General features: G+C 47.3%; 58 protein-coding genes, 2 tRNA genes and 1 pseudogene (2 of these 61 cut by a window edge). 41 read left to right on the plus strand and 20 right to left on the minus strand.

The features are described from left to right. The 6 genes in view from E4K71_RS10045 to E4K71_RS10070 are tightly spaced (at most 37 nt apart) and all read left to right on the plus strand, a layout consistent with a single transcriptional unit that may run on beyond the window. On the plus strand, positions 1-482 hold the 3' portion of the coding sequence (locus tag E4K71_RS10045) for an ABC transporter permease (RefSeq protein ID WP_135079161.1). Its footprint begins 292 nt before the window's first position; 482 of the gene's 774 nt are visible here — the last part of the coding sequence; its start codon lies off the left edge, out of view; it ends in the stop codon at positions 480-482. Positions 483-487: 5 nt separating this feature from the next. Beyond that, positions 488-1261, plus strand: a complete 774-nt coding sequence (locus E4K71_RS10050) for an ATP-binding cassette domain-containing protein (protein ID WP_135079163.1) — start codon at positions 488-490, stop codon at positions 1259-1261. A 37-nt stretch (positions 1262-1298) separates the two neighbouring features. Further along, positions 1299-2684 carry a DNA repair protein RadA gene (gene radA, locus E4K71_RS10055; protein ID WP_135079165.1) on the plus strand — a complete coding sequence of 462 codons (1386 nt, stop codon included), beginning with the start codon at positions 1299-1301 and terminating at the stop codon, positions 2682-2684. 29 nt (positions 2685-2713) lie between these two features. Beyond that, entirely contained in the window at positions 2714-3391 is a 678-nt protein-coding gene (locus E4K71_RS10060; RefSeq protein ID WP_135079167.1) for a CvpA family protein, read from the plus strand. Between the two features lie 29 nt (positions 3392-3420). Next, entirely contained in the window at positions 3421-4905 is a 1485-nt protein-coding gene (gene purF, locus E4K71_RS10065; protein ID WP_135079169.1) for an amidophosphoribosyltransferase, read from the plus strand. Further along, positions 4905-5618: an SDR family NAD(P)-dependent oxidoreductase gene (locus E4K71_RS10070; RefSeq protein WP_135079171.1), complete on the plus strand. Its 714-nt coding sequence runs from the start codon at positions 4905-4907 to the stop codon at positions 5616-5618. Before purF ends, E4K71_RS10070 begins: the two co-directional genes overlap by 1 nt. 43 nt (positions 5619-5661) lie before the next feature. Here E4K71_RS10070 and E4K71_RS10075 read toward each other — a convergent pair whose 3' ends face one another. Both E4K71_RS10075 and E4K71_RS10080 read right to left on the minus strand, forming a co-directional pair. Further along, complete coding sequence (locus tag E4K71_RS10075) at positions 5662-5931, minus strand: hypothetical protein (protein ID WP_135079173.1); 270 nt, start codon at positions 5929-5931, stop codon at positions 5662-5664. A gap of 169 nt (positions 5932-6100) precedes the next feature. Next, the gene (locus E4K71_RS10080; RefSeq protein ID WP_135079175.1) at positions 6101-6841 is read right to left on the minus strand and encodes a FadR/GntR family transcriptional regulator; all 741 of its coding nucleotides are present in this window, start codon (positions 6839-6841) and stop codon (positions 6101-6103) included. Positions 6842-6968: 127 nt separating this feature from the next. Between E4K71_RS10080 and E4K71_RS10085 the strand changes: the two genes are divergently transcribed. Next, a complete protein-coding gene (locus E4K71_RS10085; protein WP_135079177.1) occupies positions 6969-7781 on the plus strand; it encodes an N-formylglutamate amidohydrolase in 813 nt (270 codons plus the stop codon). 8 nt (positions 7782-7789) lie between these two features. After that, the gene (locus tag E4K71_RS10090; RefSeq protein ID WP_135079179.1) at positions 7790-8926 is read left to right on the plus strand and encodes a carboxylate-amine ligase; all 1137 of its coding nucleotides are present in this window, start codon (positions 7790-7792) and stop codon (positions 8924-8926) included. Between the two features lie 6 nt (positions 8927-8932). Here the strand turns inward: E4K71_RS10090 and E4K71_RS10095 are convergent, their stop codons facing one another. Continuing rightward, entirely contained in the window at positions 8933-10018 is a 1086-nt protein-coding gene (locus E4K71_RS10095) for a response regulator (protein WP_135079181.1), read from the minus strand. A gap of 205 nt (positions 10019-10223) precedes the next feature. Here E4K71_RS10095 and E4K71_RS10100 point away from each other — a divergent pair, with 205 nt between their 5' ends. Next, the gene (locus E4K71_RS10100) at positions 10224-10469 is read left to right on the plus strand and encodes a DUF2312 domain-containing protein (RefSeq protein WP_135079183.1); all 246 of its coding nucleotides are present in this window, start codon (positions 10224-10226) and stop codon (positions 10467-10469) included. A gap of 47 nt (positions 10470-10516) precedes the next feature. On the opposite strand, the gene E4K71_RS10105 is transcribed toward E4K71_RS10100, so the two are convergent. The 3 genes from E4K71_RS10105 to E4K71_RS10115 form a co-directional block, all read right to left on the minus strand. Beyond that, complete coding sequence (locus E4K71_RS10105; RefSeq protein ID WP_135079185.1) at positions 10517-11449, minus strand: hypothetical protein; 933 nt, start codon at positions 11447-11449, stop codon at positions 10517-10519. 139 nt (positions 11450-11588) lie between these two features. Further along, a complete protein-coding gene (gene ykgO, locus E4K71_RS10110; RefSeq protein ID WP_069189558.1) occupies positions 11589-11714 on the minus strand; it encodes a type B 50S ribosomal protein L36 in 126 nt (41 codons plus the stop codon). Positions 11715-11821: 107 nt separating this feature from the next. Then, positions 11822-11898: transfer RNA gene (locus E4K71_RS10115), tRNA-Val, on the minus strand. A gap of 300 nt (positions 11899-12198) precedes the next feature. Here E4K71_RS10115 and E4K71_RS10120 point away from each other — a divergent pair. From E4K71_RS10120 to E4K71_RS10130, 3 genes are all read left to right on the plus strand, one after another. Continuing rightward, positions 12199-13269 carry an efflux RND transporter periplasmic adaptor subunit gene (locus E4K71_RS10120; protein WP_135079187.1) on the plus strand — a complete coding sequence of 357 codons (1071 nt, stop codon included), beginning with the start codon at positions 12199-12201 and terminating at the stop codon, positions 13267-13269. Positions 13270-13286: 17 nt separating this feature from the next. Further along, the gene (locus E4K71_RS10125) at positions 13287-16358 is read left to right on the plus strand and encodes an efflux RND transporter permease subunit (RefSeq protein WP_276321840.1); all 3072 of its coding nucleotides are present in this window, start codon (positions 13287-13289) and stop codon (positions 16356-16358) included. Between the two features lie 141 nt (positions 16359-16499). Further along, the gene (locus E4K71_RS10130; protein WP_135079189.1) at positions 16500-17402 is read left to right on the plus strand and encodes an N-formylglutamate amidohydrolase; all 903 of its coding nucleotides are present in this window, start codon (positions 16500-16502) and stop codon (positions 17400-17402) included. A 170-nt stretch (positions 17403-17572) separates the two neighbouring features. Here E4K71_RS10130 and E4K71_RS10135 read toward each other — a convergent pair whose 3' ends face one another. After that, positions 17573-18835 carry a diguanylate cyclase gene (locus E4K71_RS10135; RefSeq protein ID WP_135079191.1) on the minus strand — a complete coding sequence of 421 codons (1263 nt, stop codon included), beginning with the start codon at positions 18833-18835 and terminating at the stop codon, positions 17573-17575. Between the two features lie 205 nt (positions 18836-19040). Between E4K71_RS10135 and E4K71_RS10140 the strand changes: the two genes are divergently transcribed. The 3 genes from E4K71_RS10140 (at position 19041) to cysQ (ending at position 22168) form a co-directional block, all read left to right on the plus strand. Further along, positions 19041-19808 carry a transporter substrate-binding domain-containing protein gene (locus tag E4K71_RS10140; RefSeq protein ID WP_167730443.1) on the plus strand — a complete coding sequence of 256 codons (768 nt, stop codon included), beginning with the start codon at positions 19041-19043 and terminating at the stop codon, positions 19806-19808. Positions 19809-19914: 106 nt separating this feature from the next. After that, the gene (amrB, locus tag E4K71_RS10145) at positions 19915-21357 is read left to right on the plus strand and encodes an AmmeMemoRadiSam system protein B (RefSeq protein ID WP_135079195.1); all 1443 of its coding nucleotides are present in this window, start codon (positions 19915-19917) and stop codon (positions 21355-21357) included. Between the two features lie 37 nt (positions 21358-21394). Continuing rightward, positions 21395-22168, plus strand: a complete 774-nt coding sequence (cysQ, locus tag E4K71_RS10150; RefSeq protein WP_240796789.1) for a 3'(2'),5'-bisphosphate nucleotidase CysQ — start codon at positions 21395-21397, stop codon at positions 22166-22168. 262 nt (positions 22169-22430) lie between these two features. On the opposite strand, the gene E4K71_RS10155 is transcribed toward cysQ, so the two are convergent. Further along, the gene (locus E4K71_RS10155; RefSeq protein ID WP_135079197.1) at positions 22431-22865 is read right to left on the minus strand and encodes a GNAT family N-acetyltransferase; all 435 of its coding nucleotides are present in this window, start codon (positions 22863-22865) and stop codon (positions 22431-22433) included. Positions 22866-22994: 129 nt separating this feature from the next. Here E4K71_RS10155 and E4K71_RS10160 point away from each other — a divergent pair, with 129 nt between their 5' ends. The 7 genes from E4K71_RS10160 to E4K71_RS10190 all read left to right on the plus strand — a co-directional run bounded on the left by E4K71_RS10160 (position 22995) and on the right by E4K71_RS10190 (position 29973). Further along, positions 22995-23675: an SCP2 sterol-binding domain-containing protein gene (locus tag E4K71_RS10160; protein WP_135079199.1), complete on the plus strand. Its 681-nt coding sequence runs from the start codon at positions 22995-22997 to the stop codon at positions 23673-23675. After that, complete coding sequence (locus E4K71_RS10165) at positions 23672-24664, plus strand: peptidase U32 family protein (protein WP_135079201.1); 993 nt, start codon at positions 23672-23674, stop codon at positions 24662-24664. Before E4K71_RS10160 ends, E4K71_RS10165 begins: the two co-directional genes overlap by 4 nt. Then, positions 24664-25575, plus strand: coding sequence for a U32 family peptidase (locus tag E4K71_RS10170; RefSeq protein ID WP_135079211.1), 912 nt, complete (start codon positions 24664-24666; stop codon positions 25573-25575). The genes E4K71_RS10165 and E4K71_RS10170 overlap by 1 nt, the downstream gene beginning before the upstream one ends. 37 nt (positions 25576-25612) lie before the next feature. Then, positions 25613-26569, plus strand: a complete 957-nt coding sequence (locus tag E4K71_RS10175; RefSeq protein WP_135079213.1) for an L-threonylcarbamoyladenylate synthase — start codon at positions 25613-25615, stop codon at positions 26567-26569. 22 nt (positions 26570-26591) lie between these two features. Continuing rightward, complete coding sequence (gene ggt / locus E4K71_RS10180; RefSeq protein ID WP_135079215.1) at positions 26592-28166, plus strand: gamma-glutamyltransferase; 1575 nt, start codon at positions 26592-26594, stop codon at positions 28164-28166. Beyond that, entirely contained in the window at positions 28163-29023 is an 861-nt protein-coding gene (gene purU / locus E4K71_RS10185) for a formyltetrahydrofolate deformylase (RefSeq protein ID WP_135079217.1), read from the plus strand. Before ggt ends, purU begins: the two co-directional genes overlap by 4 nt. 260 nt (positions 29024-29283) lie before the next feature. Beyond that, on the plus strand, positions 29284-29973 hold the full coding sequence (locus E4K71_RS10190; protein ID WP_135079219.1) for a Crp/Fnr family transcriptional regulator: 690 nt from the start codon (positions 29284-29286) through the stop codon (positions 29971-29973). Between the two features lie 442 nt (positions 29974-30415). Here the strand turns inward: E4K71_RS10190 and E4K71_RS10195 are convergent, their stop codons facing one another. Beyond that, on the minus strand, positions 30416-31276 hold the full coding sequence (locus E4K71_RS10195) for a hypothetical protein (protein ID WP_135079221.1): 861 nt from the start codon (positions 31274-31276) through the stop codon (positions 30416-30418). Beyond that, complete coding sequence (locus E4K71_RS10200) at positions 31273-31971, minus strand: hypothetical protein (RefSeq protein WP_135079223.1); 699 nt, start codon at positions 31969-31971, stop codon at positions 31273-31275. Before E4K71_RS10200 ends, E4K71_RS10195 begins: the two co-directional genes overlap by 4 nt. Before the next feature lie 98 nt (positions 31972-32069). On the opposite strand from E4K71_RS10200, the gene E4K71_RS10205 reads away from it, so the two are divergent. Together E4K71_RS10205 and E4K71_RS10210 are read left to right on the plus strand one after the other, a co-directional pair. Then, entirely contained in the window at positions 32070-32978 is a 909-nt protein-coding gene (locus E4K71_RS10205) for a hypothetical protein (RefSeq protein WP_135079225.1), read from the plus strand. Positions 32979-32985: 7 nt separating this feature from the next. Further along, a complete protein-coding gene (locus E4K71_RS10210; protein WP_135079227.1) occupies positions 32986-33840 on the plus strand; it encodes a hypothetical protein in 855 nt (284 codons plus the stop codon). Here the strand turns inward: E4K71_RS10210 and E4K71_RS10215 are convergent. Next, on the minus strand, positions 33832-34299 hold the full coding sequence (locus E4K71_RS10215) for a site-specific integrase (RefSeq protein ID WP_206201895.1): 468 nt from the start codon (positions 34297-34299) through the stop codon (positions 33832-33834). The genes E4K71_RS10210 and E4K71_RS10215 overlap by 9 nt on opposite strands. A 289-nt stretch (positions 34300-34588) precedes the next feature. Here E4K71_RS10215 and E4K71_RS10220 point away from each other — a divergent pair, with 289 nt between their 5' ends. From E4K71_RS10220 to E4K71_RS10230, 3 genes are all read left to right on the plus strand, one after another. Further along, entirely contained in the window at positions 34589-34954 is a 366-nt protein-coding gene (locus tag E4K71_RS10220; RefSeq protein WP_135079229.1) for a hypothetical protein, read from the plus strand. A 734-nt stretch (positions 34955-35688) separates the two neighbouring features. Beyond that, positions 35689-35979, plus strand: a complete 291-nt coding sequence (locus E4K71_RS10225; RefSeq protein ID WP_135079231.1) for a DUF6626 family protein — start codon at positions 35689-35691, stop codon at positions 35977-35979. A 13-nt stretch (positions 35980-35992) separates the two neighbouring features. After that, positions 35993-36274, plus strand: coding sequence for a hypothetical protein (locus tag E4K71_RS10230; protein ID WP_135079233.1), 282 nt, complete (start codon positions 35993-35995; stop codon positions 36272-36274). A gap of 24 nt (positions 36275-36298) precedes the next feature. Here E4K71_RS10230 and E4K71_RS10235 read toward each other — a convergent pair whose 3' ends face one another. Beyond that, entirely contained in the window at positions 36299-37651 is a 1353-nt protein-coding gene (locus tag E4K71_RS10235; protein ID WP_135079235.1) for a tyrosine-type recombinase/integrase, read from the minus strand. Positions 37652-37999: 348 nt separating this feature from the next. On the opposite strand from E4K71_RS10235, the gene E4K71_RS18245 reads away from it, so the two are divergent. Continuing rightward, positions 38000-38173, plus strand: a complete 174-nt coding sequence (locus E4K71_RS18245) for a hypothetical protein (RefSeq protein ID WP_167730445.1) — start codon at positions 38000-38002, stop codon at positions 38171-38173. 113 nt (positions 38174-38286) lie between these two features. Then, complete coding sequence (locus E4K71_RS10240; RefSeq protein ID WP_135079237.1) at positions 38287-38676, plus strand: helix-turn-helix transcriptional regulator; 390 nt, start codon at positions 38287-38289, stop codon at positions 38674-38676. A gap of 77 nt (positions 38677-38753) precedes the next feature. Here the strand turns inward: E4K71_RS10240 and E4K71_RS10245 are convergent, their stop codons facing one another. Continuing rightward, entirely contained in the window at positions 38754-39308 is a 555-nt protein-coding gene (locus E4K71_RS10245; protein ID WP_135079239.1) for a hypothetical protein, read from the minus strand. Positions 39309-39361: 53 nt separating this feature from the next. Between E4K71_RS10245 and E4K71_RS10250 the strand changes: the two genes are divergently transcribed. Then, complete coding sequence (locus E4K71_RS10250; protein ID WP_135082041.1) at positions 39362-40015, plus strand: IS1595 family transposase; 654 nt, start codon at positions 39362-39364, stop codon at positions 40013-40015. A 7-nt stretch (positions 40016-40022) separates the two neighbouring features. Here the strand turns inward: E4K71_RS10250 and E4K71_RS10255 are convergent, their stop codons facing one another. Beyond that, the gene (locus tag E4K71_RS10255) at positions 40023-40307 is read right to left on the minus strand and encodes a sel1 repeat family protein (protein WP_135079241.1); all 285 of its coding nucleotides are present in this window, start codon (positions 40305-40307) and stop codon (positions 40023-40025) included. A gap of 454 nt (positions 40308-40761) precedes the next feature. Here E4K71_RS10255 and E4K71_RS10260 point away from each other — a divergent pair. After that, a pseudogene (locus tag E4K71_RS10260) lies at positions 40762-41402 on the plus strand (IS1595 family transposase). Between the two features lie 128 nt (positions 41403-41530). After that, complete coding sequence (locus E4K71_RS10265) at positions 41531-42487, plus strand: transglycosylase SLT domain-containing protein (protein ID WP_135079243.1); 957 nt, start codon at positions 41531-41533, stop codon at positions 42485-42487. Here the strand turns inward: E4K71_RS10265 and E4K71_RS10270 are convergent. The 4 genes from E4K71_RS10270 to E4K71_RS10285 are packed head-to-tail and all read right to left on the minus strand — an operon-like array spanning position 42484 to position 45645. Then, a complete protein-coding gene (locus E4K71_RS10270; protein ID WP_135079245.1) occupies positions 42484-43188 on the minus strand; it encodes a hypothetical protein in 705 nt (234 codons plus the stop codon). The two genes, E4K71_RS10265 and E4K71_RS10270, sit on opposite strands and share 4 nt — an antisense overlap. A 12-nt stretch (positions 43189-43200) precedes the next feature. Then, the gene (locus E4K71_RS10275; protein WP_135079247.1) at positions 43201-43704 is read right to left on the minus strand and encodes a YdcF family protein; all 504 of its coding nucleotides are present in this window, start codon (positions 43702-43704) and stop codon (positions 43201-43203) included. Then, positions 43697-44827: a CaiB/BaiF CoA-transferase family protein gene (locus E4K71_RS10280; RefSeq protein ID WP_135079249.1), complete on the minus strand. Its 1131-nt coding sequence runs from the start codon at positions 44825-44827 to the stop codon at positions 43697-43699. Before E4K71_RS10280 ends, E4K71_RS10275 begins: the two co-directional genes overlap by 8 nt. Before the next feature lie 2 nt (positions 44828-44829). Next, complete coding sequence (locus E4K71_RS10285) at positions 44830-45645, minus strand: tetratricopeptide repeat protein (RefSeq protein ID WP_135079251.1); 816 nt, start codon at positions 45643-45645, stop codon at positions 44830-44832. Between the two features lie 136 nt (positions 45646-45781). Here E4K71_RS10285 and E4K71_RS10290 point away from each other — a divergent pair, with 136 nt between their 5' ends. The 6 genes from E4K71_RS10290 (at position 45782) to E4K71_RS10315 (ending at position 51285) form a co-directional block, all read left to right on the plus strand. Further along, on the plus strand, positions 45782-47464 hold the full coding sequence (locus E4K71_RS10290; RefSeq protein ID WP_135079253.1) for a hypothetical protein: 1683 nt from the start codon (positions 45782-45784) through the stop codon (positions 47462-47464). Positions 47465-47533: 69 nt separating this feature from the next. Then, positions 47534-47620 (plus strand) — tRNA-Leu (locus E4K71_RS10295). 206 nt (positions 47621-47826) lie between these two features. Beyond that, entirely contained in the window at positions 47827-48216 is a 390-nt protein-coding gene (locus E4K71_RS10300; protein ID WP_135079255.1) for a response regulator, read from the plus strand. A 20-nt stretch (positions 48217-48236) separates the two neighbouring features. Continuing rightward, positions 48237-48986 carry a transporter substrate-binding domain-containing protein gene (locus tag E4K71_RS10305; RefSeq protein WP_135079257.1) on the plus strand — a complete coding sequence of 250 codons (750 nt, stop codon included), beginning with the start codon at positions 48237-48239 and terminating at the stop codon, positions 48984-48986. Positions 48987-49006: 20 nt separating this feature from the next. Next, a complete protein-coding gene (locus tag E4K71_RS10310; RefSeq protein ID WP_135079259.1) occupies positions 49007-50533 on the plus strand; it encodes a HAMP domain-containing sensor histidine kinase in 1527 nt (508 codons plus the stop codon). Positions 50534-50550: 17 nt separating this feature from the next. Beyond that, positions 50551-51285 carry a transporter substrate-binding domain-containing protein gene (locus E4K71_RS10315; RefSeq protein ID WP_135079260.1) on the plus strand — a complete coding sequence of 245 codons (735 nt, stop codon included), beginning with the start codon at positions 50551-50553 and terminating at the stop codon, positions 51283-51285. 3 nt (positions 51286-51288) lie between these two features. Here E4K71_RS10315 and E4K71_RS10320 read toward each other — a convergent pair whose 3' ends face one another. Beyond that, on the minus strand, positions 51289-52557 hold the full coding sequence (locus tag E4K71_RS10320; RefSeq protein ID WP_167730447.1) for an ATP-binding protein: 1269 nt from the start codon (positions 52555-52557) through the stop codon (positions 51289-51291). 133 nt (positions 52558-52690) lie between these two features. Then, on the minus strand, positions 52691-53410 hold the full coding sequence (locus E4K71_RS10325; RefSeq protein WP_135079264.1) for a hypothetical protein: 720 nt from the start codon (positions 53408-53410) through the stop codon (positions 52691-52693). A gap of 202 nt (positions 53411-53612) precedes the next feature. Between E4K71_RS10325 and fabI the strand changes: the two genes are divergently transcribed. The 3 genes from fabI to E4K71_RS10340 form a co-directional block, all read left to right on the plus strand. Then, the gene (gene fabI / locus E4K71_RS10330) at positions 53613-54383 is read left to right on the plus strand and encodes an enoyl-ACP reductase FabI (RefSeq protein ID WP_135079266.1); all 771 of its coding nucleotides are present in this window, start codon (positions 53613-53615) and stop codon (positions 54381-54383) included. Positions 54384-54494: 111 nt separating this feature from the next. Then, positions 54495-55562: a saccharopine dehydrogenase C-terminal domain-containing protein gene (locus tag E4K71_RS10335; RefSeq protein WP_206201896.1), complete on the plus strand. Its 1068-nt coding sequence runs from the start codon at positions 54495-54497 to the stop codon at positions 55560-55562. After that, positions 55559-56927, plus strand: partial view of an aldehyde dehydrogenase family protein gene (locus E4K71_RS10340; RefSeq protein WP_135079270.1) — the 5' portion only. 134 nt of this gene lie beyond the right edge of the window; the window shows 1369 of its 1503 coding nt (coding positions 1-1369); its start codon is at positions 55559-55561; its stop codon lies off the right edge, out of view. The genes E4K71_RS10335 and E4K71_RS10340 overlap by 4 nt, the downstream gene beginning before the upstream one ends.

Genomic DNA, 56927 nt, shown 5'->3' on the forward strand with positions numbered 1-56927 from the left:
GCCCGGTACTGGCTGGCCTGATGGTAACAGGTCGGATCGGAGCCTCCATGGCCGCAGAACTGGGTACCATGCGCGTCACTGAACAAGTGGATGCCTTAACAACGCTATCGACCAACCCATTTAAATATCTGGTGGTACCCCGCATTATTGCGGGCGTGACCATGTTGCCTTTACTGGTACTGGTCGGTGATATCATCGGCGTTCTGGGCGGCTATCTGGTGGCCGTGTACCAACTGGGTTTCAATGCGTCAAACTATATCCAGAGTACTTGGGAATTCATGGAAAATATGGATGTGATTTCCGGTCTGGTGAAAGCCGCTGTCTTTGGTTTTATCATCACGCTCATGGGCTGTTATCACGGCTATAGCTCCAAAGGCGGCGCACAGGGTGTGGGTAAGGCAACGACTGATGCGGTTGTTTCAGCCTCCATTCTGGTCCTGTGTTTCAACTATCTCCTCACCATGATGTTCTTTGATAAGTAAGTGCCATGACGACAGTTCCAAAAATCCGCTTAAGAAATGTTCATAAAGCCTTTGGTCCCAAAGTGGTACTGGATGGGGTTGACCTTGATGTCATGCCCGGTGAATCCGTTGTCATCATCGGAGGCTCCGGCACCGGGAAATCCGTCACCCTAAAATGTACCCTCGGCCTCATGGAACCTGACAGTGGGGAAATTGAGGTCGATGGCGAAAGCGTGGTGGGCTTAAGTGCGCGTGAACGCGAACGGGTAAACCATAAATTCTCCATGCTGTTTCAAGGGGCTGCCCTGTTTGACTCCCTGCCCGTCTGGGAAAATGTCTCTTTCGGACCGCTGGCTGACAAGACCGTCAATCGCAAACAAGCCAAAGAACTGGCTATTGAAAAGCTTGCCCAAGTCGGCATGCCTGCCGAAGTCGCCGACCTGTTCCCCAGTGAACTGTCCGGTGGCATGCAAAAACGTGTCGGTCTGGCACGCGCCATTGCAGGCGATCCCGAAATCATCTTTTTTGATGAACCCACAACCGGGCTGGACCCCATCATGTCAGATGTGATCAACGATCTGATTGTCAAAGTAACCAAAGAAGTCGGTGCCACGGGCCTGTCCATCACCCATGACATGGCAAGCGCACGCAAAATCGCAGACCGCATCGCCATGCTTTATAAAGGCAAAATCATCTGGCAAGGTCCTGCTGATAGCATTGATGACTGCGATAACGAATATGTCCAACAATTCATCAACGGCCGCGCAGAAGGACCGATTGAAATGGCGGTCAGGAAGTAAGGGAATCCCCGCATATGCGAGGATGACGTGTAGATAAATGCCAAAACCCAAAACCACCTTCGTCTGTCAGTCCTGTGGCGCTTCTTATAACAAGTGGCAGGGCCAGTGTACCGCTTGTAATGAATGGAACACCCTGTCAGAAGAGGCCGCCCCCGAAGCCATCCCGAAAGGCATGGGCACGGCCCGTGGGCGCACGATTGAATTTGTTGCCCTTGAAGGGGAAACAAAAACACCGCCGCGCAAAGTCTCCGGCATTGGGGAATTTGACCGGGTTTGTGGCGGTGGTTTGGTGCCGGGTTCTGTCATTCTGGTTGGCGGCGATCCCGGGATTGGGAAATCCACGATCTTATTGCAGGTCATGGCGACCTTATCGGCCAAATATGACTGTGCTTATATCAGTGGGGAGGAAGCCATTGATCAGGTGCGTCTACGCGCACGTCGTCTGGGCCATGAAAAGGCCAAGGTCAAACTGGCCTCAGCCACCAATGTGCGCAACATCCTGACCACATTGGCCGAAGAAAAACCCGATGTGGTGGTCATCGATTCCATTCAAACCCTTTATATCGACACTATCGACAGTGCACCGGGCACGGTCTCTCAAGTGCGTTCCAGTGCCAATGAACTGATCCGCGACGCCAAGAAACACGGCTATGTGCTGTTTATCGTCGGCCATGTCACCAAGGAAGGGACCATTGCTGGCCCACGTGTGTTGGAACATATGGTTGATACCGTGCTTTATTTTGAAGGTGATCGCGGCCATCAGTTCCGTATCCTGCGTGGGGTGAAAAACCGTTTTGGGGCCACCGACGAAATCGGCGTGTTTGAAATGACCGAAGGCGGCCTGCAAGAAGTGCCCAATCCTTCCGCCCTGTTCCTGTCTGATCGCAAAGGGGATGTGACAGGATCTTGCGTTTTTGCCGGGATTGAAGGCTCCCGCCCCATGTTGGTAGAGGTTCAGGCCCTGCTGTCGCCTTCTGCCCTTGCCACACCACGTCGCGCCGTTGTGGGCTGGGACAGTTCACGCCTTGCCATGATCATGGCTGTGTTTGATACCCGATGTGGGCTGGGCATGGGAGGCCATGATGTGTACCTCAATATTGCAGGTGGGTTGAAGGTTAATGAACCCGCAGCCGATTTATCTGTTGCCGCCGCCCTTGCCTCTAGCTTAAGCGGTGTGGCTGTCCCACAGGAAACCGTGATCTTTGGTGAAATTGGGCTATCAGGTGAAGTGCGTGCCGTTGGTCAAACAGAATCGCGATTAAAAGAGGCTGCGAAACTGGGTTTCACCCGCGCAATTATCCCTGAACGCCAAAAACGAGGCAAAAAAGAAAAAGACAAAGGCTTGAAAGATAGCGGACTTGAAATCTGGGAGATCGGACATGTGCAAGAACTATTGTCTTTCTTCCCAATGAAGGATAAATAAGCAGCAGATAATTTTTAAAGAGCGCCCTCATGGAAAACCTGCCCATCAGCATCACCGATATTGCTGTTTTTGTGATCCTTCTCCTTTCAGGCTTGCTCGCCCTGTCGCGTGGATTTGTACATGAAGTTCTCGCCATTGCCTCTTGGGTCGGTGCAGCCTTTAGTGCCCTTTATGGTTTTCAATATGTGCGCCCTTATGCACGTGATCTCATCGGAACCGAATTTATCGCAGATATCGTGGCTGGGGCCGGGACCTTTGTTGTTGCCCTGATCGTCTTAACCATCATTACCAAAATGGTTGCAGAACAGGTACAAAGCAGTGCCCTAAACCCACTGGACCGTAGCCTTGGTTTTGTATTCGGCCTGTTGCGCGGTGTGATTATTGTTTGCCTGCTTTATACGGCCATTGAATGGATGTTACCGGCTTCCAAGCAACCAAATTGGATGCGTGATGCCAAAACCATGCCCCTGATTGAACAGGGAACGGCTGCTTTAAAAAGCCTGATCCCCAGCGATGCCGCCGAAGAAGTTGAAAAGCAGGCTGATGATGCACGCACAAAAACAAATAATGCCATCGAATTGAAAAAAACTTTCGATAAAATGCTGACCCCGCAAACGAAATCAGATACAACACCGCAACAGGACCCACAAGGATACGGCCAACAGGAACGTAACGCCCTGGACCGCCTGATCCGCAACGCCCAATAGACAGGCTTAGGTAAAGAGTTTTAAGACCCATGACCGAAATTATGCAGATGACCACAAACCCTTTTGATGACGACAAACTTCACGAGGAGTGTGGCGTCTTCGGTATTTATGGACATAAAGAAGCAGCCGCGCACGTGGCCCTTGGCCTGCATGCCTTGCAACATCGTGGACAGGAAGCCTGCGGTATTTTCTCTTACGACGGCACGCAATTTCATTCTCATAAAGGCATGGGTCTGGTTGGGGATAATTTTTCTTCCAATGATGTGATTGATGCGCTCAAAGGTTCTGCGGCTATTGGTCATGTACGCTATGCCACAACAGGTGGCACAGTGCTGCGCAACGTTCAGCCCCTGTTTGCGGAATTTGAATTTGGCGGTCTGGCGATTGCCCATAACGGCAACCTGACCAATACAGCAGCCGTGCGCCGTACACTCGTGCGCCGTGGCTGTATCTTCCAGTCAGACATGGATACGGAAGTCATCGTTCATCTGGTGGCTGTCAGCTTGTATGCCACGGTGGAAGATCGCATCATTGACGCGCTTCGCCAGATTGAAGGGGCTTATTCCCTGGTTGCCATGACCAAAGACAGCATGATCGGTGTGCGCGATCCCAATGGCGTGCGCCCGCTTTGTCTGGGTAAACTGGACGATACTTATATTCTGGCTTCAGAATCCTGTGCCTTTGATATTATCGGTGCGGAATTCGTGCGCGATGTAGAACCGGGTGAAGTCGTGATCATCAACCAAGACGGTGTGCGTTCCATCAAGCCGTTTGGTGAACAAAAAGGTCGCTTCTGCGTCTTTGAATATATTTATTTTGCCCGTCCCGATTCCATCATCGAAAACCGCAGTGTTTATGAGGTGCGCAAAGCCATCGGGGCTGAACTGGCCCGTGAAAGCGGTGTTGATGCCGACATGGTTGTCCCTGTGCCTGATTCCGGTGTGCCCTCCTCTATCGGCTATGCCGCCGAAGCTGGTGTGGCCTTTGAACTAGGTATTATTCGTAACCATTATGTTGGCCGAACCTTCATTGAGCCCACACAGGAAATTCGCCACCTCGGCGTGCGCATGAAACACAATGCCAATATCCCAAGCGTGAAAGGCAAACGCATCGTACTGGTTGATGATTCCATCGTGCGCGGCACAACGTCCAAGAAGATTGTCGATATGATGCGCCAAGCTGGTGCGGCTGAAGTCCATATGCGTATTTCCAGCCCGCCGACCGCATGGCCGTGTTTCTACGGCATTGATACGCCGAAACGTGAAAAGCTGCTGGCTGGTAAACACAGCGTTGAAGAAATGGCTGAGATCATTGGTGCAGACAGCCTTGCCTTTATCTCCATTGACGGTATGTATCGCGCTGTGGGCGAAGCCAAACGTAATAACAATGATCCGCAGTTCTGTGATGCTTGCTTTACAGGCGAATATCCAACCCGCCTGCAAGACAACGAAGATCTGGAAAGCGATGCTGCCCAGCCATCCTTGCCGCTACTTTCAGAACAAGGAAAGAAATAATGGCTAAAGTATTGGAAGGTCGTATTGCCCTGATCACGGGTGCTTCTCGCGGGATTGGCCGCGCCGTTGCCTTGCGTTTTGCCCAAGAAGGTGCCCATGTCATCTTGGTGGCAAAAACCGTCGCTGCTCTTGAAGAAGTGGATGATGAAATTCAGGCTATCGGAGGGCAGGCCACGCTGGTGCCCATGGACCTGCGAGACTTTGATAAAATCGACCAGATGGGTCAAGCCCTTTATGACCGTTTTGGCAAGATCGACATTGTGGTTGGTAATGCTGGTGTACTGGGTGACATCACACCGATGTCCCACCTGAAAGTCAAAATGTGGAATCAGGTCATGGATGTGAATGTGACGGCCAATTGGCGCCTGATCCGTTCCATGGAACCGCTGTTAAAGCAATCTGATGCAGGTCGTGCGATTTTCCTGTCCAGCGGCACAACAAAAGGCCCTCGCGCCTATTGGGCGGCTTATGCGGTGTCCAAGGCTGCACTGGAAAATATGGTTCAAACCTGGGCGGAAGAATTGGGCAAAACCAACATCAAAGCCAACCTGATTGACCCTGGTGCCACCCGCACCCGCATGCGCTCTCAGGCGTATCCCGGCGAAGATGCCAGCAAGCTGAAAGAGCCGGAAGTGCTTACAGACCTGTTTGTGGAACTCGCCAGCCCGGATTGTGACAAACAAGGCGAAGTGGTTCGCTATTCAGATCAATAAAGACAAACGCCCCTGTGACAACAGGGGCTTTTTTGTGCCCGCTTTAACGCGCCCCGCTATCAACTGTATCCAGCAAACTTTCAAAATCGTTTGCCACAGCCAAGCCCCACTCGTCCACAGATTTGGCGAGGTAGCCCTGACCTTCTTTTTTGGTCATGCGCACGGTCTTTTTGTGTCGGCCATCAATATCGAGGCTCAAAATATCCAGTCCATCCTTGTTGGTGACACGCACCCACTGGACCCAGCTTTTATTTTCTTCGAACCGTTCCTGAAACAGGGCCAGTTCTTCAGCAGTAAACATGAGTTTCGCCATGTTTCACCCTCCTGTAGAGACAGTCAGATTTTCGAAACTCCCTAGAGTTATGCGTTTATTTCTCTTATCGCTCTACGGCTCATAACGCACATGCACAATATATGCTGCATTGCACAAAATATCAAGCATAAAAAAAGAGAGGCCATTTTTCCTCTCTCTTTTCAAAGGCTTATTCCGCACTTTGTGTTTCTGAATTCAGCCGTTCGCGCTCATTTTCATAAGAATCAAGTACCCAACTGAGATGGGAGCGCATGGCAACCTTGGCGGCTAAACCATCGCGTGATTTAATCGCCTCCAATACATCCTTATGCTGAGACAATGCCAGACCATCTTCGGCAGGCTCCTGAAATAGGTCATATTGGTGAAACTCAATACTTTCATCAATAATGTCACGGATTACATCCATGATGTGCATATAAACCGCACTCCCCGATGCCTTACCGACCATATAGTGAAAGTTAAATTCCTGAGACGCCTTGGCTTTGGTCGCTGAACTTTTTTGCTGTTCCTGCTTTTCCAGTGCCTGACCCAACTCTTCAATCTGTTCATCTGTGGCACGTTCTGCTGCACGGCGCGCTGCCCAAACTTCAAGAAGGGCACGGATTTCAGCCAAATCATGCAGGTTCTGTTCTTTAACTTTGGCAAGTTCCCCCAGCGGTGAAGTCATATCACTGGCGGCCGCTAAAATACGTGTACCGCCGCCTTGAACAGCTTCCAAAAAACCTTGGGCTTTCAGGCTTTGTAAGGCAGCACGCACTGACACCCGGCTCACCCCCATTTTTTCAGCAAGCTGACGTTCACCCGGCAGGCGCTCCCCCGGTGAGAGGTTGCCATCTGCAATCATGGACATAATGCGTTCAGCCACGCGGTCAGACAACAGACCTGATTTTCCTTTTGCCTTTTCTTCCATGATTTCACCCTCTTTCATTTGTCCACTGAGCCCTATTTATACCCACTTTAGTCCCCAATGCAAAACAACAGTCATTCTTTTTACAATATTTCTGTCATAAAGCCTTGATTGTTGTATATTCAGTGAAATGAAAAACGAAAATGAAATCAGCTTTGATGCGCTCTTAGGGGCCAATGACCCCGCCCCTTTTGAAATCTGCAACCGGGAAGGTGATACGCCCTTGTTGTTGATTTGTGACCATGCCTCCAACCGTATACCTGAACAGCTCAACCACATGGGCTTGTCCCACAAAGAACTGGACTATCATATCGGCCTGGATATTGGTGCTGCCGGGGTGACAAAATATATTTCCAACCATCTCAATGCGCCGGCGGTGCTCTGTAACTATTCCCGCCTTGTGGTCGATTGTAACCGCCAGCCGGGTGATCCGACCTCTATTCCAAAAGTCAGTGACGGCATCACCATTGCGGCCAATCATGATCTAACCGAAAGTGATCAGGTCCAACGTAGCGAAGCCATTTTCTGGCCCTATCACCATGCCATTACCGAAGTCGGTGCCCATCTGTGGCGCAAAGGCACAGCCCCAGCACTTTTTTCCATCCACAGTTTCACACCCGAACTCATGTCACGTCATGAAGAACGCCCCTGGCATGTCTCTGTCCTGTGGAAACGAGACCCCCGCCTTGCCGCCCCCTTGATTGAGATCCTCAGTCGTGAAACCGGCTTAACCATTGGGGATAATGTGCCCTATTCCGGTTGGGAAGATGCCTATACCATTGACTTACATGGCGCGGCCCCCGGCTTGCCCTATTGTGCCATTGAAATCCGCCAGGACTTAATCAGTGATAAAAAAGACGAAGACAAATGGGGCCAAATCCTGTGTGACGCATTAAGCGACATTATGAGTGATCGAAGTATTTTTAACGTCAAACATTATTGAGGCCCGCCATGACTGTTCGTGAGCCCAGCTGGACCATTGGCATTGAAGAAGAATATCTGATGGTTGATTGCGATACAGCCGAACTGACCACCCAGCCGATGGACGGGCTGATGAAGGCGTGTGAAAAAGAACTCCACGATTTGGTTCGCCCCGAATTCTTGCAGTCTCAGGTTGAGGTGGGCACCAAAGTCTGCGCCACAGTCAAGGAAGCCCGCCAGCAACTCACATGGCTGCGCAAAAGTGTCGCTGAGGTGGGCAAGCAGTTCAATCTCGCCCCCATTGCCGCCTCCACCCACCCGATGGCAGAATGGGACGAACAGGACCATACCGATGCAGAACGTTATCATACCTTTGCCAACGACATGCAGGCCGTGGTACGCCGCCTGATTATTTCCGGCATGCACGTCCATGTGGGTATTGATGATGATGACTTGCGCATTGATTTGATGAATCAGGTATCTTATTTCCTGCCGCATCTCTTGGCGCTCAGCACTTCCTCCCCCTTATGGCGCGGGCGTGATACCGGGTTAAAATGTTATCGCCTGAGCGTATTTGATGAATTGCCCCGCACGGGCCTGCCTGAATTTTTTGACAGCTACAGTGAATATAAAAAACATGTGGATGCGCTGATTAATGTCGGGATGATCAAGGATTCCACCATGTTGTGGTGGGATGTACGCCCCGCCCAGAAATTTCCTACACTGGAAATGCGCATCACCGATATCTGCACCACATTGGATGATGCCCTTGCTATTGCGGCCCTGTTTCAATGTATCTTGCGCATGCTCTATCGTTTGCGCCGATCCAATCAACGCTGGCGGACCTATCGCACCATGCTGATCAACGAAAACCGCTGGCGTGCCCAGCGCTATGGTACGGATGAAGGATTGGCGGATTTTGGCAAAGGCGAACTTGTGGCCTTTGATGATCTGCTGGATGAATTACTGGATATGCTCAAAGAAGATGGCGAGGCCCTTCATTGTAGTGAAGAGCTTGCCAGCCTTAAAATTATCCTGAAACGCGGCACTAGTGCACACCGCCAGATTGACATCTTTAACCAAGCTATGAAAAATGGAGCAAGCGAGCTGGAAGCCAGCCGAGCCGTCGCCCACTGGCTTAAGGAAGAAACCGTACGGGGCTTGTAAACAAGCTTACCAGCCGGGTTCTTCCTCTTCGATTTTAAGGACTTGGCCGGTTTTCTCTTTCACCGCAGCTTGCAAGCCTTGTAAAAGCTCACGCCCCAGCACACCACCGTCACCCACGATTTTCTCACGCAAGACGGCACGCATGGCATCAACGTGGGCTTTCACAACCTCAACCGATGCATCCGTTTCCTTACAGCCTTCCATGGTACATTCATATAGCATTTTACCGAAGATTGAGATCAACGGATAACCGAATGTCCCGCCCTGGCCCCGCAGTTCGTGGGCAAGCAGGTTAATTTTATGGAAATGGTCGCCCCGTGCGCCCGGTGTTAACAGGGCCTCGGTACAGAGGTTCGACAACTGGGAAAGATATTCCAACGCCCAATCATTAAAGCTGGCAGAAGAACGTTCGAGTTCTTGCTCCGCCTGATCCAGCAGGTCTTGAGGCAAAGCCCCGCCACCTTTCATCCCCATACCACCGACTTTTTCTTTCAAACGGTTGGGCAAACGGAAATACCAAACACCTGAGGCATTTTTCGCTTTTTTCTTCTCACCGGAATAAACAATTGTAATATCGTCTTCCGTGGCTTCGCGACGTTCCACATTATTGGGTGGCGGCTCGCGACGGCGGCGACGGTCCGGGCCGTGATAATTGTGCGTTGTCACAAACTGGCGCGGATAATCAATCAATTCCATCAAGCGTTTATAAACACTATCAACCGAAAATGGCTTGGATAAAAATTCCGTCACGCCCATATCACGGGCAGCATTCACATACTCGCTATCAGCCGCCCCACTCATCATCATAAAGGGCATAAAGCGGTTCGGGGATTCCTTGGCCGCACGCACCCAACGCAACAGCAACAGGCCATTTGCCGGTGACATGACCAAATCTGAAATAATCAGATCCACCCCCCCCGGATTATTCGGCCCCCCAGCTGTTTTTAGAAACTCAATTGCCTGCACCCCATTCTCACAGGTCACCAGCTTGCGGATTTCAAATGATCGCAGCAGGTTGGACATGGTGTCACGCACAAAGGCATTGTCTTCCACCAACATAACTGACAGACGATCAAGATGATAACGAGCCACGACGATTTAACCCCGACATATTATTAGATTCTCATTTGTTTTGCACAAATTTTATAGCCTGTGCAAGAGAAAGCGCAATAGCCATTGCATTATCCCCCTCTTTTTTTATCGTAATGTAGAACGGGTTCAAACTTGCATGTCTGCGCAGAGGTGAGTATCTTCTGTCCAAATCATTATTCCTCTCTCTTTCACAAAGGATCAAACTATGGCTGAAGTCGGCGGAATTGCAGGCGATCACCTGCGTTCTTTCATCGAACGTATCGAGCGCCTAGAAGAAGAAAAAGCAGCTATCGCTGCCGATATTAAAGACGTATATGCCGAAGCCAAAGGTACAGGCTTTGACGTCAAAATCATGCGCCAACTCATCCGTCTGCGTAAGATGGAAGACCATGACCGCACCGAACAGGAAGAGATTCTCGACCTTTATAAACGTGCCCTTGGCATGGAATAATTGAATAGAAACAAAGCCATTTTCATCTACCGGCGAGAATGGCTTTGTTATTGCGTGCGCCGTTGGAAATAAGGCCACCATTCTTTACCAAAAGGCACCAGCACGCGCACGGTGTAGCCTTCATCCAGAAGGCGACGTTTTAAGGCGTTGTTGACGCCGTAAGGAATTTCAAATTCAAAGCTGTTCATAGACCAGCCTTCAAGGTTGGTCATCATGATGATTTGTTCAGCCATTTCATTATCTTCCAGCGCAAAGACCGGGCTAACCTGCTGGATCAAGGCATCCTCAGACAATAAAATGCGCGCCAGCTTCATATAATTATCGGCAATCAGGTCTTCATATTCGTAAGAACTGGAATCATTGACCAGAGAAGGTGTCATGGACAAACGCACATTGCCACCTTGGGAAATAATCGCCTTAACATCATTAATACTACGTGTCAGTCCGGCTGGAATTGTCACACAGGATGGGATATCAGAACGGCTCAACGCCCCATATAACGCTAGAATACGCTGCATAGGCACCCGTTCAGAGGCATGGACCATCAACAGGTTACGTTCACCTTCTTCATGACCATCGCCATATCCCTGGCGATCTTCCACATCACGCACAGAGATGCGATTGCCAAAAATCTGCCCCACTTGCAGACAGTGACTTTCCCCACCCTTGGCCGACTTCAGATAACCCATCTCCGAAGGCATCAAGCTGATACAAACTTCCAAGCGTTCTTCATCCAGAATTTCCATGGTTTCCATCACGGTGGAAACATTTTCCTGTATGACATCCACATCTTCAGAAGGTGTGCCCAGATGATGCAGACACACGTGATAGCCCATCTCACGCAACTGACGGGCAACTTCGACGGCCTCTTCCATTTCGGTGGCGGGCACAAGTTTTTTGGCCATCCCATGCATTAAGGGCGTATTGCGCGCCAAATAGCGCACCATCGAACTGCCAGCTATTTTTTTCTTAAGGCCCATAGGCTTAACAACGATCCCTACATCTTTTTTAGAGTCGGTTCAGGGTAGCAAGCCCCCGTGGGATTTACAAACACAAAAAGCCGCATCCCCACCAAGGGAAGCGGCTTTTTGTAAAACGCCTAAAAGAAGCGTGTTTTAATCAGCCCTGGCGAGCCTTAAAACGCGGGTTCTTTTTGTTGATGACGTAAACACGGCCACGGCGGCGCACAACACGGCAGCCTTTTTCACGCAGCTTAGCTGACTTCAAAGAGTTGCGAACTTTCATAATCTCGTATCCTCAAACGCTTTTGCCCATCTCCTTGATGAGCGGAGCCGGGAACATACGGAGATCACCCCGTTGAGTCAACAACGTAATCCCCAATTTCTCAAAAATGGTGGGTCGTACAAGATTTGAACTTGTGACCTCTGCCATGTCAAGACAGCGCTCTAACCAACTGAGCTAACGACCCATATTCACTACCATGATCAAAACCGCACAAATCCGCGCTTTCCTTCTTGGTGGGGCGCTTTATAGCCATGACTCCTTATAGGTGCAAGAAAAAATTACAAAAAAGTGGCATAGCCCTTGATTTGTCGCCTTTTGCCCTTCCTTGAAAAGGCAAATGAAATCGCTTTTTGATCAAACCTAGCAGAATCGTCCAACCTTTTTAGCTAGGGTCCGGCTCTAAAATCATAATTGTGAGTTACTTAACAGAACTTCATCCCAATATTTGTCTATATAGCGATATGTTTGGTATGGAGTGAATATAATGAAAATCTTTGCGACCTTGGCAGCAACAGCCCTTTTCCTGACGGCCTGCGGGGGGTCTGATGAAACAGAAAACTCAAAAGCCGAGCTGGTTCGCCCAGCCAAAATCGCCATTGCCCAAAATCAGGCCGCACTCCATGAAAAAGTTTTCCCCGGCGTAACAGAAGCCACCCGACGTTCCACGCTGGCCTTTCGTGTTAATGGTCAGGTGGTGGAACTTCCTGTGCGGGCAGGCCAATTGATTAAAAAAGGCGACCTGATTGCCCGGATTGATGATGCCTCTTATCGCAACACGCTGGCTGATCGTCATGCCAAATACAAACTGGCGAAAATGGAATTTGAACGCCAGAAAGTTCTCTTCTCCCAAAAACATGTCGCCAAATCCCGCCTTGATGAGGCCCGTTCCACTTTCGAGGCCGCAGACGCCGCCTATAAACTTGCCAAAGATGATGTCAGCTATACCAAACTAACCGCCCCTTATGACGGGATGATCAGCCGCATCGACATTGATAATTTCCAAAATATTCAGGCCAAGGAACCCATTGTGGAATTTCAGGGAGCCAAGGAAATTGACGTGGTCTTTAACGTGCCGGAAAGCCTGTTTTTAAAATTGAACAAAGACAACACAAACGGTGGTCATGTGTTGGTACGTTTTGATGCCATGCCTGAAACCACCTTTGATGCCTGGTATCGCGAACATGAAACTGTGCCCGATGCCACCACGCGTTCTTTTAAAGTGACCGTTTCCATGCCCCGCCCCCTTGGCCTGACCGTTCTGCCCGGTATGAGCGTAACCGTCAGCGTCAATTTGTCCAAAGTTTTTAACACCAACAAAGAAGGTGTTCTGATCCCTCTTGAGGCTGTCTTTGAAGCCGAGGAACAAACATGGGTGTGGAAGCTGGATGACAACAATGCTGCGCGTAAAACGGCCGTCACCACATCAGGGATCGAAAAAGAAAACATCCGTATTACGGACGGGTTGACAGATAAAGATCGCGTGATCGCCGTTGGTGTGACTTATGTGCGTGAAGGCCAGAAAGTCCGCCCCATCGTTAAAGAACGTGGCCTGTAAGAAAAGGATCAGCACTCATGATGGGCTTAACCGAATATGCAATGCGCCGCAAAGTCGTCAGCTGGATGGTCACAATCCTCTTGATTGGCGGCGGCATCCTTTCCTTCCTTGGTCTGGGTCGATTGGAAGACCCGGAATTCACCATTAAACAGGCTGTTGTCGTGACCTCTTACCCCGGTGCCTCTGCACAAGAGGTGGAAGAAGAAGTCACCCTTCCCATTGAAAACATTATTCAGCAACTGCCATACGTCGATAATATCACCTCTATTTCCTCAGCGGGCCTGTCACAAGTCACGGTGGAAATGAAAAGTATTTATCGTAAAGACGACCTTGCCCAAATCTGGGATGAAATGCGTCGCAAAATCCGCGATATGGAAATCATGTTGCCCCCCGGTGTGCAATCGCCGCGCATCAATGATGATTTTGGCGATGTCTATGGTGTCTTCATGGCCGTCACAGGGGAAGGCTATTCTTATGAAGAGCTGGCTGATTATGTGGATTACCTGCGCCGTGAACTGGTTTTAGTCGACGGTGTTGGTAAAGTTGCTGTGGGTGGACGCCTGAGCGAACAAATCGTCTTAGAAGTCAATCGCGCCAAACTCACATCCTTGAACATGTCCATGACCAACCTGAAAATGGTGCTGGAAAACCAGAACATGGTCAGTGATGCAGGACGCATCCGTGCCGGCAGTGAATATATCCGCATCAGCTCTACCGGAACGTATGATCAGGTGGAAAAGCTTGAAAATCTGATGCTGGGGCAAGCCAACGGCCAGATTATTTATCTGAGTGACGTTGCCAATATTACACGCACGTATGCTGATCCCCCATCACAAGTCTATCGCTTTAACGGCAAATCCGCCCTGACTTTGGGGATTTCCTTTGCCAGTGGTGTCAATGTGGTCGAAATCGGAGAAGCTGTTCAAGAGCGCCTGGCTGAACTGGAATTTGCCCGCCCGATCGGTATGGAAATTGGCATGATCTATGACCAACCCCATCAGGTGGAACAATCGGTCAGTGATTTTGTCATCAGTCTGGGGCAAGCCATTGCCATTGTCGTCATCGTCCTGTTGATCGCCATGGGCATGCGCTCCGGTATTTTGATGAGCCTTGTGTTGCTGTTAACCATTTTGGCGACCTTTATCGGCATGAAAGTCTTTGCCATTGACCTTCACCGCATTTCACTGGGCGCACTGGTCATTGCCCTGGGCATGCTGGTGGACAATGCTATTGTGATTACCGAAGGGATTCTGATTGGGGTCAAGCGGGGCTTAGGTAAAGTCGAAGCCGCAAAACAGATTATTTCACAAACTGTCTGGCCCTTGCTGGGTGCCACAGTGATTTCCATCACCGCCTTTGCCCCCATTGGCCTGTCACCGGATGCCTCAGGTGAATTTACCGGGGCGCTGTTCTGGGTGTTGTTTATCTCACTCTTCATCAGCTGGGTCATTGCTATTACCTTAACGCCCTTTTTTGCCAATCTGATGTTTAAGGAAAACACTACACAATCAGACAGCCCAGAAGAAGCCGACCCTTATAAGGGAGCCCTTTATCAGGTTTATAAAGGCTTGCTGTTGCTCTCGTTACGTTTTCGTTATGGCACGATTGGCATTATGTTTGGTTTGATGGCCTTGGCCGTTGTGGGTTTTGGCATGGTCAGCAAAGCCTTTTTCCCACCATCAAACCTGCCGGTCATCACCGTGGATTATTGGTTGCCGGAAGGGTCAGATATTCGCGCCACCAGCCAGAATATGGCTGAACTGGAAAAAACACTGCTGGATCACCCTGATATCAACAAGGTCACGACCACCATCGGTCAAGGGGCCATGCGTTTCATGCTGACCTATAACGGGGAACGCAGCTATGCCAGTTACGGCCAGTTCATTGTTGAAGTAAATGATGCGGAAAAAATGGTCGCCGTGCGCAAATGGGTGGATCAAACCATTGCACAAAATTCACCACAGGCTTTTTCAAAGTCAAACCGGATTTTCATCGGCCCGGCGACCAAAGCCAAAATTGAAGCACGCCTGATTGGGCCGGACCCGCAGGTTTTGCGTCAAATATCGGCACAGATCACGGAAATTTTCCTCAACGACCCTGCCGCGATCAATGTACGTCATGACTGGCGCGAACGCACCAAGGTCCTGCGCCCGCAATTTGCCGAAGCCGAAGCCCGCCGTCTTGGAATTTCAAAGGCAGATTTGGACAATGCCCTGTCCATGAATGTCAATGGTGTGCAAGTCGGGCTCTTGCGCGATGGGTCCACCATGCTGCCGATCTTGTTGCGCCCACCGGCAAATGAGCGACGCGAAGTCAGCCAGCTCGGCAACGTACAGATCTACAGCCCGGCCCTGAACCAATATGTCAATATTGATCAGGTGGTACATAAAATTGATCTGGAATGGGAAAACCCGTTGATCATGCGTCGGGATCGCAAACGAACCGTACAGGTTTGGGCAGACCCCGACCCTTATGGGGAGATCAATTCCGCCGCCCTGTTTGAACGGTTGCGCCCACAGGTGGAAGCTATTGAATTGCCCGAAGGCTATAGCCTGAAATGGGGTGGTGAATATGAATCCCAGCAAAAAGCCAACAAGGCGGTATTTGAATTCGTCCCCCTTGGTGTGCTGGTCATGATCGCCATTACCGTGATGCTGTTTAATTCGGCCAAACAAACCGCTGTAGTCTGGGCCACCGTTCCCTTATCCATTATTGGGGTGAGTACGGGCCTGCTGATTTTCAATGAACCTTTCAGCTTTACCGCCATGCTGGGTTTTCTCAGCCTGTCCGGCATGTTGCTGAAAAACAGTATTGTTTTGGTCGAAGAGATCAAACGACTGAATGAAGAAGAAAATGTCGGCATGCATGATGCCATTACACAAGCAGCCGTCAGTCGTCTACGCCCGGTTGTCATGGCCGCGATCACAACTGTTTTGGGACTGATCCCCTTGCTCAGTGATGTGTTCTTTGCCCCTCTGGCTGTCACCATCATGTTTGGTCTGGGCTTTGGTACCGTCTTGACCCTGATTGTTGTCCCGGTGTTGTTTGCCCTGTTCTATCGCGTCAAATATCACCGTGGTGAGCTTTAACCTTGTCATAACAGAACGGGCATAAGGGAACCGGAAATTCTCTTATGCCTTTTTTCTGTCCCCTGATTTATGATTGAGGCTTGCACCTTTTTGCAAGACAAGCTACTCACACAGATAAAGTTACAGGGGTAGAAAAATATTATGAGCGCTTCCGGCACCGAAGCACACTCACAAGCTATTGAAACCGCATCAAAAGATGAAGCGGCTTACACGATTTTGCGCCCTGAGGAACAAACCGCTGCGGTTGTTTATGCCTCCCCCCATAGTGGTCATCACTATCCCAAAAAGTTCGTCGACAACTCCCCCCTTGACCCCGTGGCCCTGCGCCGTTCAGAAGATGCCTTTGTCCATGAGATCTATGAATCCTGCACAGGTTTTGGGAGTCCCCTGATCAAGGCCAACTACCCCCGTGCCTATCTGGACCTGAACCGGGAACCCTATGAACTGGACCCCTCCATGTTCGATGCTCCGCTTCCCTCCTATGTGAATTCAGATTCACCACGCGCCCTGGCTGGCCTGGGAACAGTTGCACGCATGGTCACAACAGGGAGTCCCATTTATCCGGGTAAATTAAATTTTGAAGAGATTGACCAACGGATCAAGGATATTTACCACCCTTACCACATTGCCCTGCGTCAATTAATTGAAAATACCCTGCACAAATTTGGCAATTGCCTGCTGATTGACTGCCATTCCATGCCTTCTGGCGTGACACACAATCACAATGACGCCAATGCCAGCAGTGATATTGTGCTGGGTGATCGCTTTGGGGCCTCCTGTCATCACTGGATTACCGACCATATCCACAGCCTGCTGGAACGCGAAGGCTTTAGCGTTAAACGCAACCGCCCCTATGCCGGTGGTTTTACCACGCAACATTATGGGCGACCCGATCAAGGGGTACATACCCTTCAAATCGAACTTAATCGTGCCCTTTATATGGATGAACATAACATCACACGGCTTCAGGCCATGAACAGTGTGCAACGTCACTTTAAAACAGTTATCCATCAAATCAGCCAAATCGACCTGAGCACCCTTTAATCAACCATTATAAAGTTAATTGAAGGAGTTTCTCGATAAATCGGGCCAATTGGAAGCGCCATATCTACATGATATGCACCTGATAGACCATATTCTCCTGTAGTCAGCATAATTAACTCAGGAGACACACTCCACTTTTTCCATACATACCCAAACTGCTTTTAAAGCGATCAAATAACCGAGACTTTATTGCGTCCTTCAACTTTGGACTTATAGAGTTGCTCATCGGCAAGTGTAATAGCCTCTTCGAGGGTATCGGTTTTTTGCGTACAGATCCCCACACTACTGGTCACTGAAATCATGCCTGCGTAATGTTCAATTTCTCTTTGCGCGATATCAGCTCGCAAAACCTCAAAACGGTCTTTGGCCGCAGCAATATCATCTGTCAGCATCACAATACAGAATTCATCCCCACCAAAGCGGGCAACGACTGCATCGTTACGGAAATGTTTTTGCAAGACACCAGCAAAATTCACCAATACCACATCCCCGGCGCCATGACCTTTTTCATCATTCACTTTTTTGAAATGATCAATATCGAGCATGGCACACACGAACTGCCCCTGACTTGCCTTAGCTTCATGATGAATAATCTCACCACGATCAAACAGATAGCGGCGATTTTTCAAACCAGTCAAATAATCGGTGATCAGGGCATCTTCCAGCATCTTGATATGGTCCAACATTTCAAGGTTCTGCGTCACCCGGCAATAAATTTCCTCTTTCATAAAGGGTTTATTGAGGAAATCATTCGCCCCCAGCTTGATAAATTTGGTTGAAAGCAAGCTACTGCCCTGGCCGGAAATGCCGATAATCGCCATTTGCTGGCGAGAAAAGTTCTGGCGAATTTCTTCAACCAGCTCACACCCATCCATCTTGGGCATGTTGTAATCAACGATGGTCAGCTTAATATCGGGGTGTTCCTGCAAAACCGTCAAGGCTTCCGGCCCATCAGCAGCTTCAAATAATTGAAAGCGATAGCCCCGTAATAAATGGGCCAACTGCACGCGGGCCGTTAACGAATCATCAACCACCAGAATTTTGACAAGCTGGTTCTTGTAAATCCGTTTCACAGCATTAACCGCATCGTCAATGCTGCCGGGTCCCTTTTTAATCACATAATCAATGATGTTTTTATGGGCCAGTTCTTCACGGATGTTTTCATTGAAATAGCCAGAGACCACAACGCTTGGAATTTTCTGTTCAATCGCAAAATCAACGATTTCACCGTTGGGGGCATCCGGCAAATTCAAGTCCAACAAGGCCAGATAGATATTCAACCCTTCTTCCAAAATAATGCCACAGGCATCAGCATATGATTGTGCGGTAATAACCGAAAAACCGAGCTTTTCCTCAATTTGTTTTTTCAGAGTTTCGCGAAAAAATTGAGTATCTTCTACGATCAGAACCTTGGGGCGGGTTGATGTTTTCATAAGCGACGAACACCCTGTTTATCATTCTTCAATACTTAATTATCTCGGCATTTCAAAAACATTCAAGAGCCATCTTTAAATATAGGAAAATAAAAGATTTATACATTACGATAAGGCATCAATAACGCGCATAACCCTTGCTTCATTTTTGCATTTTCTCTCAACCTCTGTTACAGTTTTAACAAAGACAGAGCAGAGGTTAATCTTGCGCTTTTTATCCTTCGTTGTTTTATGCGCCTTCGCCTTAAGCGCCTATATCTTGCCCGCCCGTGCAGAAGTACTGCGTGCGGCAACCTTGCAATTTCCGCCTTATTCCTATGAAGACCAAAATGGAAATGTGGCAGGCATTGCCGTTGAAACCGTGCGTCGGCTTGCCAAACGTCTTGGGTATGAACTGGATATCAAGCTCTACCCCTGGGCACGCGCACTCAGCCTTGTCAAGCAAGGCAGCGTTGACATGCTGTTTACCGCCTATAAAACCAAAGAGCGCGAAGAATATCTCTATTATTCCGCTTCTCCCCTGATTGTACAAAAGGTTTCTTTCTTCGTCAAAAAAGACAGCCTGTTCCAAAGCGTCACGGATATCACCCGAGCACGAAAAGCCACCACAGCCACACGACGCAAAGTCAGCTATGGCCCGATTGTGGATGATATGCTCAAACAAGGAGTGTTGAACAATCTATACACAGGCAATGATGACATCCACTTGCTCAACCTCTTAAAAGAAGGGCGGGTCAATGTCGTCCCCCTCAGTCAGTTTGTCGCTTATTACAATATCCAGCAAGCTCATCTGCAAAATGATATTCGTGAAATTCATCCTCCTGTGCAAACCGTGCCCAGTTATCTGACCTTTTCAAAAGCTCTGGGACATCATCAGCTTGCACAGGCTTTCAGTAAAGAACTGAACAAAATGCGCAAAGATGGCAGTATTCAAAAGATTTTAGAGCAGTGGCTTGCCAATAACCGACTGTAAGGCGTACACTTATAAGGCAAATACCATAACTCTTTGGTTTTACGCAAATACGTCGTCGTAATTTTCAATCCAAATTACTCGGGATTTGCTATAAGGGGCTATTCAAATGGCTAAAATTCGTGCTGCCGCTGTCGCCGGGGCGTTTTATCCGGACAATCCAGAAGCTTTACGCCACGACCTTACAAAGTTTCTCAATGAGGCGCAGCACCACCATGCCCCCAAAGAAGGGGCCCTTCCTGTCAAGGCATTGATTGTCCCTCATGCCGGGTATGTCTATAGCGGACCAATCGCTGCCAGCGCCTATATTAAGCTCCTCCCCTTAAGGAAGGTTATTAAACGGGTCATTCTGTTAGGGCCATGTCATCGTGTCCCTGTTGGGGGGCTGGCCTTATGCAGTGCCGATTATTATCAAACCCCACTGGGGCGCATCCCCATTGATCGCACCTTAACGCGCAAAATCGAAAAGCTGCCACAGGTTTTTACCTTTGATCCAACCCATGTGGAAGAACATAGCCTCGAAGTTCATCTCCCTTTTTTACAAATGATGCTTGCTGATTTTACCTTGCTGCCACTTGTTGTCGGGCAAGTCTCCCCTCAGGAAGTTGCGGAGGTTCTCAATCAGGTGTGGGGGGGCGAGGAAACCCTGATTGTCGTCAGCACCGACCTGTCACACTATCTGGATTATCAAGCCTGTCAGGAACTGGATCAAAAAACCTGCTCTGCCATTGAAAATTTTGAACCGGAAAAAATCGGCAATGAACAAGCCTGTGGCCGCATTCCACTTAAAGGGCTGCTGGAAAGTGCACATGCGCGTGGTATGGAGATCACTACACTGGACATACGTAACTCCGGTGATACCGCAGGGTCGCAAGACCGGGTTGTAGGCTATGGTTCCTGGGTCTTAAGCGGGGGAAGCCAGCCCACCCCCCATGAGACCTTTGCCTATAAAACCAAGGCGATTTTGGAACGTCATGGTAAAACCCTCATGCAAATTGCCGCTGCCTCCATCAAGCGTGGGATTACCCATCACGAACCGGTCAAGCTTGACCTGTCAAGCTTCCCTGATAGCTTACAGGACCTTGGCGCATCTTTTGTCACGATTGAAAAGAAAAATGGTGATTTGCGCGGCTGTATCGGTTCTCTCCAACCTCATGTCCCCTTGGCTAAAGATATCGCGGACAATGCCTTTAAAGCCGGTTTTGAAGACCCCCGTTTTCCACAAATTGCTCAGGATGAACTTGCGGGGCTCACCCTGCACATTTCTGTACTGTCTCCACAATTCCCGATCTATATCAAGGATGAAGCCGACCTTTTGGCCCAGCTTCGCCCCCATGTGGACGGGCTGATCATTCAAGATGGTGGACATCGCGCCCTGTTCCTACCTTCCGTCTGGGAAAAACTGGCCGATAAAAGACAGTTCCTCACACATTTAAAGCTCAAGGCAGGGCTAAGTGCCGACCACTGGTCCCCCAGTTTTAAAGCCTGGCGTTTTATTACAGAAGGTGTCCATTCAGAAGATCTGGACGACCCGGAAAAACTATGGCAATAAGCCTGTAATCAACCACATTGTTTTTGGAGTATATTCATTGAGTTTCACACTTAATCAAACGGCAATTGATAAGTTGCTGGACGTTGCCCGCAAGGCAGGCGACCTGACCATGGAAATTTATCAAAGCGATTTTGAAATTTATTCCAAAAAAGATGAATCCCCTGTTACCGAGGCAGATCGCAAGGCCGAAGCCATCATCACCCCGGTTCTTAAAGATCTCGCCCCCGATATTCCCATCGTGGCCGAAGAAGCGTTCAGCGCGGGCGACTGCCCCGATGTAACCGATAAAAAATTCTGGCTGGTCGACCCTGTAGACGGAACCAAGCAATTCATCAAAAAGCAGGATGAATTTACCGTCAATATCGCCCTGATTGATGAAGACCGCCAGCCTATTTTTGGGGTCGTCCATGCTCCCGCGCTAAACCGTATGTTCTGGGGGTCTTTAGAACATGGGGCTTTTGTGCAAGAAAGCGATGGAACCATTCGCCAAATCTCGGTGCGCAAAGCACCCGATGATGGTATTGTGGCAGTGGTCAGCCGATCCCATAAAACACCGGAAGTCGACGATTTCCTCAAGGATTATAGCGTTGCAGATGAGGTCTCCGCCGGGTCTTCCATCAAATTCTGTCAGGTGGCAGAAGGTATTGCTGATCTCTACCCCCGTTTTGGCCCGACCATGGAATGGGATACAGGGGCTGGACATGCGGTTGTTTTAGGTGCAGGTGGCACGGTTAAAACACCAGAAGGTGATGATTTCCGTTATGCAAAAGACGGGTTTAAAAACGGATTTTTCATTGCTAAAGGCAAGTAGCTGATTGTCATCCTCGTACTTGATACGGGGATCCCGTTTTATTTGAACAAGCGAGATTCCCAATCAAGTTGGGAATGACGTTAAAGAGCTTCCTATAGGGATGATTTTTTCAAGTTCAAGACTTGTGTAAAAACATAAAAAACGGCAGTATTCAAGGCATACAGAGAGTTGTCTTTGTAGTGACCCAAACGTAAAGGGGCCATGATATAGCCGCCGTATTTCCTGTACGGTGACTGCCGCGAAGGTCGCAACCGCGGGCGGTTTATCGCAAATAGGCAGAGAGAGAATTATGGGCTGAGGAACCTATCGCCTCAGCCCTTTTTCCTGCTTCATATGCATCCTGTTGCATCACTTCCCCCGATGGGGCGACATCCGTAAACAGCGTGGTATGTTTGAAACGTTTTTGAATGGTTTCGCTTAATGCCTGTTCCACCCCTTGGCCTTGGAAGTCAGATAACACAACGGTTTCTGCAACCCAGCTGCGCAACACATCATCACTAAAGACACGGGCCATGCCAATCAGCTGCTGGCCTTCATAGACAAAAAAGCCATATCGCCCCTGCCCAAATAACTGGTCAATAAAATCTGCTTTTTTTGTCAGGACGGGATCCAGCAGCACCCCAGCCCCTTGATACAATCTTTCAACAGCATTTGATTTCAAAAAGCGCGTATTGGTTTCAACATTCCATTTATTCATTTGTTCTCACCACTTGGAACAATTTTTAATTGCAGTTTGTATAGCTTGGGAATTGTCTTAGGTCAATTCTAATACTCAACTTTTAGATTAAAAAGCTAGAAAAGCTGAGAAATCATAACGAGAGAGCCTATGACCTCTGTACACAAAGGCCCACTGGCCCCGCTATCGCCTGTTTTATTGGCGGGAATCGTAGCAGGCCCCCTCCCACATAAAGCCCTGCAGCCTCTTTTAAATCTGGCAATCAAGCAAATGCATACTCTGCACCCGGATGTGTTTGAGCGTATGACCAGTGTGAATTCGCCACGTTTTTTGATTGATCCGGTTGATTTACCTTTCTCATTCATCATGGACACCCATCCTGACTGCCCCAGCCTGGAAATCATTCAAGACTTCCAAAATGAAGAGGAACTCTACGTTCAGGCCAATGTACGCGGCCCGCTTGTTCTCTTGATTGCCTTGTTGGAAGGCAAGATTGATGGCGATGCTCTTTTCTTCTCACGCGACCTGATCGTTGAAGGTGATACAGAAGCGGTGCTTGCCCTGCGCAATGCCGTGGATGGAGCAGATATTAATGTTCACAACGATCTGTTGTCTCTTTTTGGTCCATTGGGCAAACCCGCAGATGCCATCGCCCAACTGGCCGGAAAAGTCTTTAACCGTTTTGCCAAAGATTTGGATAGAGTGTCCCAAGCCACACTCGCCCCCCTGCAACGCAAGTGCGATGCGCAAGCCCATACAATCGCCGAGCTGGAAGAAACCGTCGCCAGCTTGAAGAAGCAAGTCCGCCGTCGTGCAGGAAAAACAGCATGAAGACTGAAAAGCTTGAACTCGTCTGCCCCGCTGGTACACCTGCGGCCTTACGTGCTGCGGTAGATGCTGGTGCAGATACCATCTATTGTGGTTTTCGCGATGCCACCAACGCCCGTAACTTTCCCGGCCTGAACTTTTCACGCGAGGAATTGGGTGACGGTATAGAGTATGCCCGTTCCAAAGCGTCAAAAGTCCTTGTCGCCTTAAACACGTACCCAGAAGCAGGCCATCCAGAATCTTGGCATCGCGCTGTTGAAGATGCTGCTGATCTGGGTGCCCATGCCCTAATCATGGCAGATATCGGCCTGTTGGCTTATGCGGCTGAAAAACGCCCTGATACACGGCGTCATTTATCGGTTCAGGCTTCAGCCTCCAATCCGGATGCCATTGCCTATTACCAGCGCACCTTTGATGTCAAACGTGTGGTTTTGCCCCGTGTATTGACCGTGCCGGAAATTGCTGCGCTCAATAAAGAGATCAATGTAGAAACTGAAGTCTTCGTCTTTGGCGGTCTTTGCGTCATGGCCGAAGGGCGTTGTTCCTTATCGTCTTACGCCACAGGGCAATCTCCAAACATGAACGGTGTCTGCTCCCCCGCCAGCCATGTGCGTTATGAAGATAAAGGCAACAAGCTGGTTTCCAAGCTGGGGGATTTCACCATCAACCAGTTCAGCCAAACAGAAGCCGCAGGCTACCCGACCTTATGTAAAGGGCGATTTGTCACGCAAGACAAACCGTCTTACCTGTTTGAAGACCCCACCAGCCTGAATGCCGCCCAGTTCCTGCCTGAACTGATGGAAGCAGGTGTCACTGCACTTAAAATTGAAGGGCGACAACGCGGCAAAGCCTATATCGCCCAAGTGGTCAGTGCCTTTCGAAAAGCGGCTGATGCCGCAGCCAACGGCCAGCCTGTCCCACCTTTAGGGTTGGAAAACATGAGCGAAGGGCAAAAAGAAACCACTGGTGCCTATAACAAGAGGTGGCAATAATGAACACGCATATCAATATGGGACCGGTCCTGTTTAACTGGCCTGTCGAAGACCTGAAAGATTTCTATTTCCGCCTTGCCGATGAAGCCCCGGTGGATACGGTCTTTCTTGGTGAAGTGGTTTGCTCCAAGCGCCAGCCCTTTTTTGCTCCACACCTGCCCGAAGTGGCCGAAAGGCTGACATCTGCAGGCAAACGTGTCATCTTTTCCACCCTTGCCCTTGTCATGAACAAACGTGAAATGGAACTGGTACGCGAACTGTGTGAGATGGACGGCGTGATGATTGAAGCCAATGACGTTTCAGCCTGCGCACAATTGATGGGGCGTGACCACGCGGTTGGACCTTTCGTCAATGTCTATAACGAAGGCACCCTTAAGGTCATGGAACACCAAGGGGCGAGCCACATTTCCTTGCCTGGTGAACTGTCACGCCATTCTATCGCCGCCTTATCCAAGGTGGCGACAAGTGATTTGGAAGTCCAGGTCTTTGGCCGCCAGCCTCTGGCTTTGTCAGCACGGTGTTATCATGCCCGCTCCCACGGTCTTGCCAAAGATTCCTGCCAATATGTGTGTGACCGTGACCCGGACGGGATGGATTTGGACACATTGGATGGGGATGCTTTCTTGGCCGTCAACGGTATCCAAACCATGTCTTATACCTGTGCCAACCTGCTGGGTGAACTTGATGACCTACAAGCTATGGGCATTCGCCATTTCCGCCTGTCCCCTCAGTATATTGATATGGTCAAGGTCGCAGACGTGTTCCGCAATGTAGTGGACCATCAGATAGACATCGCCCAAGGTCTGGAAAAACTGGACGAGTTAATAGACGGCCTGCCTTTTGCCAATGGATTTTATTATGCCACTGAAGGCGTCAAAGCCCGTGGCCCGGTGGAAGAGTTTGGACTTTAGCCTTTTCTTCTGCCCTCATTCACGTTATTGAAAACAGATGAATGATGGACAGAACATATCTCACGCAACCCCGGACTCGCTGAGCCGTGCAGGCAAGTTGATCTGTGAAGGCAAGCTGGTGGCTTTTCCCACCGAAACGGTTTATGGCCTGGGCGCAGATGCAACCAATGAAGAGGCCGTGGCCTCCATCTTTGCGGCCAAGGAACGCCCGAGCTTCAACCCGTTGATCGTTCATGTGCCCGATATGGAAACAGCGCATAAGCTGGTAGATTTTACACCACAGGCTGAGAAACTGGCGGATGCCTTCTGGCCCGGTGCCTTAACTCTTGTTCTGCCACGCAAGAAAGATTGTGGCCTGTCCCTTCTTGTCAGTGCCGGGCTGGATACGGTTGCCATCCGCATGCCCAATCACCCAATCGCCAAAGAACTGTTAGAAACCTCAGCTCGCCCCATTGCAGCGCCCAGCGCCAATAAATCGGGCCAAATCTCACCGACACACGCCGCCCATGTGGCCCAGTCCCTGCCTAACAAAGTGGATATGATCCTGGATGGTGGGGCTTGCAAAGTCGGCCTTGAATCCACCGTTGTCGATGCTTGTGGGGAACGTGTTGGTTTTTTGCGCCCCGGTGGCATTTCCATTGAACAGCTTGAAGATATTGTCGGCCCACTGATCTTCCCTGATGATGCACCGGATGCGCCAAAATCACCGGGGATGTTGACCAGCCATTATGCGCCGGACCTGCCCATGCGCCTGAATGCGGATCAAAAACAGGAAGGGGAAATCCTGTTGGGTTTTGGCCCTGATTGTGAAGAGGCCACCCTTAATCTCAGCCCTTCAGGAAATCTTAACGAAGCGGCCGCTAATCTTTTTGCCATGATGCGGGAATTGGACCGCGAGGGCTATCAGCGCATGGCTGTCTCTCCAATCCCCAATACTGGCCTTGGTCTTGCCATAAATGACCGTTTAATTAGGGCAGCAGCACCAAGAAGTTAAAAATAAAGAAAGATTACGGGGAATGGGGAAAACATCAGGGGCAATCTCAGCCGGACATCCCAAAACGGCAGAAGCAGGCGCACGCATGTTCGAAGAAGGCGGCAACGCCTTTGATGCCATCTTGGCCGCCATGTGTGCCTCTTGCGTGGTTGAACCTGTCCTGTCTTCCCTTGGCGGGGGTGGTTTTCTGCTTGCCCATGAACAGGATCAAAGCCCAGTCCTTTATGATTTTTTCACCCAAACCCCAAAGCAACGCCGCACCGATTCTGAATTTTATCCCATTTTGGCGGATTTTGGCACAGTCACACAGGAATTTCACATCGGGCGAGGCTCGATTGCCACACCGGGTGTCGTAAAAGGGCTTTTTGAGGCCCATCTGGAACTTGCCAGCCTCCCCATGGACGTCATCGTCGCCCCAGCTATTGAACTCGCTCGCGACGGGGTGCACGTTAACACCATGCAGGCCCAAATTTTCGATATTGTCGAAGCCATCTTCGTCGCCTCAGAAGACAGCAAGGCCCTTTATGGAAGCGCACGCAATGACCGTGCCTTACTTGGTGAAGGTGAAATTCAGAAAAACCCGGATATGGCAAACCTGTTTGAAGCCCTTGCGAAAGAAGGAGGAGAGCTGTTTTACGAAGGCGATATTGCCCGCCTGATTGAAAATGACAGCTGGGACCACGGTGGTCATTTGAGCATGGCAGACCTGAAAGAATACCGCGTCGAAAAACGCACCCCCTTGCGCGTAGATTATGCTCGTTCGCACTTTTATACCAACCCGGCCCCCTCAACAGGTGGCCTGCTGATTGCTTTTGCCCTGGAACTGATCAAGACAGCAGGTTTCCGCGACTTGTCTTTTGGCTCAAAAGATCATGTGGAACGGCTCAGCCAAATCATGGCCCTGACCAACAAGGCACGTCTTGATGCCGCTCTGGTCGATGGTGTTGAACAGGCCCAACTCAAAATGTTGGATCAAGATTTCCTCCAGCTTTATCGCAAGGAAATTTATGGTCGCCCCACTGCATTGCGTGGCACCACCCATATGAGCGCCATTGACAAGCATGGCAATGCGGCCTCCCTAACCACGTCTAACGGGGAAGGTTGCGGCCATATCCTGCCGACAACCGGAGTGATGCTCAACAACATGCTGGGCGAAGAAGACATCAACCCCCACGGGTTTAACCAATGGCCGACCGATACCCGCATGTGTTCCATGATGTCACCAACCCTGCTGCTGCGCGACGACGGGATCAATGTGGCCTTGGGCTCTGGCGGGTCCAATCGCATTCGCACGGCTGTTTTGCAAGTACTGGTCAATCTGCTTGAATTTGGCATGAATTTGGAACAGGCCGTTGCTGCCCCACGCATGCATTTTGAACGCGGCCTGTTGAATATCGAACCGGGGTATCCGCAAGAAGCCCTGCAAACTCTAAATGAACATGTGCCGGATCATAAAGTCTGGGACAGCCCCAATCTCTTTTTCGGTGGCGTACATTCCGTGCGTGCCAATTTTAATACAGGTCGTTTTGACGGTGTCGGAGATTTCCGACGTGGCGGCGCGGCCATCATTATAGATGAACATATGGATGCATCATGAGTACTGATAAAAAATATATTCTGACGATTTCCTGCCCGGACCATTCAGGTATCGTGGCACAAGTTTCCGGCTTTTTGGCAGATCAGGATGCCTTTATTACCGAGTCTGCCCATTTTGGCGATCCGGTGTCTGACCGTTTTTTCATGCGCACGGTTTTCACCCCCGGCCCCTATACCCCGGATGCCTTTGAACTGGCGAAAAAGTTCTCCCGTGTGGCAGAACGTTTTCAAATGGTTTGGGGCATTCATGATGCCAACCGTAAACAGCGCCTGCTTCTCATGGTCTCCAAATTCGACCACTGCCTGAACGATCTGCTTTATCGTTACCGCACAGGCGAGCTAAATGCGGAAATTCCCGCAATTGTCTCCAACCACCCGGATCTGGAAAAGCTCGCCCAATGGCATGATATTCCCTTCTATCACATGCCCATCAGCAAAGAGACAAAGGACGAACAGGAAGCCGACGTTTGGGACCTGATTGAAAATCTGGAAATTGATCTGGTTGTTCTGGCGCGCTACATGCAAGTACTATCACCACGCATGTGTGAAAAACTGCGCGGGCGCTGCATCAACATCCACCATTCCTTCCTGCCCAGCTTCAAAGGAGCCAATCCTTATCGTCAGGCCCATGAACGAGGTGTCAAACTGATCGGGGCAACCGCCCATTATGTCACCAGCGACCTGGATGAAGGCCCTATCATTGAACAGGCCGTTGAACGTGTTGATCATACTTACACCCCGGAAAAGCTCAAAGCCGTTGGTCGTGATATTGAAAATGGTGTGTTGTCACGAGCTGTACGTGCACATGTGGAACATCGTGTTTTGATGAACGGCATAAAAACCGTGGTTTTAAAATAAGGAAATTTAATAGGTGAATTCACCGATTCACGCTCCTTATTAACTTCATCTGCAGTTTATTTAAATCGCCTCCGAATCATTTTTGATTCGGAGGCGATTCAATCTTGGCCTTGCACTCCATAAAAATTCAGCGCACAATTATAGTTAAATCAATTGGTTCAACTATAATTCTTTGATTTTACGCAAATACGTCGTCGCAACTTTAATCAAAACTACTCGGGATTTGCGATACAATATGTTCCCAGAACAGGACGAAAAGAATGACCCTGCAATCACTCGAAAACATCAATTTGTTAGATGGTCTTTCAACGGAAATTATTGAAGAACTCAATAAGCAATGTCGCTGGAAATGGTATGATGACCATGAACAGATTATTGATCGCCAGGCTGAAAGCACCGATGTCTTTTTTATCGTACAGGGCCGTGTGCGTATTGTGATTTACACCGTCGGGGGTAAAGAAATCACACTGGATGATTTTACCGAAGGCAAACAGTTTGGCGAAATGGCCGCCATTGATGGCCTGCCCCGTTCTGCCAGCGTAATGGCCATGGACAAATCCCTGCTGGCCGCCATGCCCCAGTCACGTTTCATGAGCCTTCTGACCGGACACCCGATTGTGGCAGAACGTGTTTTAAAGAATATGGCCCATATCATCCGTATTTCAAATGAACGCATCATGGATCTTTCCACCTTAGGGGCAGCCAACCGGGTTCACGCCGAAATCCTGCGCCAAGCCCGCGATAATATGACCGATGAAGACGAGGCTTTTATCTCCCCCATTCCCATTCATTCCGATATCGGATCGCGCATCAGTTCCACCCGCGAAACAGTTGCCCGCGTGATGAATGATCTGGCGCGCAAAGGCTTTGTGGAACGCAAAAAAAATGGCCTTGTGGTACGAAATGTTGAACAACTCAGCCAAATGGTCGAAGAAGTCCGAGGCGATTAAGCTGGACTGTGACCCACATCACAGACCTTTAAATTCGATTAAGACATCCTATATCTATTGAAGAAACAAGTTTACAGCAACGTCCTCTACCCAAAGGACAATCGAGAGCAGTTGGAAGCTTGGTTTCTCAATAGAACTTTTTCATTCCCGAGACTTGAGCCACACCACCCGCGTGTGGCTTTTTTTATGTATATATACGTAAAAAACCCATATCCTGTGATCAGCATCACAGTCATCCCCCGCTTTTTTATGCATGATACAAACATAGCCGGGGCTGGTGGATCACTGATGTGGTCATAACGCGGCTATTACCTTCACCAGCCCGCTCGTTATCCCTCAAGAGTATACTTGACCCCTAAAACTTTGTTTTTAGGGGTCTTTTTTTACTTTAATACGATAGTGGTTTAATAATGGTCTTTATTTCCAATAAAAAAGAAGACGATTAAGCTGGATATTTCCACGAAAGAATATCTTGATGATTCTCACCTGACGGCAAAAGTGTTTCCTTCGTTTTGTCATGGAGATGAATTCTCATTACTTTAGGAGCATTCCTACCATATTCTTTTTGAAGAATTTTTCCGTGAATTCCCAAATCTTCAGCTAATAGATTGCTATAAAATATACAATCATCCGTCAGTTCTTGAATACTCTTCATGACATTTGGATAGCTCTCATCAGTGTTGCCCTCAGCGTCTACTAATCCAAAATAGAATGCAGACAGTGCCAAGTCCTGAAGTTGTTGTGCCTTAGCATTGTTAATTAGCTGATTCCGGTGGAGTATAGAGGTATGCAGGCTATGGATGGTCTGCTGAAGTGTTATTAAACAATGAAGAGGGCGACCGACTATTGTGAGCTTCTCATACAACTGACTGTGCAGTTCAAAAGAGGTATTAAGTGGAGGTGTCAAAAAACGAAAATCTGCCTCAAACTCAAAAACTGGGTTCCCACCATCAGCAACAGCATTGTGGTGGGCATCTAATTGTTCACTTGCTCTTGCATAATTTGTAGTTATTGGATTCACCAACTGGTCTTTGAAAGTGCAATACGTATTAGTGACTCCAAACGCCATCCCAATAGCAGCATTCGTATTTTGAATTTCTTTTTTCAATTCCTTCTTTTTATCTCTATTGTTTAGCCACCAAGCTGCCCCCAGAGCCCCGCCTGCGGAACCTATTGCCGCAACAGCAATGTTAGATTCCAATGTTGCAATTTTGCCAACGAACTCCCAAAGGAACATACAAATTTTATAGAAGGCCGTATTTAACCAGTCCAATTCCTTACCATTTACTTCCATGCCACTCACGTTCCATATTTTTCCTCATATTCCTTTTGCATTTTCTGTAGTTCAGAAATATCTGCCTTGTGATAATTTTTTACAATATTATCAAGCCAGTTGTGGAAATCCAAAATCTTATCATGATAGTCCTCTACTATCTTACTGAATGAAAAGTTCTCTTCTTGCTTCGTCAAAAAACACTTTGCCGGCTTTGTCCATTTATCCCACTCAAGCAATCGCTCTTTCTGCAGATTAATACCACTCTCAATACCTTGCTCTGCATGAACACGTAGAAACCGCTCTGTGCTCGGTAGACCTTTGTGGAGCATATAATTCCGCAAATCGTTTATGAATTTGGAAAGCTCATCGGTTTCAAATTCGGACTTCACTTTTTTATTATAGAGTTTGGATACCTTGGTGTTTGGATAATGTTGAGATACCCATGCACGCGTATGGTCAACAAGGGTTTTGGCACCAGCAAGAAAATTATGGAAAAGTCTGTGCACTTCTCTATGGACTTGATTGTCAGCTTCTCTGTTTTCTTCAGTCATTAATTTTAGTGCAACATCGGTGTTCTCAACCAACTTCAAAGCTTCGTTTAATTCGCGGTAGTTTCCAAGAAAAATATTCACGCTGAAAGACCGAGTGTGCAATCGATTAATTACTGCCATCCCTTCTGACTCATGCATTTGCGAAAATAGGTCGTATCCGTTGTCGGTCATGTCAAACTCACCTGAAATTTGGTCGTAGATATTTTTCTTGTTTAAGTTGCTTATATCTAATTTAATAACGTTAAATGGAATGTGTTGGAAGCAAGATTATGAGCCTTATTGACCAAATAATTGAACAATCAGTTGATGATAGTGTTCGTTTACCTGTCATTCTGAGGAAATGCTTGGTGGTGGCAGCAAAGTTAAAGAATGAGCGTCTGAAAGAATGGGCAAGCTCTGAATTAAACGGTTATCCGAATGCTGAAAATTTACCAGAATACAGAACGGCAAGTATCCAAGCTAAAGGCATCTTTTTAGGACCGCTGCAAGGGCAACTGAATAATCAACCTCTAACATCTTGGGTATTGGAGGAAGAGCATCGTTGGTGGGCGACTACCGCCCATTTTACCGATGGTGTTGCTGCTTATGAACAATTAACCAGTGACATCAAAGAAGAACGTTTGAAGTTAGATTGGCCTGCAGATTTAATAGCTTATTACCAAACAAAATTTATTGATGGTTGGGTGTTGAACCAAGCATGGCAAGACATTCCACCTGTCAGTTTGATTCATTTAGTTGATACAGTCCGAAATCGTGTTCTTGAGTTTGCTCTCGATATTAAAAATGAAATGGGGGATGAAGATATTGAACTTACCCAAATCAAGACGGAGCATGTAGAAACCGCCGTGCAGACGATTATTTACGGCGGAAACAACATTATCGCCGACAATATTGGTGACAACCTTCAACAAGCAAATGAGACGATAGTTCTTCAAGGCAATTTCGATACTTTGAAAAATAAGCTGAGTGAAATCGGGGTCAGCGATGAGCAAATCAATGAACTCAGCAATGCGATTGATGCCGACGCAGGAAAAGAAGACGACCAAGTTATCGGGAAACAAGCATCCAGTTGGTTGACGAAGACGCTATTAACGGCTGGAAAAGAAGGTGGGAAAATCGCAGGTGAAGCGGCTCGGACACTAATAACTCAAGCAGTTTTGTCATATTTTGGAGAATGAATTACAGATGTCCCAGAAAGCACTGATTGGTTTCATAGATGTTCTTGGTTTCTCAGAACTTGTTAAACGAAAAGATTTTGGAGATTTGTTTGAACAGTATATCCAATTGATTCGCAATGCGTTAAACGCACGAGGCCAGACGCATATGGAGTATGTAGTTTTTTCAGATAGCATTGTGATTGTTTCTGAGAAAACAGACTATAAAAGTTTATTTCTTTTGATTGAAGCCGTTTCCCTCTTTTCATTCGAGGCATTAACAAAACTGGGTTTGCCAATCAAGGGCAGTATCACTTCAGGCAATATCACCTACAAGAAACAAGACGGTGATGTAGTTATTGCGGGAACACCAATTGTTGAAGCATATAAGCTTGAGCAATCTCAGAACTGGGTAGGGGCAATGATTTCCCCTAATACAATTCGCGAATATGAACACTTTTTCGATTTAGTGGATTATCCGAATTTGCAAGTGCCCATACAGTTAGAGCGTTTGAAAAAAAATATGGCTTGGGCCATTACCGTTCAAAAAACTGGCCTAATTCCTTATAAAAATAAAAGTGATGATGACTTCTTTGAAGGCTATGCGATTGTTCCCCGTCGATTGTCATCTGTTGATGCAGGTCATCTCAAAGAAGATATGAACGAATACCTTGATGCTTTAACAAAAGAGAAATTCTTTTCGGCATCACCTGATGTTCAACGGAAATATCGCAATACAGAGCAGTTCGTCCAGCAGGTTATCAGCTTGTGGCATAAGAGATGGGCATCAAATACATACCGGATGCATTTTTGGTCTAAGAATGAGGCTCGCAATAGAACTGACGCTGGTTATGCCATTTTTGCTCCAGATGCTCCATTAGATTAACTGAACCGCATTTTCCAATTGCGTATCGCTAACTTCAATATACCTTTGGGTCGTGCCAATATTGGCGTGGCCCATTAATTTTTGGATGACACGCACGCTGACCGACTTGGTGTTGAGCGTGGTGGCGAATGTCCTACGACCTGAATGCGACGATGCACCGATAACACCAGCGTCTTGGTAGATGCGTTTGAGCAGCATGCAGATACCGTGACGCGTGAACGGTGCTTTCTGACTGATGAATAATGACTGGTCTTTGTTATAGACTTTGATGTCAGCCAGATAAGCACGTAGTTCTTTTTTCAATTTGTCAGAAACGAAGATGGGTCTGGCCTGTTGGCCTTTTGTCTGATGCTTGGTGAGCATAATACGTGAATTGATATTACCATCTTCGTCCAGCACGTCAGATACTTTCAAGCTGGCAACTTCGATGGCTCTGAGGCCACTCAGATAGGTTAGCATAAAGATGGCTCGGTTGCGGCTTGCGTGTCGTTGGTTTGCAATAATGCCAAGAACTCATTTTACATCTTTCGCGTTCAATACTTTGGCTTGCTTACTCATTACGCCTGACCTCAAATAATACTATTCTGTTTTCTGGTGCTCATATTATAGCATTACTGAAATATGACACCAGGAATACCCGGCATTATTGTTGGTTTATTTGGTGAAATGCTTACAATTGACCAAATGATAACATTATAAATATTTGAGACGCTGGTATATGCGTTAACTTATAATTGAGGTGTTCTTGATGCGTATTTGCGAAATCGATAAATCATTTAACTGGAAACGGGCTGAGTTGTTTGGCCTGTATGCCCCGGCTAAAAATCAGTTTTTGAAACCGGAGCTACAAACAAAGAAGTCGCCAAGTGCGAAAGCACGGCTGGCGATGATACGAGCAAAGAAACTCCAGCAACAGGAATTGGCAACACGAAGGCAGATTCAAAACTTGATGTATCAAAACACCGATATAACCAAGAGGGAACTCGAAGACCAGCAACGAGAGCTTGAGCTTTTGAAACAAGAAATCTTGCACCTGATTGACAAAGCAGAAATCGAACAAGAAACCAAATCTCGCATCCGTGATATAGCTCTGCGACATATCTCTGAGATTTAATGATTTAATTCTCTTGCGTCCGAACGCACTTCGTTTGTTCGTTCGTATGGCTGACACCACTCATAGCTCACGCTATTCGTTCTTATCAGCCATAACTTTTTCAGCAATTTAATTATTAAACATTCTTGAAAGGCGTATAGCCTTTAAGCGAAGCGGCACTCGAAACAGCTAAGATAAATGCAACCTTCCCCCCCCCACTGGGGGAAGGAAGGAAACATGAAATAAATTCTCTACGAAACGAGCTTGAGATTTCAGAACAATACCTCGGCGGTCAATTGGTGGCAGGGCGAAACCAATCCTATATCCGAGTCCCTTCTCCGTATCAAAGATACAGACCCCACGGCAAGCTATTAGAACCTATTGTTGAGCACTAACAGCCCTGAGATTAGTGGTTTTTCACGTCTCTCCTATCGTCTTTGCATAGCATCACTATGCGGTGCTGAAGGTGGATGCAACCAAATAGGGAGCCCTAACAGACATTAAACGATAAACCCTAAATGATATTCCTATGTGCTATCCCCACTCATAACGCCCGTCTCGTATTCGGAAGCTGGTTATCCAACTGCTGTCGCTGTGTTTCTTGCGTAGTTAACAAGTCAATACTACTGAATAGTTATATAAATAATAATACTGAATACTCATATCAAAACTCAATATTATTACACCTGTATTTATACATTTAGCTTCAAAAGAAGCTGATAAAAATAAAAAACTTTAATTTTGACTTTGATGCTATGAATTACTTAAACTATACATATAAAAAATTGAAAGACGCTGGCCTGACAACGGGCTTTAATGATTTTAGTCGTCGCTTTCTGATGAAGAATGAAAGCTATGCTCGAACAATACGAGCCAGACAAAAAGATTTGCCACTACCATCACTGATTATTTTGACAGCACGCGTGTCGCAATCGTCTCAGAATTTACTGGCTACAAACGTCGGTAGAGAATTAGGCGAAGAGCTTGGTGCGTTGGCTCAGGAATTGTCCGAGCACGTCTACAAACGTGCTTTGTCAGGTGGTTAAAATTGGAAGAACCATGAAATACTTATTTGCGATATACCCTGAAACAGAGCCTGAAGAAAACAGGTGCATAGAATGGACATCGGATGACGCTGCTATGCTTTTTAGACTACAGCATACAGGGCAACTATATACACTTGATGGTTCATTGCCCTTTCCATTATCAAAACTGGAACAGATACTTAATTGTTATGGCATTGTCATTTTGTCAAATGCAGACGAACCAGATACGGAGTATGTTTATGATAAAAATGAAATAGACAACACCCTAATTTTTCGTAAGCGTCATTCAGCATGACAATGGCAAATAAGCCAAACCATCTTATTCAGACTGAAAACTGACCATATTATCCAAGTAGTATCTAATATTGTCGTGCTCATCCATCATAGGGACCAAATGCTTGGTATAACGTGCAGAATCACGACGTGCTAAATCATCTTTGTAAGTTGTTTCGATTTGACGCTCTGAAGTTCCCATTCGGTCAGCAATCACACTGGTCTTTTCATCGGAATACAAGATTGCGAAAGAGGCAAACGTATGCCTGAGACTTGTCATGTTTCTTGTTTTGCCGTTCGGGTCTTTCAGGCAACCGTTTAATTTCAAGAATGACTTCCACTGCGTATTGTCAGTATTAGATTTTTTCCCGGTTTCTGTTGCAAAAACATAATCATCTGGCTCGGTAAACTTTGATTTCTTTTTCCAAATCTCAAAATCTGCATTCAAATCTTCTGAAATTGGAACAAGCCTCCGCTTGCCTTTAGCTTTTGCAAAAAAATATGTTTCAGTTTTCTTCGTTTGCGGGTTCCGCTCTGACCTTAAATCTTTCCATTGAAGCTGAACCAAATCAGCAACCCTTGTTCCACACGCTAACATCAGCTTGAACTTAAACAGTATTCGTTGCCTTGTTAGTTCTTCATTTTCATTTTTTGCATCTGCAATCCAATCAGAAAAAACTTTCTGCAACTTGGTATATTCTTCGTAGTTAAACCCCTCAGCCGACCTATTAATTCCCATCTGCCTTTGGTCAAGCGACATCGGCACGCCCTTGTCCGTAAAACCCTTGCGAAAAGACCAGGTCAGAAATTCTTTAATAATTTTTCTCTCATTGTCCAAGCCATGACCGTTAGGTTTTCGAATGGAACGAATATACCCATCCTCTCTTGCAATACGGTCATCTCTTTTATGCTCAACACTACCGTAATAAGAGATACGCCAATCCCAAAAACGACTAAAATAATCATCATCCAGTTTTTCAAAATCAATTCGGGCTGGCTTCTTTCTGATATATTTCCCAAACCAATTCCTATCTATCGAACGATAAACACCCAGACGAGATTCTTTAATAACACCGTTTCTGACTTTGTTTTTCTTGTATTCCAGAAACTCTTCCCACTTAACATCCAGCCATACTTTTCGTTTGCCAGATTTTTTCTTCCGTTGAACAGCTTCAATCCCTTTGCCGGACACCAACCCTTTCTTTTTGGCAGCAAGCACAATCGCCTCTGTCTTATCGCGGGTGCCTAAAGAATAATCCCGATTTCGACCATCAATTCTTAATCGACAATAATAGATACCACTCGACTGGTCTTGGCGTGTCCCAATAGATAAACCCTTTTCAAGTTTAACGTAGTTGTCCCAACCAGATTTCCCCGTTTTTTTCATCACAATACGCACCAAAAACCCATATTCATTCCACCTTTGAAACAGTGGGGTCTTTTAGGTGTCTTTGTCAATAGTGGTTTAATAGTGGTCTAATTTTAATTTTATAAGCTATTGATTTTATTAATTAATAAATCAATACATCTAACATCAATTATCCCTCAAGGGTATACTTCGCCCCCTAAGTCATTGATTTAGGGGGCTTTTTTTGCATCAAAATCGGCTACCCCGGAATTACCCCGAAAATAATTGTCTTGATTTTTTTATTTTTCTGTCTCTGAGAGGCCGAAATAACCCGAATCACGCCTCGAATAAATACCTCCAATGAATCTAATTTGGAGGTTTTTTTATGGACTGTATCGAATGGACAGGACGCAAAGACAAAGACGGTTAGCGGCTGGTGATGAGAAAGGTTTTGAAGCAGTAGAAGAAGCAGAAGAACACCTAACAGCGGTTCAATATTCTAACTCACTTCCATTTACTGAACGCCTATGCGGTTTTGTTTTAAGTAAACATCAAGCTTCATACGCAAATTAATTCCAGCATTATATGCGTGAGTCAAGCATAATACGCTCTGGATGATTTTTTGCGTGTGACGCAAATTTCCTATCTATGGAACCTGCAACCAATGAAACGATAGGAAAGAAGCAATGAAATTAAACTTCCGAGAAATGCGGAATAAAGCAGGTTTTACGTTGGAAAGTGCGGCTGACCGAATGGGTATCAGCCCCAGCCAAGTTTCAAGAATTGAGAGCGGAACGTCCGATACGACTTTGCGTCGCACTCAAGAATTTGCACAATTATATGAATGTAGCCCCGCCGATTTAATTGCTGAGCCGAATGAATTGTTCCAATTTGACTTCGATTTAGTGAAAGATGTTTTACTGGGAATTGAGAATCTGGAACTCAATCTACCCAAAGAAAAGAAAGTCGAATTAACGGTATCATTGCTGAAAATGGAAACCGAACGGCTGAAAGAAACACCAGATGAGAAGGTGGATTTAAGTCGTTACCAATCTTTGATTAAAGCGTTGGTATAAACAGTTATGGGAGGGCTTTCGCCCTCACCATATATAACCGATGATATGTTCCGTCTGTCTAACAGACTTTTCTACCTCTATGCTTTGGACGGTAATACAGGGGCAGCGCCTTCGGACATGTTTTGACCGATAGCGTTTAACGCAGCGTCCAGAACCATTTTGTCTCCGTCCAGTCCCAATAATTCCAATCTCTTGTCGCTGCTAACCCGAAGAACACCGATAACAAGCTCGCCTTTGTCAAACTCAGTTTCAACATTTACGTTTTTGAAACAGTCTACCTGCTCTTGGAAAAGTTTGATGGCGGATTGGATGTTAGCTTCAGCAGTCTTGCCAGAGTCTTTTGTTTTGCCAACATTGGCAGTTCCACGAATAACTCTGTCGATGCCACCATTAGCCACAACCCATTCTGGGAAACTGTCTGGTGTTTGCTTTTCCTGCAAAGCTTTTTTCAGAACTGTCGCATATGCTGAAACCTTGCGACGGTCATTGAGGCCGATAACACTGCGGATTACCGCCAGAATAGGTTTTTTCCTACTGATAGGAATTTTATTCACCTTGCAGTATTCAAAGAATTCCTCCATCGCCTCTTTAGATTCTTTCAAACTATGGCAAACCGCCAAGACATCAGCCAATAATTTAGGGGCTGAAGTAGCTAAGGACTGAAAGAGGTTCTATAATGGCTACGATGTACATCCGAAAAAGTCGTCTGACTTTACGTCAGCAAAGCAAGTTGATTGAGCATTTTGTCGCAGGCAGCACGGCTCGTGCGACTACTGAAATTGTAGGTGTCCAAGCGAACACATCGATCCGCTTCTTCATGCGGCTTCGCCAATTGATTGCCAGCAAGTTGCCGAGCTATCGTTTGCAAGGCGAGATTGAAGCTGATGAAAGTTATTTTGGCGGTGTCCATAAAGGAAAACGAGGTCGTGGTGCTGGCGGCAAAGTGGCTGTGTTTGGCCTTTTAAAGCGGGGTGGCAAGGTCTATACGGCAATCATTCCCAATGCAAAGACAGAGACGCTGTTACCGATTATTCAGGAGAAGGTCGAGCCTGACAGTATCGTCTATACCGATACGTTTGGTGCTTACAACGCATTGGATGTTTCGGACTTTCATCACCGCCGCATCAACCATTCCAAACTCTTTGCAGACAAACAAAATCACATCAATGGCATTGAGAACTTTTGGAATCAGGCAAAGCGTCATATGCGGAAATTCAACGGTATCAAAACTGACCATTTCTACTGGTTTCTCAAGGAGTGTGAATGGCGTTTCAATGGAGGCAACCACGCAGACCTCCTAAAGCAGCTGAAAATATGGTATAAACAGGCTAAACATTAACCCTTAGCTACTTCAGCCCCAAATTATTTTGTGCGGACGCATATTCTTTATTGGCGGCTTTTTCATACCAATCACATGCAATTTTAGCATTCTCAGGAAATGCTTTACCCTCTGAATAAAAATTGCCCATGGCATTCATTGCTTTTGGATTACCTTGTTCAGCCAACAGCAACATAATTGATTTGGCCGTTTCGTAATCACCAACATCATAGGCTTTGTAACCATCTTCCACGGTTTGCGCATAAGCAGGTAAAGTAAATAAAATGACCAATATGAAAAGTACAAAGCGCATCTTGGAGAACCCTTAAATATCCTGAACGCAACTATGGCAGGTTTAGAGGCTTTTGTGCAAGCCCACGACATTCTCCCCTCGTATATAGCAACCTAAATCCGCTTAAAAATAAAATTAACTTATTTTTAGTTATTCAGATTCAAAACCGGTTCCTGACGGATTATTAAACTGTAGTAAATATGTGGTAAAAAACTGTAGTAAGTCACTGCATCTTAGAATTTTCTTATAATTATAATAAGCTATTGTTTTTAAATAAAAAAAAGACCCCCATCCGTAGATAGAGGTCGGCAGTTTGGGAGGAAACGTCCAAGAAAGCGATTAACATTAAAAAAGTTAAAGTTGCAATCGCTAAGAAGAGTATTAACCATACCATATTTAAAAAATCAACTTATTTTTGATTTATTTTCAGGAAGTGAAGTAGCTAAGAACTGAATGAGGTTCTACAATAGCTACGATGTATCTTCGAAAAAGTCGCCTGACTTCACGTCAGCAAAGCAAGCTGATTGAGGATTTTATAGCTGACAGCACAGCACGTGCCACCGCTGAGACTGTTGACATACAGACGAATACAAACAATCCGCTTCTTTATGCGGCTTCGCCAGTTGATAGCCAGCAAATTACCGAGCTATAGAGGTGAAGCTAATGAAAGTTATTTTGGAGGAGTCCGCAAAGGCAAACGAGGTCGTGGTGCTGGCGGCAAAGTGGCTGTATTCGGCCTTTTGAAGCGGAAGGGAAGGTCTACACGGTGATTATTCCGAATGCCAAGGCGGAGCCCCTGTCACCGATTATTCAGGAGAAAGTTGAGCCCGACAGTATCGTCTATACTGATACCTTTGGAACTTAAATGCACTGAATGTTTCAGACTTTCATCACCGCCGCATCAACCACTCCAAACTCTTTACAGACAAACAAAACCATATCAACGGCATTGAGAATTTCTGGAACCAAGCAAAGCGTCATATGCGGAAACTCAACAGTATCAAACCTGACCATTTCTACTGGTTTCTCAAGGAATGCGAATGGCGTTTCAATGGAGGCAATCATGCAGACCTCCTAAAGCAGCTGAAAATATGGTACAAACAGGCTAAACACTAACCCTTAGCTACTTCAGCCCCTATTTTTATATTTTCCTTTAAAAGGCTCTATCAGATAAATCTGGCATACCGCTTGCTTCTTTATCATCAACCAGACAAATTATCTATTTGAATAAAGAAGTGTTCATCATGCGTTTTATCCTTTGTACCCTGATTAGCCTGTTGATCAGCAATGCCGCAGATGCATATGTAAAATTAAGCAAGAACAATGACTTATGCAAAAATGCCACGCATCAGGCAGAACGCAAATTTAATATTCCACAAAACCTGCTGCGTGCAATTTCCCTGACGGAGTCTGGCCGCTGGGTCAAGGAAGAGAAGGCAAATATTGCCTGGCCCTGGACCGTTTCCGCCGGGGGACCCGGTGAATATTTCCCAACAAAAAATCAGGCGATTAACCATGTCCGCAACCTTCAGGCCCAGGGGATCAGAAATATTGATGTCGGTTGCATGCAAATTAACCTGCGCTATCACCCTGACGCGTTTAAAAGTTTAGAGGAAGCCTTTAACCCACGCACAAATACAGAATATGCAGGCACCTTCCTGTCCCGTCTGTTTAAACAAACCAAATCGTGGACACAGGCCGCAGGGCGCTATCATTCTTCCGAACCGACAAAAAACATGTATTACCGTGAGAAAGTCCTGTCCTTTTGGAATTATGCCAATTCAGAAACCCGTCAGGATCAACAAATTGCGATACAGACCCAAAAACCACAACGTTATGTCGCCAAACAGGATCGCACCCGCATGGCCTTGTTGAATAATAACTTCCAAAATCGCTTATCTACCCAGCGCAAGGCCATGGCACGGGCCGAACAGATGAGTTCGCAAATTTCACAATACCGAAACAACCGCCGGCTTTCCAATTTCGGTCAGGTCAATGCCGCCAAGCAGCGGGCCTTGCAACAACGTCGCATGAAAAAATCCCTGACCCTGCCCCCTGTTGCAAGGCGCGGATATAATAAATATGACTTTGCCAAACAGCGTTCCGCCCAATTGGAAAAATGGCGTAACACGGTCGCCAAACCAGAACTTTTCAACCAAAGCCAAACGACTACACAGCCCACGACCCTGCTTGGAAATTAAGGCGCATTCACAGCCAGATTATATAATTCTTCTGCATTTCGAAAAAGGATGGCATCAGCCTGATCAGGTGGCAAATATCCAGCCAGTTTACGCAGGCTTTTGATCGTCCATTTGTAATATTTCCAGCCTTCTTTTTGCCCAAAAGACGCAAACACCAACCGTGCAGGCCCAATCTCATACAGACGGCTTAACAGCCCTTGCCCACAGCTTTTATTTAAAAGTTCAAGATCCGTCTTATTCAGCCCCAGCCACAGGTTTGGGTTTTGTTGAAAGGTCGCAACAAGCAGTTCTGGGTCAAAACGGCTGATATGAGACAGCAGGTAACGCCGCGTGGAATGTCTGGCAAGTTCACTTCCTAAACGGCCAAGATCCTCAGTACCAAGCGGTTCCGGCCAAATCACCGGATCGGCCTCACTCCACGGAGCATTCCCACGTAAAACAAGGTCTGGAAAGGTTTCTTCCAAAGCATCAGGTTGATTGGCTTTATCAGCTGCGGGGTGAGGGTAAAGAACGACTTTTTCCACCCCTTTTAACAAGGCACCATCAAGGCTTGTTTCCATATCCTGCGGAGCAACAAAAGCCCCGGCATCAAAGATAAGACCTTCAAATTCATTAATTTTTTCACAAGCCTGCGCCTTCAGACCTGTACCAAGGACTGTAACCGACACAAGTGCTACAGATGCCAGCTTGAAAAAGGACATTCCACCAATTTCTTATATAGTTTTATGATGTCCCCTTAATATCCGAACTCCATACCAAAGCAAAGCCGGAACCTCATAAAGATAAGAAAAAATTTCATGCCTGAAAAGACGCGGCCCTATATGTGCCACGCGAAATTGCGCCTTGACCCCCAGCACCCGAAACACCAAACGGGCACGCAACAGATGAGAACGATCCGTCACAACGATTATGTTGTTCCATTGTTTCGCACTCATCATTTCCTTGGCAAAAAGGGCATTCTCCAGCGTATTTCTGGATTTATCTTCCAAATAGACAGAATGCGCTTCAATCCCTTGTTTCAACGCAATTTCTGCCATAACCGATGCTTCACTCACCTCATGATGCCGACTGGTTTTCCCACCACAACACAGCAGTGCCGCCCCATATTCACGAGCATAGTCACACCCGCTCAAGGTTCGGCGTAACAAACATGGTGTTGCTTTAGCTTCTGGCGTAACAGCTGCCCCTAAAACAACGACCACATCAAAATTAACCATTTTCCGCAAACTCTTTGCAGATAGCAGTAGAATGTTCTCCAATGGCCGGGATTGGGCCAAAGTTTTGGCCTCGCCCCGTCATTTGCGCAGGGGGGGCAGGTAAATCAATCGGGCCGGTTGGACTTTCCACGGTGATGCGGCGCAAGGCCGGGTGTTTCGATAGGCCAGAAAGGTCATTCACCCGACCAAAAGCGATTTTATGGGTCAGCAGTTTTTCACAGATCTCATCTGCGGAAAACGTGCCAAACACATCCTGTACAGCCTGATCCAGCGCTGCCCTGTTTTCCACACGCAACACGGCTGTTGAAAACGGACCATCCATCGCCCAGTTTTCCTGCCCCATAATCTCCTTGGCAAAACGTACCCATTCCCGTTCATTTTGAATAGAGATCACCACCTGCATGCCATCTTTTGTATCAAAGGCCCCATAAGGGGCAATCGTGGGATGGCGCAACCCCACACGTTTGGGCGAGACCCCGCCATAATCCTGAAATAACAAGGGCACCGTCATCCAGTCCGCCATGCCATCAAATAAGGAAACCTCAACACCGGCTCCCTGACCTGTCACCCCACGTTGGATGATCGCTTCCAAAACCCCTTGGTAGGCATTCATCCCAGCTGCAATGTCACAGACAGAGACCCCGACCCGACCCGGTGCTTCGGGTACACCTGTTAAAGAACACAGGCCGGTTTCCGCCTGAACCAGCAAGTCATAGGCTTTCATATCAGCCGCAGGACCTTCTTGCCCATAGCCGCTGATATCACAAGTAATCAAACCGGGGTATCGTTCACGCAAATCCGCACTCCCAAAGCCTGCACGCTTCGTTGCACCGGGGGCCAGATTCTGAATAAAGACATCAGCCTTCGATAATAACCGTTCCAGCAAAGCTGCATCTTCTGGCTGCTTGATATCAAGAACGAGCGACTCTTTACCCTTGTTCAACCAAACGAAATTGGCACTTTCCCCATGAACTACATGATCATAATGGCGGGCAAAATCCCCTTCGCTGCGTTCAATCTTGATGACACGCGCCCCCGCATCACACAGACGGGACGAACAATAAGGGGCGGCCACAGCCTGTTCCAGAGCCACAACCAGCAGCCCCTCCAATGGTTTTGTCACGATTATCTTGTCCTGTAATCAATCGGTTCGCCCATGTGCGATCCGCCCATAGCATGGCATGCCCGCATCCGGGTAATAAAGGGCTTGCGTATGCGTGGGGTCACACAACGCACCAATGCCTGACTTTGTGGCCCCTGGTTAAATAAATTCAGTTGATGCTGCAATGTCTCAGCATTTTGTTTTGCCAGAGATATCTGAGACGGCCCCATAAATGGTTCCATTCGTTTCAGCAAAGCTGCACTTTTCGGATAGCCTTTCTGCTGGGCCAGATACACCCAGCCCCATGCCTGAACCAGATCCGTCTTCACCCCGATCCCACGGGTCAGCAGTTCCCCATAACGGTATTGAGCTTGCGCACATTCAAGCCGTGCACTTTGCAAGATCAGCTTTGCCCCCCCTTCGGGGTTTGGTTTGGCACCTTTCCCTCCGATCAATAGATTGCCCAACTTTACATAGGCCAGCGCAATCCCCTGATCAGCGGCCTGACGATAAAGATATCCTGCGGAACGATACGCCATGCGCTCTTCTTCAAAATGGGCACGAAACAGCAAATCTGCACTGGGCAGGGCCAGTTTCTGTTCATCATGATCCAATTGGGCAATCGGTTTCATAAACAAACAATTGTAATGCCATGGGAGTTCCGGGGCCAGCCACAACAAACGATGGGCAATGCGTTCACGATGATCCGGGCGCACTTGCTTTTCCGACATAATTTCAGGCAAAGAAGCAGGCGAGGGTAAAGCGCATGCTCCTAAAAACATCATCACAGCCAAAACCAACATGGCGCGTCGTTGCATGGTGTAGCCTTTCTTTTGCACAATCCGTCCTGAAAGTTTAGGCTTTATTTATAAAAGAATGCCTAACAAAAAAGTAAAAACTTCCCTGCGACTGGGTGACAGGGGCGAATCGGCCTGATATGGTAGCCACAGAATATAACAAATAAGGTTAAAGACTGTGGCCATTCAGTTCGTTATTCAGGTTAAAAACGGCACACGCTGGAGCATGTATGGAAGCAAGGATAGCGAAAAAGAGGCTGTGAAGCAGGCTCGCCAACTGCTTAAACAACAACAGGTTGATGAAGCCAAAATCATCAAAAAAGGCGATGGTGCCGATATTGTCGTTTATGATGAAAACCAGAATTCCGTCAAGAAAAAGGCCGGGGTCGGCTATATCGAAACCAGTCCGGTTTATAAAACAGTCGACGATTTATTTACGCCTCAAAGCATTGAGGCCCTGAACAAAATCTTGCGTGAATATTGTGACCAAATGGTTCTAAGCGCAACAGAGCTTCTCCACACCACCGCAGCCATTGAAAAGTTTCAGGACAACAACCTGTCCGCCTCTGTCTTTAATCGGTTGGCTATTCTGCAGGCTGAACAAATCAAGGGTAATGAGATTGAACAACAAAACCTGATTGATGATCTCTTTAGTGCTGCCAAAAAGAAAACCATGATGGGCGGCTTTGATGACATCTCTGAGAAGGGCCTGAACGATCATCTCGCTCAAATCGGAGATTTAAGTACCCCTGATGTGCGCTACCGCCTGAATCTCTCCCTCTCCAAGATCACCACCCGTGCACCGGCCTGGGAAAGCAAAATGTCCGTTTTGTTTGACTTATTAGGTGAAGAGATCGAACCGGAAGACCTCCACGACAATACCAAGACCTTTTTAGACGAGCTTTTTGCCGAATGGTTCATGTTCCCCACTCTGATCCAAGAAATGCTGGGACAACAGCCAGACCGTTACAATGCCATAGATGTGCTGACCAAACTGTGCATCGCCAAATATGAAGCCCGCAAGTGGGACACACCCGGCCTGATCGGCGTTGCCCGCCTTATGTGTAAACTCCCCATGCCCAAAAGCCGCAAGCGTCTGGCAAATCGGGTGGAACATATGCTGCGCAATCGCTCTGCCCTCACCCGTGGGGATATATTTGAAGAAAAGCATGCCTTTAAACAACTGCTCCCCATGTTCATTTCCAGAACAGGGACTATTTTAGGCGGCGAAGGCATGGCAGAAGCCCTGACCATGTGCGGTACCCGCAGTTTCAGCCGGGATAAAAACCTTGATAAACCAGGTGAAGCCATTGACTATATTCTGGAAACGCTGGATGCCCCTATTTTGCAACTGCGCTACCTGTTAACCTTATCCAAATCCCAATTTGGGAAAGATTGTGCCCATATCGTCTGTGACTTCCTGCCTAAGTTCATGGATGGGCCCGAACATATCCATGATATTGTCCATTATAAATTGCCCTTAAAACGCAAACTAAAAGTCATAACTGACTTGCAAAAAGCAGCAATAAAGATTGATTTGCCCAAACAAATGAACCTCACCTTTGTAGAATGGCTGGATAATCTGATTTACAACTATCTGGACGAAGAACATATCATCGACAAGATGGATGACCCGGAAGACAAACTGTTTAACCGTGCAACATCCTTGCTACAATTCTGCGCATCCGGCCTGCTGATTGAAGGCAAAACGCTCAATTGGGTTAGAAACCGTGTACAGGAACATTTACGCCAGCCCAACTTTGTTGAAAAATTCACCGAAGACGTGGAAACCCCAAAGAAAAAGGAACTGGTGATCGCCCAACTGCATGCCATGTTGAAAAAAGCGGGCTTACAGCAATAATCCCTCTTGCATTGAACCACACTCAGCGATAATGTGTGCCCGCTTCATCAATGAGGCACATAACTTTGTGCGGGCGTGGTGAAATCGGTAAACACAGCAGACTTAAAATCTGCCGACCTTTTGGTCTTGGCGGTTCAAGTCCGCCCGCCCGCACCAAGTAATTTCAAAGGCTTAGCTCTTTTAGAGCTGAGCCTTTTGCTTTGATATCCAAGGATATATGGCAATTTAAATTTGGTCCCCAAATGGGGATATCGGCCTTTTCATTCTTATCTGATAATGTAAGCAACTTAAGGAACAGGTCCACTTGATGTGGGCAAAACACTTCATTGCTTTAATAATCATAATAGAAAAAGGCTACGGTTATGGCGTCCATTCTTTTTGTTGATGATGAACCGAAAATCCTGAACGGTATTCGCAGGCAGCTTTATGCCAGTAAACTCGACTGGACCTTTCACTACAGCAACAATGCCTCAGATGCAGTTAAATTGCTGGAAGAGCATGACGAAATTTCGGTCGTTGTCACCGATATCAAAATGCCGGATTTTGATGGATGTGCCCTGATTTCCTATTTACACAGCAATTTCCCTAAAATTCGCCCTATCGTTTTATCCGGGCACTGTAATGAAACAGACCAAAAAAGAATCGAAGGGATGGATATTCCATTTTTCAACAAGCCATTTCCCCTTGACGACCTGATCACAACAATATCATTGTTGCTCGGTGTGGAAAAAATCAAACCTACCGTTCATTGAACGATTTAAAGAGAGATATCATGCGTTCCCTTTTTCTGAGCTGCCTTATTTTATGTGCCGCCCTCCTGTTCCATTCAAACGCCAAGGCAAATGAGGCTCAGGTCGTCAAGCTCTATACCTATCACACGCATCCCCCTTTCATTGTTTCTGACAAGAAAGGGCTGACATACGAATTGGCCGACTTTTTAAACCAACGCGCCAATGGGAAATATAAATTCGTCGTCTCCCCCAGTTCTCGCCCACGGGTTAATAAAGTCATCACAGGCAAAAGTCTGGCGATTGTTCCTTGGGTAAACCCGCCCTGGTTTAAAGATAAGGAAGAAACCAAATATCTTTGGACCGCAGAACCCTTGCTCAGTGACGGGAATTCCATTTTGTCACTGAAATCCAAGGCTGTGGATTATAAAGATGCTCAAAGCCTGAATGGTATGATTTTTGGGGGCCTACACGGCCATCGCTATTCCGGCATTGATGACCATATTGCCCAAGGTGGCAATATTCGTCGTGTAGATGGCGACAATCATATAGACAACCTTGAAAAACTGATCAACGGTGACATTGATTGCATGTTAATGCCGACCTCCAGTGCCCATTATGAAAAAGCTCAGGGGGATCGCTACAAAGATGTCTTCATTGCACCAAACAAGCATTCTTCCTTTAACCGCCGCATCCTTGTGATTAATCACAATCAGGACCTGAAATCTTTTCTGGACCAAGCGCTTGCCAATGATCGCAAGGGTTGGGAACAGCACACTCGCCTCTATCAATAATGCTGGAATAAGCAGCCCGTATGGCACAACAGACACATCGCCCACATAAGCTCGCTTTTCATGACCGATTGGAAGTCAAATTCCTCGGTGTATTTTTGCCTTTGGTCATTATCTTTTCCTTTATCGCCATCCTTTTGGTGGAAGGCATTGAATTCCAGAAGTCAAAGAACCGACATCAAGCAGCCATCGAAAATGTCACCGCTGAGATCATTTCCCTCAGCGGTGAATATCTTTGGAACCTGGATCGCCGGCGCTTGGAAACACTCTTTACCAATCAACTGGAACAGCCCTTTGTCACCGGCCTTGCTATGGTGGATGAAGATGGTGTGATTTTCGTAAAACAGGGCCAGCTGACACTTAGCCCCGATATTACCCTGATAGAAGAAGATATCTTCTTTCAGACAGATGCCTCTCAGGAAAAAATCGGTAAAGTTCAGATTTATTTCAGTGACAGCTATTTAAGTAAGGCTTTTGTCACACGACTGATTCAAAACCTGCCCATCGTTATTATCATCAGCCTGTCGACTATCCTTGGTGCGATTTATGTCAGTCAACATATGATTAGAAAGCCGTTAAAACAGATGGTTCAGGCCATTCAGAACACGGAACATGATCAGTTCCCCTCCCCCATCATGTGGCAGAAGAAAGATGAAATTGCTCAAGTTATCCATTCCTTTAATGACCTGATGCAACGTCGCCAGGAACTGCATCAGGAAAACCAGAAACTTTCAAGCGAACTGTTGGAAGCCCAGAAAATGGAAGCTATTGGTCATCTAGCTGGCGGTATTGCCCATGAAATCAATACCCCCATCCAGTATATCAGCTCCAATATCTACTTTATGGATGATGCACAAAAGCAATATGTAACTTTCCTCAACAGCCTGAAAGAGCAGCTTTCCACCCATAAAGGGAACCCAGATGCCAAAGAGTTGGTCGATTGGATCGAACATAAAATTCAAGAACTGGATCTCGATTTTATCACAGACGAGCTAAATGGCTGCTTATCTGAAACGACCGAAGGGGTTGCCATCATCAGCGACATTGTGCGTGCCATGAAAGAGTTCAACCATAGCGGCCAGAAAAATAAGGTTAGCGTCGATATCAATGGGTGCCTAAAGCGCGCTTTGACCATTTCTTCAAATGAATGGAAACATATTGCCACGGTTGAGGAAAACCTGCACGAAGGTGACTGTAGTGTTCAGGGCTATCATAACGAAATCAATCAGGTCTTGCTGAATTTAATCATGAATGCCACCCATGCTATTGAGGATAACGGACCGGAACGCAAAGGTATCCTTAAACTGACCAGCCAGCTTACCGAGCATGACTGTATCATCAGCATTAGCGACAATGGAACCGGCATCCCCCAAGAGGTCCAGGACAAAATTTTTCTTCCCTTTTTCACCACCAAGGATGTGGGCCGAGGGACCGGACAAGGTCTTGCCTTATGTTACGATATGATTGTAAATAAACATAAAGGCAAAATTTATTTTGAAACCAAAGAAGGACAGGGTACAACTTTCTTTATTAAATTACCGATTGAATAAGGTGTAAAGATACATACATGGGAAAAAGACCAACCATCTTCTGCTTAATACTCACTCTCCTCGGGCTTTCCCTATTACCTGTAAAGGGACAGGCCAAAGATGTCACGGTTGGCATTCCCCATAACCCGCCTTTGATCTTTTATAAAACAAAGGGATCGCCCCAAGGTATCCTCCCTGCTGTTGCCCTGAAAGCATTGGAAAAAATGGGCCACCGCCCCATCTTTCGCCCCTTGCCCTTTGGCCGCATGTATAAATGGCTGCACAGTGGTAAAATTGATATGGCCCTTTCTGTTCTCGCCACACCACAGCGCCAGAAAAAAGCCTATTACAGTGATCCCATTATTATTGAAAAACTGAACCTTGCCGTCAGTCAACAGGCAAATATGTCATTGAACATATCTAAAATCGCCAAACGTGATATCTGTGGGATTATTGGTTTTTCCTATCCAACCCTGACCTTTACCCCCCAAAACATGGTTCTGGAAAAAGATTATCCCAGTTGCCTATCCAGCCTGACCAAAGGTCAGGTCGACGGGGTTATTATCGGGTCCATCACAGGGCCTCATATCATCCAAACAGCCTGGCTTGCAGATCAAATCATGCTTCTGCCCGATGCCATTGGGTCTGTCAAAATCGGGGCGGCCTTAAGCCACAAAGCCTTTAGCCCACAAGACCTGATCCAATTTAATCAACATGTGAACGAGATTTTACAATCCCCATACGGACAGCGACTTCTGGCCCCTTATCAATAGATTCTAAGCTTTGGGTAACTGGATAATAAAGGTTGTTCCCTGCCCTTCCTGCGTTTCAAACGTCAGGCTTCCGTTGTGTTTTTTCACCACGATATCATGGCAGATGGACAAGCCCTGCCCTGTCCCACGTCCCACTTCCTTGGTGGTGAAGAAAGGGGCAAAGATATGGTCTTGTGCCTCTTCGGGGATACCACTGCCATTATCAGAAATACGCACTTCAACATGATCCCCCATATCCTGGGTACTCAGCCCGATGATCCCCTCCCCATCTTTTTGGGAATCTTCAACGGCCTGTGCCGCATTCACGATGATATTGAGGAAAACCTGATTAACCCCATCGGCATAACAATCAAGCTTGCCCAAAGTCTCATCATAATTTTCTTCCACTGTTGCCACATTTTTCCATTCATTGCGTGACACGATCAACGTTGTTTTCAGGGCCTGATTGATATCAACCTGATTTTTCTCTTTTGCACCGGGATGAGAAAAATCGCGCATAGCCGTCACAATCTGGGAAATTTGCTGTACCCCGTAAATGGATTGCTCAAAAGCCAACGGAACCTCTTCCAAAAGGAAGTCCAGATCCAAATCTTCAATCATCTGATCAAGCGTCTGGACGGTTGACGTGAATTCCGGATGACCTTGCAACTGTTTTTTGACCTCAAGCGTTTTAGCCAGCAATCCAAAAACACCTGTCATATTGTCATTCAGGAACTTCAGGTTCGAACTGATATATTGACAGGGCGTGTTGATCTCATGGGCAATCCCACCAGCCAAATGGCCGACAGCTTCCCATTTGGATGCCCGCTCCAATTCCTGCTGCATATGAAGGTGGTCTTCGGCACGTGATTTCACTTCCGTCACATCTTCCAGCAAAATCTGGATGACACTGGTGCCTTCCCAAGGCAAGCGTCCAGCGGTAATTTGCACATATCTTGGCTCACCCGATGCCGTTTTTAAGGCCAGTTCGGGCAAACGCACAGGTTCATCATGTTCAAAGGTAAACATGAAAAGCGTGGAATATTCCCCATGATCATCATGATCGAGAAAATCGAGTAAGTGGCACCCTGTGATTTGTTCGGCGGCCAGCTCCAACAGCTCCAGCGCCTGCTGATTGGCATACAGCATGGAATGCTTTTGGTGAATGACCAGCCCCGTCGGCATCAAGTCCAACAAGGCCCCCAGTTTTTCCTGCGTATCAACCAGCGCCTGCTGGGTAATTAACGCATCATTGGTGCCTTCATCATCGTCAAAGAAAAAATCATCACTCATATACATGCCCTTTCTCCCTACAGTATATGGGAAGCCGCCCCAGAAACACCAGCGCAAACGTGAGATTGAAACCAGGTTTCAACCTTACTATCCTATTGAAAGTAAGGCATTTACCCGACAGGATCATATCAAGCTAACGATCCTTAGCTGTTTGTATGAGCTGATTGATTTCCTCAATTTTTTCAAGGGAGTTTTGAAAGGATCTAATCACCTCAACCAGTAATAAATCCAGATCCAGTTCTTTGATCATGCCATCAAGTTCACCTGCGATCACCACGCTATGATCAGAACCATTTTGCACTTGTTTTTTCAACTCCAGCGCTTTGGCCAGGACAGAAAAAACCCCAACAACCTTGTCGTTGAGAAAAGACAACTGCGTATCAAGCTCCTGACAAGAAGGACTGATTTTATAAACCACATCCCCATATTCCGCCTTTACCTCACTGACATCTTCCAGCAAAATCTGGATCACACTATTGCCTTCCCAGGGTAAAAGCCCGGCTGTCACCTGAAGGGCTTTTTCATCATCTGTGCCAACTTTCAGGTCCAGTTCGGGCAGGCGCACCGGGTCTTTTTGCTCAAACACAGATAAGAAAAGGGAAAAATAATTCCCACCAACATCCTGACCAACAAAATCCAGAAAATGTGCCCCACTAACGGTTTGCGGGGCGATATCCAATAACTCCAGCGCACGTTTATTGGCATAGAGCATAGAGTGTTTTTGGTGAATAATCAGCCCTGTCGGCATCATATCCAACAAAGCCCCCAGTTTTTCTTTTGTATCCACCAGCGCCTGTTGGGTGATCTGCGCTTCATTGGTGCCTTCATCATCGTCGATAAAGAAGTCAACCATACATTCCCTTTCTCACTATCTTGTATAGTGAAACCCACTGTGTATGCATTCTAAATCAGAAATAGAATAAAATATAGTCCTGATGATAAAATAGGATGTAATTTAAAGTTTCATGAAAAATTCACGCAAATTATTTTGCAGCGCAGCAATTTTCGTACTACATGTGAGAGGAACATAACAACAGACGTAAAGGCTCTCTTACATGTTTTCACTTGAAGGCAAAAAAGGTCTCATCATCGGGATCGCCAATGAAGATTCAATCGCTTATGGCGCGGCTAAAGCCCTGCGTGCAATGGGTGCAGATGTCGCTGTCACTTACGTGAACGAAAAAGCGCAGAAATTCGTCGCCCCACTGGCAGAAAACCTCCATGCATCCCTGTTCATGCCCTGTGACGTGCGTGAAGAAGGCCAGCTCAAGGCTGTTTTTGAAGAAATTGAAACCAAATGGGGTCGTCTGGATTTCGTTATTCATTCTATCGCCTTTGCCCCACGCGATGACTTGCACGGCCGTGTGGTTGATTCTTCTCGTGAAGGCTTCTCCCAAGCCATGGATATTTCCTGTCACTCGTTCATCCGCGTTGCAAAATATGCTGAACCACTGATGGAAAAAGCTGGCAACGGCACATTAATCACCATCAGCTTCTATGGCTCTGAAAAAGTGGTTGATCGCTATAACCTGATGGGTCCGGTGAAAGCTGCTCTTGAATCATCTGCGCGTTACATGGCTGCTGAACTGGGGCCAAAAGGCATTAGTGTTCATGCCGTTTCCCCAGGTCCGCTGCTGACACGTGCGGCCAGCGGCATTGACCGTTTTGACGAACTGATGGAAGAAGCCCGTCAAAAAGCCCCGGAAAAGCGCCTTGTCACTATTGATGAAATTGGTGCGCTGTGTGGTTTCCTCTGTTCCAATGAGGCCCGTTCGATCACAGGCAATACAACCTATATTGATGCGGGCTACCACGTCATGGGTTAAGAGAGGCTGCGCCATTCCCACAAAGATTGGGAATGGCGCTGTTTCCCCTTTAAAACCCGCCTCCCCATCCCCATATAAGTACAAAGAAAATAACGACTTATGGGGGCCTTTATGGAAAAGATTGCACTCTTGGGGCTGGGTAATGTCGGGGCACTGGCAGGTATTCTTTTACAAGAAGCCGGCTTTCATCCCACTGGATTTGATAAACTCCCCCCGCGAACAAAACTTCCCTTTGACTGTATCGAGCTGGACCTGACTGACAAGGCCACGGTCAAAAATGCCTTAAAAGATTTTGACGCCGTTCTTTCCGCCCTCCCCTATGCCCTTAATCCCTTAATTGCCGATGTCGCCTACGAAGATGGCTTGCATTATTTTGACCTGACCGAAGATGTCAGCGTCAAGGCACGTGTACAGGAACTCAGCCAAACAGCCGATATTCTTATGGCACCGCAATGTGGCCTTGCGCCGGGTTTCATTGCCATTGTTGCCTCCCATCTTGCGCGAAAGTTTGAAACCATCCGTTCCATTCGCATGCGTGTCGGCGCCTTACCCCAACATCCCACCGGTTTATTAGGCTATGCCTTTAACTGGTCCCCCGAAGGGGTGGTTAATGAATATCTCAATGACTGCGAAGTGATTGAAGAAGGCGAACATAAATGGGTATCGCCTATGGAATGGCTGGAAACCCTGTATGTCAACGGCCAGAAATACGAGGCTTTCACCACCTCAGGCGGGCTGGGCACCATGTGTGAAACCTATCTCGGCCAAGTGGAAAATCTGGATTACAAGAGCATTCGCTACCCCGGCCATGCCCAGCAAATGAATTTCTTTTTCCATGAATTATTGATGCGTGAACATCGCAAACAGGCAGGCGATATCCTGACCAAGGCCAAACCCAAGGTCGATGATGATGTGGTCATCATCCATACCTCTGTCGAAGGGATCATGGAAGGACGCCTGCACCGCCAAGAATTTGTGCGTTCTTATTATCCTAAACTCATTGCAGGCAAGCCACGTCGGGCCATCGCCTGGACAACTGCAGCCTCGGTCTGTAGTGTGATTGAAATGGTCGCAAACGGCATTCTGCCTGACAAAGGCTTTCTCAAGCAGGAAGAAATCAGTCTTGATTATTTCCTGAAAACAAAATGTGGCTCTCTTTATCGGGAGGAAAGATCATGAGTGATATCCAGTCTCTTCTGAAAACACTAGGAGTTCCCTCTCAAAAGGGGGGCGACTTAACCGTTTTTTCCCCCATTGATGGCACAGCGATTGGTCAGCTCCGTCAACATAATAATGGTGAGATCGAAGGGGTGATTGCCGCCTCTCAAAGCGCCTTTAAACAGTGGCGAAATATCCCGGCACCACGTCGGGGGGAACTGGTCCGCCTGTGGGGGGAAGAATTGCGCCACGTCAAAGAAGATATGGGACGCCTCATCACATGGGAAGTCGGCAAAATCCTGCAAGAAGGTATCGGTGAAGTCCAAGAAGCCATTGATATGTGTGACCTTTGTGTCGGACAATCACGCCAGCTTTTTGGCAAAACCATTGCGTCTGAACGCCCCGGTCATCGCATCATGGAACAATACCATCCACTCGGTCCCGTCGGGATCATCACCGCCTTTAACTTCCCCTGTGCCGTTTTTGCCTGGAATGCGGCCAACGCGCTCATTTGTGGTGATCCCATCATCTTAAAACCCTCAGAAAAATCCCCTTTTTCCGGCCTTGCCACATTGGCAGCTCTGCATCGCGCCATTGAAAATTTTGGTTCAGATGCACCGGACGGGTTGGCCCAAGCCATTATTGGCGGGGTAGATCAAAGCAAGGAACTGGTCCATAGCCCCAATATCCCACTCATTTCAGCCACAGGCTCCACAGAAATGGGCCGTTCGGTCGCCGTGGCAGTCGCCCAGCGTTTTGGCAAACGTATTTTGGAACTGGGCGGCAACAATGCCATGATTGTCAGCGAACATGCAGACTTGGACCTTGCCATTCGCGCCATTGTGTTTGGTGCTGTGGGCACAGCAGGCCAACGCTGCACGACCTTGCGCCGCCTGTTTGTTCATTCCCGTGTAAAAACGACCCTGATTGACAAGATTAAAACCGCCTATGCCTCGCTTAACATCGGCAATCCTCTCAATGAAAATACTCTTATCGGCCCCTTGATTGATCGACAAGCCTATGAACAGTTTCAGGCTGGTTGTGCGCAAGCAACCTCAGAAGGGGGCAAGCAGCTTATTGGCGGTGAACGGGTCTTGGGCGAAGACTACCCCGATGCCTATTACGTCAGCCCCAGCGTTTTTGACATGCCGGGACAAACCGCCTGCATGAAACAGGAATGTTTCACCCCCATCCTTTATATCGTGGAATATAACGATTTTGACCGTGCCATTGAAATGCATAACGATGTACCCCAAGGTCTGTCATCCTGCATCATTTCAGATAATATGCGCGAGGTTGAACAGTTCCTGTCAGCCAGCGGGTCTGATTGCGGCATGGCCAATGTCAACATTGGCCCCAGCGGAGCAGAAATCGGCGGGGCCTTTG

It is taken from the genome of Terasakiella sp. SH-1 (genome assembly GCF_004564135.1).
Lineage (GTDB): Bacteria > Pseudomonadota > Alphaproteobacteria > Rhodospirillales > Terasakiellaceae > Terasakiella.

What these genes read in the sequence shown, in the direction of transcription:
- E4K71_RS10050 (WP_135079163.1), top strand. Translation starts at nt 488, where the DNA reads ATGACGACAGTTCCAAAAATCCGCTTAAGAAATGTTCATAAAGCCTTT.
- radA (WP_135079165.1), top strand. Translation starts at nt 1,299, where the DNA reads ATGCCAAAACCCAAAACCACCTTCGTCTGTCAGTCCTGTGGCGCTTCT.
- E4K71_RS10060 (WP_135079167.1), top strand. Translation starts at nt 2,714, where the DNA reads ATGGAAAACCTGCCCATCAGCATCACCGATATTGCTGTTTTTGTGATC.
- purF (WP_135079169.1), top strand. Translation starts at nt 3,421, where the DNA reads ATGACCGAAATTATGCAGATGACCACAAACCCTTTTGATGACGACAAA.
- E4K71_RS10070 (WP_135079171.1), top strand. Translation starts at nt 4,905, where the DNA reads ATGGCTAAAGTATTGGAAGGTCGTATTGCCCTGATCACGGGTGCTTCT.
- E4K71_RS10075 (WP_135079173.1), bottom strand. Translation starts at nt 5,931, where the DNA reads ATGGCGAAACTCATGTTTACTGCTGAAGAACTGGCCCTGTTTCAGGAA.
- E4K71_RS10080 (WP_135079175.1), bottom strand. Translation starts at nt 6,841, where the DNA reads ATGGAAGAAAAGGCAAAAGGAAAATCAGGTCTGTTGTCTGACCGCGTG.
- E4K71_RS10085 (WP_135079177.1), top strand. Translation starts at nt 6,969, where the DNA reads ATGAAAAACGAAAATGAAATCAGCTTTGATGCGCTCTTAGGGGCCAAT.
- E4K71_RS10090 (WP_135079179.1), top strand. Translation starts at nt 7,790, where the DNA reads ATGACTGTTCGTGAGCCCAGCTGGACCATTGGCATTGAAGAAGAATAT.
- E4K71_RS10100 (WP_135079183.1), top strand. Translation starts at nt 10,224, where the DNA reads ATGGCTGAAGTCGGCGGAATTGCAGGCGATCACCTGCGTTCTTTCATC.
- E4K71_RS10105 (WP_135079185.1), bottom strand. Translation starts at nt 11,449, where the DNA reads ATGGGCCTTAAGAAAAAAATAGCTGGCAGTTCGATGGTGCGCTATTTG.
- ykgO (WP_069189558.1), bottom strand. Translation starts at nt 11,714, where the DNA reads ATGAAAGTTCGCAACTCTTTGAAGTCAGCTAAGCTGCGTGAAAAAGGC.
- E4K71_RS10120 (WP_135079187.1), top strand. Translation starts at nt 12,199, where the DNA reads ATGAAAATCTTTGCGACCTTGGCAGCAACAGCCCTTTTCCTGACGGCC.
- E4K71_RS10125 (WP_276321840.1), top strand. Translation starts at nt 13,287, where the DNA reads ATGATGGGCTTAACCGAATATGCAATGCGCCGCAAAGTCGTCAGCTGG.
- E4K71_RS10130 (WP_135079189.1), top strand. Translation starts at nt 16,500, where the DNA reads ATGAGCGCTTCCGGCACCGAAGCACACTCACAAGCTATTGAAACCGCA.
- E4K71_RS10135 (WP_135079191.1), bottom strand. Translation starts at nt 18,835, where the DNA reads ATGAAAACATCAACCCGCCCCAAGGTTCTGATCGTAGAAGATACTCAA.
- amrB (WP_135079195.1), top strand. Translation starts at nt 19,915, where the DNA reads ATGGCTAAAATTCGTGCTGCCGCTGTCGCCGGGGCGTTTTATCCGGAC.
- E4K71_RS10155 (WP_135079197.1), bottom strand. Translation starts at nt 22,865, where the DNA reads ATGAATAAATGGAATGTTGAAACCAATACGCGCTTTTTGAAATCAAAT.
- E4K71_RS10160 (WP_135079199.1), top strand. Translation starts at nt 22,995, where the DNA reads ATGACCTCTGTACACAAAGGCCCACTGGCCCCGCTATCGCCTGTTTTA.
- E4K71_RS10165 (WP_135079201.1), top strand. Translation starts at nt 23,672, where the DNA reads ATGAAGACTGAAAAGCTTGAACTCGTCTGCCCCGCTGGTACACCTGCG.
- E4K71_RS10170 (WP_135079211.1), top strand. Translation starts at nt 24,664, where the DNA reads ATGAACACGCATATCAATATGGGACCGGTCCTGTTTAACTGGCCTGTC.
- E4K71_RS10175 (WP_135079213.1), top strand. Translation starts at nt 25,613, where the DNA reads ATGAATGATGGACAGAACATATCTCACGCAACCCCGGACTCGCTGAGC.
- ggt (WP_135079215.1), top strand. Translation starts at nt 26,592, where the DNA reads ATGGGGAAAACATCAGGGGCAATCTCAGCCGGACATCCCAAAACGGCA.
- purU (WP_135079217.1), top strand. Translation starts at nt 28,163, where the DNA reads ATGAGTACTGATAAAAAATATATTCTGACGATTTCCTGCCCGGACCAT.
- E4K71_RS10190 (WP_135079219.1), top strand. Translation starts at nt 29,284, where the DNA reads ATGACCCTGCAATCACTCGAAAACATCAATTTGTTAGATGGTCTTTCA.
- E4K71_RS10200 (WP_135079223.1), bottom strand. Translation starts at nt 31,971, where the DNA reads ATGACCGACAACGGATACGACCTATTTTCGCAAATGCATGAGTCAGAA.
- E4K71_RS10205 (WP_135079225.1), top strand. Translation starts at nt 32,070, where the DNA reads ATGAGCCTTATTGACCAAATAATTGAACAATCAGTTGATGATAGTGTT.
- E4K71_RS10210 (WP_135079227.1), top strand. Translation starts at nt 32,986, where the DNA reads ATGTCCCAGAAAGCACTGATTGGTTTCATAGATGTTCTTGGTTTCTCA.
- E4K71_RS10215 (WP_206201895.1), bottom strand. Translation starts at nt 34,299, where the DNA reads ATGCTAACCTATCTGAGTGGCCTCAGAGCCATCGAAGTTGCCAGCTTG.
- E4K71_RS10220 (WP_135079229.1), top strand. Translation starts at nt 34,589, where the DNA reads ATGCGTATTTGCGAAATCGATAAATCATTTAACTGGAAACGGGCTGAG.
- E4K71_RS10225 (WP_135079231.1), top strand. Translation starts at nt 35,689, where the DNA reads ATGAATTACTTAAACTATACATATAAAAAATTGAAAGACGCTGGCCTG.
- E4K71_RS10230 (WP_135079233.1), top strand. Translation starts at nt 35,993, where the DNA reads ATGAAATACTTATTTGCGATATACCCTGAAACAGAGCCTGAAGAAAAC.
- E4K71_RS18245 (WP_167730445.1), top strand. Translation starts at nt 38,000, where the DNA reads ATGGACAGGACGCAAAGACAAAGACGGTTAGCGGCTGGTGATGAGAAA.
- E4K71_RS10240 (WP_135079237.1), top strand. Translation starts at nt 38,287, where the DNA reads ATGAAATTAAACTTCCGAGAAATGCGGAATAAAGCAGGTTTTACGTTG.
- E4K71_RS10250 (WP_135082041.1), top strand. Translation starts at nt 39,362, where the DNA reads ATGTACATCCGAAAAAGTCGTCTGACTTTACGTCAGCAAAGCAAGTTG.
- E4K71_RS10255 (WP_135079241.1), bottom strand. Translation starts at nt 40,307, where the DNA reads ATGCGCTTTGTACTTTTCATATTGGTCATTTTATTTACTTTACCTGCT.
- E4K71_RS10265 (WP_135079243.1), top strand. Translation starts at nt 41,531, where the DNA reads ATGCGTTTTATCCTTTGTACCCTGATTAGCCTGTTGATCAGCAATGCC.
- E4K71_RS10270 (WP_135079245.1), bottom strand. Translation starts at nt 43,188, where the DNA reads ATGTCCTTTTTCAAGCTGGCATCTGTAGCACTTGTGTCGGTTACAGTC.
- E4K71_RS10275 (WP_135079247.1), bottom strand. Translation starts at nt 43,704, where the DNA reads ATGGTTAATTTTGATGTGGTCGTTGTTTTAGGGGCAGCTGTTACGCCA.
- E4K71_RS10300 (WP_135079255.1), top strand. Translation starts at nt 47,827, where the DNA reads ATGGCGTCCATTCTTTTTGTTGATGATGAACCGAAAATCCTGAACGGT.
- E4K71_RS10305 (WP_135079257.1), top strand. Translation starts at nt 48,237, where the DNA reads ATGCGTTCCCTTTTTCTGAGCTGCCTTATTTTATGTGCCGCCCTCCTG.
- E4K71_RS10310 (WP_135079259.1), top strand. Translation starts at nt 49,007, where the DNA reads ATGGCACAACAGACACATCGCCCACATAAGCTCGCTTTTCATGACCGA.
- E4K71_RS10315 (WP_135079260.1), top strand. Translation starts at nt 50,551, where the DNA reads ATGGGAAAAAGACCAACCATCTTCTGCTTAATACTCACTCTCCTCGGG.
- E4K71_RS10320 (WP_167730447.1), bottom strand. Translation starts at nt 52,557, where the DNA reads ATGAGTGATGATTTTTTCTTTGACGATGATGAAGGCACCAATGATGCG.
- E4K71_RS10325 (WP_135079264.1), bottom strand. Translation starts at nt 53,410, where the DNA reads ATGGTTGACTTCTTTATCGACGATGATGAAGGCACCAATGAAGCGCAG.
- fabI (WP_135079266.1), top strand. Translation starts at nt 53,613, where the DNA reads ATGTTTTCACTTGAAGGCAAAAAAGGTCTCATCATCGGGATCGCCAAT.
- E4K71_RS10335 (WP_206201896.1), top strand. Translation starts at nt 54,495, where the DNA reads ATGGAAAAGATTGCACTCTTGGGGCTGGGTAATGTCGGGGCACTGGCA.